Source organism: Bradyrhizobium sp. HKCCYLRH3061 (genome assembly GCF_051168015.1).
Classification (GTDB): Bacteria; Pseudomonadota; Alphaproteobacteria; order Rhizobiales; family Xanthobacteraceae; genus Bradyrhizobium.
The window spans coordinates 111,154-165,831 of sequence record NZ_JBNPUE010000013.1; the positions used below are offsets into that span (position 1 = coordinate 111,154).

Here is a 54,678-nt window from a genome sequence, read left to right on the forward strand (position 1 = left end):
AGGTGATCGCGAGCACCAGCGGAATCGAGATCGCGACCACGAGGCCGGCGCGGACGCCGAGGCTGACGAAGCTGATCGCGAGCACGATGATGACGGCTTCGTACAGCGCCTTGGTGAAGCCGCCGACCGCTTCCTCGACGATCTTGGGCTGGTCCGAGACCAGATGCACGCCGACGCCGACCGGCAGATCGGCCACGACCTTGGTCATCTCCTCTTTCAGCGCCTCGCCGAAATCGAGCAGGTTGGCGCCGGCCTTCATGCCGATGGCAAGCCCGATCGCGGGCTGGCCGTTGAAGCGGAACAGCGAGGTCGGCGGATCCTCGTAGCCGCGGGTGATGGTGGCGACGTCGGTAAGCGGAAAGAAGCGGTCGTTGATGCGCAGGTTGATCGCCTTGAGGCTCTCCTCGGAGGTGAACTGGCCGGAGACGCGTACCGCGACCCGCTCGGGGCCGGCCTGCAGCACGCCGGACGGCGACACCGCATTCTGCGCCTGCAGCGCGTTGAGGATGGTGCGCTGGTCGATGCCCAGCGCGGCGACCTTGCGCGGCGAGAATTCGAGATAGATCACCTCGTTCTGCGCGCCGACGATGTCGACGCGGCCGACATTGGGCACGGTCAGCACCTTGGCGCGGACCTCCTCGACGCGGTCGCGCAACTGGCGCTGGCTGAGGCCATCGCTGGTGAAGGCGTAGATGTTGCCGAACACATCACCGAAGCGGTCATTGAATCCTGGCCCGACGACGCCGGACGGAAAGTCGCCCTTGATGTCGTTGATCAGGTTACGCACCTGCAGCCAGGTCGGGACGACGTCGCGCGCCTTGGTCGTGTCGCGCAGGTTGACGAACACCGTGGTCTGGCCGGGCACGGTCAGGCTCTTGGTGTAGTCGAGCGCCGGCAGCTCCTCGAGCTTCTTCTCGATGCGGTCGGTGACCTGCCGCGTCATCTCCTCGGCGGACGCGCCGGGCCATTTGGCCTGGATCAGCATCGTCTTGATGGTGAAGGACGGATCCTCCTCGCGGCCGAGATGCACGTAGGAGAAGAGGCCCGCAGCCATGAAGGCGATCATGAAATACCAGACGAGCGAGCGGTGCTCGAGCGCCCAGTCGGAGAGGTTGAAGGACTTCACGGCTGAGATTCCTGATCGATGCGGACGGACTGGCCATCCTTGAGACTGTGCACGCCGGCGGTGACGACACGCTGCCCGGGTTCGAGGCCGCCGGTGACGCGGATGCTGCCGTCCTCGTTGCGGGCGACCATGATCTCCTGGCGCTTGACCGAGTTGCTGGCGTCATCCACCAGCCAGACGAAGCTCTTGCCGTCCTGCTCCAGGATCGCCGTCGACGGCAATCGGATGACGGTCCGCTGCTCGGTGTTCACGGTCGCGGTGACGGTGGTGCCGAGCCGCATGGTTTCGGGCGGGTTGTCGAGCGTGATGCGGACGCGACGCGTGCGCGTCGTGGCGTCGGCGCGCGGCGCGATCTCGCGGACCTTCGCGGTCGTGCTGATGGTCGGATCGACCTGCAGCCGCACCGTGAACGGCGTACCGACCTGCAGCGCGCCCGCAATGTCGTCGCCGACGTCGATGACCGCCTCGCGAATGTCGGGCCGCGCCACCGTGACCACGCTTTGGCCGGGCGAGACGACCTGTCCGACTTCCGCGCCGACGGCCGTGACGATGCCGGCGAAATCGGCCTTGAGCTGGGCGTAGCCGAGCTGCTCGCGCGCCTTGGCGAGGTTGGATTGCGCCTTGATCACGGAGGCCTGGGCGGCCGCACGCGACTGCTCGGCGCTCTCCAGCGTCGCCTTGGTGGTGGCGTCGGTTTCCAGCAGGGTGCGCTGCCGGCCCTCGGTGCCGGTCGCGTTGGTGAGCTGCGCCTGGCTGCGCGAGACCTCGGCGGCCGAGGCGCGCACGGCGAGTTCGAGCGCGGCGGGATCAATCGCCGCCACAACCTGGTCCTGTTTGACCATGTCGCCGACATAGACGGGCCGCGCGATCAGGCGTCCGAGCACGCGGAAGCTGAGATCGGCCTTGTAGCGCGGCTCGATCGTGCCGGTGACCGTCGAGACGTTGGCCGTCTGCCGTTCGACCTTCATCGACAGCACCGGCCGGACCGGATCGGGAGCGGCGGCCTTCTCGTTGCAGCCGGCGAGCAGAGCGAGCGCGCCGAGCGGAAGAACACAGCGCATCGGCGACATCACGACCGCTTCTCCTCGTTGAACGTGATCTGTTGGCCGACGCTGAGCAGCTTGCCGCCGTCGGTCACGACGCGGTCTCCCGGTCGCAGCCCGGCCGACACCACGATCGCGCCGGTCTCATAGTCCTCGATCGTGATCGGCTTCAGCGACACCGTCCTGTCGCCGCCATCGACCAGCCACACCGCCGGCGTCTTGCCGGCGGCGGTCAGCGCGCTCCACGGCAGCACGATGCGCTGCTCCGGCTTGATGAAGCCGGTGGCGCTGACGGCGCTGCCGAGGGTCATCTCGGGCGGCGGATTCTCGATCGCGATCTTGACGCGGACGGTGCCCGACTTCGGATCGATGGTCGGCGAGACCTCGCGCACCGTGCCCTTGGCGGTGACCGAGGGATCCGACAGCAGCGCCAGCGCCACCTTGCTGTCGTCGAACTTGAGCGACAGCGCGGCCTCGTAGACGTCGATGACCGCGTCGCGGTCGCCGTCATGCGCGAGCGTGAACACGGACTGGGCCGCCTGGGCGACCTGCCCGACCTCGATGTTGCGCGCGGTGATGGTTCCGTCGGCGTCGGCGCGGAGCTCGGTGTAGGTCAGGGCGTCCTTGGCGGTGTCGCGCTGGGCCTTGGCGGCCTCCAGCGAGCCCTCCGCCGTGCGCAGCGTTTCCTGGGCCTGGTCGAAAGTCGCGCGCGTCGTGAAGCCGCTCGTGATCAGCGTCTGCTGGCGGTTGAAATTGGAGGTTGCGACCTTCACCTGCGACTCCGCGGCCGCCACGGCGGCCTCCGCGGAATCGAGATCGGCCTGCTGCTCGGCCGGATCGATCTTGGCGAGCAACTGGCCGGCCTTGACGTGCGCGCCGACCTCCACGAGCCGCTCGGTGACGCGGCCGCTGACCCTGAACGACAGGTCTGCGAGCACCCGCGCCTGCACGTCACCGGTCAGCGTGATCGATTGCCGGCGCTCCGACAGCTTGACCACCTCGGTCCGCACCATCCGGGACGGCGGCGCGGTTGCGGGCGTCTTCTGCTCGCAGCCGGCCAGCAGCAGGCCGACGGCAGCGCAGCCGGCCGCGGCCAGCAGGCGTGAGCCCGGTGCCCGAAGGAAAGAGGATCCTGTGAATGGAGACATGGTCGTATCTTCGGTCCGGTTGGGTGGTGGCGATCATTCCCGTCCTGCCGCGCAAGCACGCAGGGACCGGAAAGCACCTGTTGGTCGTCAGCAGCCCGCAAAACCCGCCCGCCATTGCAGGCAAGCAGGTTCACGCGAAAGTTGAACACCATCCTCTTGACAGTGCGTGAATTAGACAATCAAATCTAGAATAATTCGTCTAGTAACATTCTCGTGGCGGTTTCGAATTCCCCCTGTGCGGGTTGCCCGGGCGCTCCCGTTGGGACATCGGCCAGCGCTGCCGCCGCGGCGAGCCAAGGCATGACGCGAACGTGCGACGCAAAGCTGCGACCGACCTGAATGCCCCCGTGCGCACGACATCACGTGCGCCGCGGCAGGCGCGTGGCCGTGAGCGCCGCGAGCAGTTGCTCGACGCGGCAGCCGCCATCATCGCCGAGTCCGGGATCGGTGCCGTCAGCATGCATGCAGCGGCCCAGCGCGCCGGCGCCTCGATCGGCTCGGTCTATCACTTCTTCCGTGACAAGGATCAGATGCTGGATGCGCTCGCCGAGCGTCACGATGCCGAGCTGCAGCCGGCGTTCGACCGCGTGGTGCAGCGAAGCGATGCGGAATGGGCGGCGATGTCGCCGCCGCAGGTCATCGAGCAGTTGATTGGCTGGGCGATCCGCTACTTCGTTCGCCACCCCGATGCGCTGGCGACGCTCGATCTGCACGACCAGACCATGCACGCCGAGTTCAGGGTCGTCATCGACCGCGTCATGCGCGCCAGGCTCGGCGACGAACTCGGCAGGCAGGCGGCCACGACGCTCGATGCCGTCGTGCTCGGGACACTGCTGTTCACGCGCGAGCAGGATCCGCGCAGCCGCGATGTCGTCGTCGCAGCGCTGCCCGAGATGATGGCTACCTATCTGAGCGCTCTCGAGGCGAAGCGGAAGCGGACGAAGGGATGAGGTACAGCCGGCGTATCGAGGCGATCAGCGCGGCGATTTGAACGGCCACGTGCTGCTCTTCCGATGTGTCGCCACCGAGCACGGCGTCGTCGCGTCCGCAATCGGCTGGTTCGGAAGGATGATCTGGTCGTCGCCGTTCCAGCGGTCGAACTCGTAGCACCATTGCCATTCTCCGATGTGCGGTATCCCTGTTCGTCAGCGCGCGATCGCCAGACGGAGAATCCCCTCATCGCGCGGGTTCGGCCGGCGATGGCGTGTCGACATGATCCATCGTCGTCATCGACAGCGGCTGCGTTTCGTCGACGCGAGCGGAGCGATCGCTGCGATGTGCCAGCCGTCGCTCGCTGCTCCGGTCGCGCCTGATGACGATCCCTTCGACCAGCCGGGCCACGACGCCGACCACGGCAAAGCTCAAAAGCAGCGAGATGCACAGCAGCCCCAGATAGAGCTTCAGTACCGAGCTTGCGAAGCAGGCAAGCGCGATGAGCGCGACAATGGCCAGCCGGCCTTTGACGGAGATCGACATGATGGGGCGTTTCGCTGAGAGCTGATTGTGGGCGCCACTCTAGCGCCATGTTTTCTGCAGCCAAGCCGCGTCCCAACGGGTGGTAAATTTTGCCGCAAGCTCATGACGACAATCGGATGTGCTCCAGCTCAATCGTCGTCGCATGCATCGCAGTTCAACTCCGCGTTGCGAAAATCCGGTTGTCCTTGTGCCGGCTTCACGCAATCGTCGTGGGGAACCGAGCGAGCATCCATTGCCGCGCGCGCGATGAGCGGAGCTGTCAGCCGCACAGCGAAGCGCTTGCGGGCCGCAGCGCAACTAACTGCGCTACCATCGAGACATGGTGGCGCATTGCGCGGACCGCGCTGGCGCGCCTTTGCCCGCCCCACAGACTGCCTCGGGGAGGCAAAGCAGCGGTCGTCATGCCGGCGGCAACTGCGACCGCTATTGCGCACCGGCCCACGCCGCGAGCACGGCGCGCTCCTCGCCGGTGATCTCGGTGATGTTGCCGGGCGGCATGGCGCTCGACCACGCGGCGTTGCGTGCGATCAGCCGCGCGTTGCGCTGGATGTCGTCGGCAGTGTCGAGCCGCACGCCCCTGGGCGCCGTGACGATGCCGTCCCATACGGGCTCGGCGGCGTGGCACATGCTGCAGCGGGAGGTCACGATCTCCTCGACCTGCGCGAAGCGTGGCGGCGCGCTCGTGGCCGCCTTGGCGTCGCGAGGGCCCGCTGCGGACAGCAGCAGGATGCCGATCATGCCCGCGGCTGCGACGCCCCACACCCACCATGGCGACGGATGGCCCTTGTGACGCTCGTTGAAGAAATGGCGGATCACCGGGCCGAGCGCGAGCACGATGGCGACGATCGCCCAGTTGTAGCGGGTGCCGAACAGGAGCGGATAGTGGTTGCTGATCATCAGCACCACCACCGGCAGGGTCAGATAGTTGTTGTGGACCGAACGCTCCTTGCCGGCCTTGCCGAGCCTGGGGTCCGGCGCTTGGCCTGCGAGCAGCGCGGCGACGATCTTCTTCTGGTTGGGGATGATCACGGCAAACACGTTGGCGACCATGATGGTGCCGATGATCGCGCCGATCTGGTTGAAGGCGCCGCGGCCGCTCAGCACATGGGTGAAGGCGTAGGTGAGCGCGACGAGAAAGACGTAGCCGCCGATTGCGAACGGCAGCTCGTGCCGGGCGAGGCCGCTGCGGCAGGCGGCCTCGTAGAGCAGCCACGCCAGCGCCAGCGAGCCGAAGCTGAACAGGCCGGCCTGGAAGGGCGTGAGGTCGAGGATCGACTTGTCGACCAGGAACAGGTCGGCGTTGAGATAGTACACCACGATCATCAGCACGAAGCCGGACAGCCAGGTGGTGTAGGCCTCCCATTTGAACCAGGTCAGTTCGCTCGGCATCTGCGCCGGCGCCACCAGATATTTGACGATGTGGTAGAAGCCGCCGCCATGCACCTGCCAGGCCTCGCCCATCACGCCCTTGGGCAGGTCTTCACGCGGCTTCAGGCTCAGGTCCAGCGCGATGAAGTAGAACGAGCTGCCGATCCAGGCGACCGCGGCGATCACGTGCAGCCAGCGGAAGATCAGGCTCAGCCATTCCGATATGATCGAGGCCCACATCGCGCGCTCATCTCCTTCGACAGGGCAAGTCCCGAGCCGAGTGCCTGCGTCTCATCTGTGGCATCGATCGCATCTGATTTCCAGCACGTCGCTGTGGCAGTCGGTGCACAACAGATCAGCTGCCATGCGCGCGTGACGCAGTGGACTCCGGCGGTGCGATTGCGTTCAATGTGGCGGTCTGACAAGCGGGACGGGGCGGGATGACGAGGCTGGTTGTGATCATGCTGGTGCTGGGACAGTTCGCTGGTATGCCTCTGGCGATGGCGCAGACCGCCCCCAAGCAGAGCACGGCCAAGCGCGCCGATGCCTGCGCGCCGATCGGACGCACCGAGGACGGCAAGCTGGTCTATGCGATGAAATGCGAGAGCATCCCGAAGCCGGTCGCTCCCGCCGCCCCGCCACAGGCGGCCGCCCAGCCGTCGGAGCCGGCTGCGGAACCAGAGCCCGAGACCCAGCGGAGCGGCCTGTTCGGCTGGTCGTACGACCGCCGACCCAAGCCATAGCGCAGCCGTTTCGCCCGACCACCTCATTCGCCGAACTTCTCCTGCAGCTGCGGAAACAGCCGGTCCGGCTTGAACGGCGCGGCCGTGAAGCGAATGCCGGTTGCGGCGCGGATCGCGTTGCCGAGCGCGGCGGCGACCGGATTGTACGGACTTTCGCTCATCGACTTCGCCCCGAGCGGGCCGATCGAGTCGTGGGTGTCGGCGAACAGCACCTCGGTGCGCGGCACGTCGGCATAGGACGGCAGATGATAGTCGCGGAAGCGCGGATTGATCACGCGGCCCGTGTCGTCGATCACGATCTCCTCGTACAGCGCGGCGCCAAGGGCTTGGGCCACGCCGCCCTCGATCTGGCCGCGGCACTGCATCGGGTTGGCGACCTGGCCCGCATCGGCGGCCTGTACGCTCTTGAGGATCCTGACCTCGCCGGTCCCCTTGTTCACGGCGACGCGAAAACCCTGAACATTGAACGCGATCGAGCGCGGCGTGCCCTGCGAATTGCCGCTCGCAGTGAGCGGCGATCCGCTGGCCTTGGCGAGTTCGGCGAAAGCGAGACGATGTGCGCCACAGGTGATTGCATCATCGGCGATCACGCAGGCGCCGGGAGCGACGTTCCACCTGTCGGAGGCGAACCGCTTGATCGTCTCGGCCAACGCCTCCGCCGCCGCCTGGGTTGCGCGTCCCGCGACGAAGGTGCCGGTCGAGCCATAGGCGCCGGTGTCGTGGCCGCCATGGGCGGTGTCGGACTGTCTGAGGCTGATGCGATCGACGGTGGTACCGAGCACGGTCGCGGCGATCTGGCGATGCACCGTGCTGGTGCCGTTGCCGAACTCGGCGGTGCCGACGGTGAGCATGAAGCCGCCGTCGTCGCGCAGGCTGATGACGGCGTCGGCGAAGTGGCCGTCGGGCGGCACGGTGTCGATCATCGTCAGCGCGATGCCTTCGCCCTTCAGCCACTCGGCCGACAGCTCCGGCACCGGCGTGGCCTCGGCCATGGCGCGCTCGACCAGATCGAGGCACTGGTCGAGTCCGTAGGAGCCGTACAGCACGTCGCTGTGCCCGGGTGCCGGCGGCGACAGCATGGGATCGCCGGGCCTGATGATGTTGCGGCGTCGCATCTCGAACGCGTCGATGCCGAGCTGCCGCGCGAGCTCGTCGATCGCGGCTTCGACCGCGAAGGTGGTTTGCGGCAGGCCGTAGCCACGATAGGCGCCGGCCGGCACCGTGTTGGTGTAGACCGCGATCCCGTCGACCTTCTTGTTCGGACAATTGTAGACCGAGATCGACTCGGCGCAGGCATGGAACAGCACGGGCCCGGCGTGATTGCCGTAGGCGCCGGTGTTGGAGACTACATCGAGTTGCAGCGCGGTCAGCCTGCCATCCTTGTCGGCGCCGGCCTTGACGGTGACACGCATCGGATGCCGCGTCGAGGTGGCGATGAACTGCTCCTCGCGGGTGAATTCGAGCTTGACGGGGCGTTTCATCTTCAGTGCGGCGAGCGCGAGGATATCCTCGACGAACATCTCCTGCTTGCCGCCGAAGCCGCCGCCGACGCGCTCGCTGAACACGCGGACCTGATCGGGCGCGAGGTCGAAGATCTCGCACAACGCCCGTCGCGTCAGGAACGGCACTTGCGTGCTGGAGCGGACGGTGAGCACGCCGTCGTCATCGAACCAGGCAAGCCCGCCATGGGTTTCCAGCGCGGCATGTTGGACCCGCTGCGTGGTGAAGGTGCCTTCATAGGTCGCGGTGGCAGACGCGAGCGCGGCGGCGACGTTGCCAAACTCGCCGTGGCTCTCGGCGACGATGTTGCGGCTGACGTCGGCGATGCGATGTGCCGCCGTGCGGCCGGCGTGGATGACGGGCGCACCGGGCGCGATCGCCGCGGCGGGATCGATCACTGCGGGCAGGATTTCGTAGTCGACAATGAGGCGTCGGCAACCTTCCTCAGCGGCGGCTTCGCTATCGGCGACGACGGCCGCGACCTTCTGGCCGATGAAGCGGACGACATCGTCCAGCACGCGGGTGTCGGCCGGATCCATCCAGGCCTGTTCATGGCGCGCGGTCGAGAACAGCGCCGCCGGCGCATCCTCATGAGTCAGCACCGCATGCACGCCGGGCACCGCCAGCGCGGACCTCTTGTCGAAGCCGACGATGCGCGCATGCGCGTGCGGCGATCGCGCGAGCTTGACATGCAGCAAGTCCTTGATCGCGGTGTCGAAGGTGTAGCGCGCCCGGCCGCGCACCACGTCGGGGCCGGCGGGGGCGGGCAGGCTGCGCCCGAAGGCTTCGCCCGCTGCGACCTGCTCGACATCAACGCGGCCGAGCAGCGCGTCCTCGATGGCGCGATAGCCGGTGCAGCGGCAAAGATTGCCCTTCAGCGCGGCGCCGAGATCCTTCTTCTGGGCCTGGTTCAGCGAGGCGCAGGTGACGATCATGCCGGCGGTGCAGAAGCCGCATTGGAACGCCTGCGCATCGAGGAAGGCCTGCTGCATTGGATGCAGGCCGTCTCCGGTTGCGAGCCCTTCGACAGTCGTGACCGCCTTGCCCTCGGCGCGAAAGGCGGGGATCAGGCAGCTATGCACCGGTTCGCCGTCGAGCAGCACGGTGCAGGCACCGCAGTCGCCTGCGTCGCAGCCCTTCTTGACGCCGAAATGGCCGGTGTCGCGCAGAAGGGTCCGCAGGCATTGTCCGGCGCGCGGCGCGGTGTCGACTTCCCTGCCATTGACGATCACGCTCATGGCCTGAAGTCCGCGAGCTCGGCGCGAATCTCCTCAGCGAGGCGCAGGGTCATCGCCTTGCGCCAGGCAGGCTTGCCATGAACATCGTCGTGGTACGACGCATCTGGAATTTCGACGAGCAGGCCGGCGCGCAACGTGGTCGCGTCGGGCATGCTGGCAAAGCGCAGTTGCTGCGGCTTGATGGTCGATCCGGTCACGGTGAGCAGCAGGTCGCCGTCGCGGCCCGACGTGCCGATCAGCAGTGCGCCGGAGCGCCCGACCGGCGTCAGCGCGATCTGGCGGAAAGCGCCGCGGCGCTTCAGCGCAGCCAGCGGAATGTCGATCTGCCGCAGCAGATCTCCGGGCGCGAGCACGTTGCTGTTGTTGCCGGTGACGAAATCGGCGACGGGGACGCGCTGCTCGCCTCCGTCATTCTTCCATATCAAGCAAATGCCCTCGAGCGCGGCGAGCAGCGAGATCATCGGCCCGGCCGGCAGCGACATGCAGAGATTGCCGCCGACGGTCGCCGTCTTCCAGATCTTGAACGAAGCCAGGAACGCGCGGCAGCATTGATCGATCAACGGCGCCGCGACCCACTCGGCCGGGCAGGACAGCCCGTCCAGCGCGGCGACGCTGCAGGTCGCGGCGATGCACAGGCCCTGATCGCTGATGCCGAGAGGCGTCCAGGCGAGATCGCTGAGATCGATCAGCCGCGATAGGCGCGCCTGCGGTTCCGAGAACAGCCACGTGCCGCCGGCCAGCCAGGCGTCGCCTGCCTGCCAGGCGGGCAGTTCGGCCCGCGTTCTCGGGCGCACGACCTCCGTGATGGTGTTCAGGTCCATGGTGATGCCAGCTCGTGGGCGCAGCCTGTCGCGGGTGGAATCCTTGCAAGACCAGCGCCAACTGGCAATAGGATGACGCTGGCCTTCCGCTTGCAAGCTACCGGCACATGCAAGCGCCCAATCACCGAGACGAGGCAGCCATGAGCACGACGCCGATCTGGATCAAGGACCCGCTCGCCATTCTCGCCGAGGGCGCCACGCGCGGTGTCGTCGTCAAGGACGGTCGCATCGTCGAGCTGGTGCCTGCCGGTGCCGAGCCGGCGACTGCGGGCGCGGTGGCCTATGATGCGAGCGCGCATGTCGTCATCCCTGGTCTGATCAACACGCACCATCACTTCTACCAGACGCTGACGCGCGCGCTGCCGGCTGCGATGGACCGCGAGCTGTTCCCCTGGCTCAAGGCGCTCTATCCGATCTGGGCGAAGCTGACGCCGGAGGCGTTGGATGCGGCGGTCACGGTCGCGATGGCCGAACTGATGCTGTCGGGCTGCACGACCACGACCGATCATCACTACGTTTTCCCCGCCGGGCTCGAAGATGCCGTCGGCATCGAGGTCGCGGTGGCGAAGCGGCTCGGCATCCGTGTGCTGCTGACCCGCGGCTCGATGAACCTGTCGGAGCGCGACGGCGGACTGCCACCGGACAGCGTGGTGCAGGACGAGGACACGATCCTCGCCGACAGCGCGCGCGTGGTCACGACCTATCACGAGCGCGGACCCGATGCGATGGTGCAGATCGCGCTGGCGCCGTGCTCGCCGTTCTCGGTGACGGGATCGCTGATGCAGAAGACCGCTGCGCTTGCCGATAAGCTCGACGTGCGGCTGCACACGCATCTCGCCGAGACGGAGGATGAGAACCGCTTCTGCGAGCAGATGTTCGGCTGCCGTCCGCTGGACTATCTCGAGAAGAACGGCTGGCTCGGCCCGCGCACCTGGCTGGCGCACGGCATCTTCTTCAATGCCGAGGAGATGAAGCGGCTCGGCAAGGCCAGGACCACGATCAGCCATTGCGCCTGCTCGAACCAGTTGCTTGCCTCCGGCTGCTGTCCGGTGTGCGAGATGGAGGAGGCGGGCGTCGGGATCGGCCTCGGCGTCGACGGCTCGGCGTCGAACGACGGCTCCAACCTGATGCAGGAGGTTCGTGCCGCATTCCTGCTGCAGCGGGCGCGCTATGGCGTTGGCCGGATCAGCCACAAGGATGCGCTGCGCTGGGCGACCAAGGGCTCGGCCGCCTGCGTCGGCCGGCCAGAGCTCGGCGAGATCGCGCTGGGCAAGGCCGCCGACCTCGCGCTGTTCAAGCTCGACGAGCTGCGCTTCTCGGGTGCAGGCGATCCGATCGCGGCGCTGGTGCTATGCGGCGCGCACCGCGCCGATCGCGTCATGGTCGGCGGCCGTTGGACCGTGGTCGACGGCGCAATTCCGGGACTGGACGTCGGCGGGCTGATCGATCGGCACAGCGCGGCAGCCAGGGCCATGCGGGGAGGGTGAAGCGCGCAGCGTTGGAAAATATTCGCTCGAGAACTCTCCCCGACTTGTGGGGGAGAGTTCTAGCGGTGTACTGCGTCTACTTGCCCGGCACCTTGTCGTCGACGCCCTTGACGTAGAAGTTCATGCCGAGAATCTGTCCATCGGCGAGATGGTCGCCGCCCTTGCACTCGATCTCCTTGCCATCCTGGCCGAGCACGGGGCACTTGAACGGGTGCAGCTTGCCGGCGGTGATCGCGGCCTGCGTCTCCTCGGCCAGCTTCTTCACGTCGTCAGGCATGTTGGTATAGGGCGCCATCTCGAACATCTTGGAATCGAGGCCGCCCCAGGTGTCCTCCGATTTCCAGGTGCCGTCGAGCTCGGCCTTGACGCGCGCGATGTAGTAGGGGCCCCAGGTGTCGAGGATCGAGGTGAGCTGCGCCTTGGGGCCGAACTTGATCATCTCGGAGTCCTGGCCGAAGGCGAGCTTGCCGCGCTCGGCCGCGATCTGCATGGCAGCCGGGCTGTCGGTGTGCTGCATGATGATGTCGGCGCCCTGGTCGATCAGCGCCTTGGCGGCGTCGGCTTCCTTACCCGGGTCGAACCAGGTGTTGGCCCAGATGATCTTGACCTTGATGTTCGGGTTCACGGTCTGCGCGCCGATGATGGTGGCGTTGATGCCGGAGATGACCTCGGGGATCGGGAACGAGCCGATATAGCCGAGCACGCCTGCCTTCGACATCTTGCCGGCGATGATGCCCTGGATGTAGCGGCCCTGATACCAGCGCGCCGAATAGGTCGACATGTTCTTGTCGCGCTTGTAGCCCGTGGCATGCTCGAAATGCACGTTGGGATACTTCTTGGCGACCTTCAGGGTCGGATCCATGTAGCCGAACGAGGTCGTGAAGATCAGCTTGTTGCCGGCGCGGACCAACTGCTCGATGGCGCGCTCGGCGTCCGGGCCTTCCGGTACGTTCTCCAGATAGGTCGTCTCGATCTTGTCGCCGAGCTCCTTCACCAGCGCCTGGCGCGCGAGCTCATGCTGATAGGTCCAGCCGAGGTCGCCGATCGGTCCGAGATAGATGAAGCCGACCTTCAGCTTGTCGGCGGCGTGCGCCACGCCGGCGATGCTTCCCGCCAGCACCAGCGCGGCGGCAGCCCCCAGAAGCCTTTTCATCATCGTCCATGCCTCCAAATAATCGGGGGAAACCTCGTGAGCCAGAGCGCCGCGCCCCATCGCTGGCGCTCCGGATGATTGCTTCAGCGATCCGGCACGAACACCGTCCCCAGCGCCGCCGGCGCAGTGGAGCCGCCGGTGCGGGCGCGCGACAGCAGCACCAGCACGATCACCGTGGCGAGATAGGGCAGCGCCGACATGAACTGCGAGGGGATGCCCACGCCCGCACCCTGCGCATGGAGCTGCAGGATCGTCACCGCGCCGAACAGATAGGCGCCGACGACAAGGCGGCCCGGTCGCCAGGATGCAAACACGACCAGCGCCAGCGCGATCCAGCCGCGTCCCGCGGTCATGCCGGGAATGAAGAAAGGCGTATAGGCCAGCGGCAGATAGGCGCCGGCGAGCCCGGCGCAGCCGCCGCCGAACAGCACCGCGAGCAAACGGATGCGCAGCACGGGATAGCCGAGCGCGTGGGCGGAGACATGGTTGTCGCCGCAGGCGCGCAGCACCAGGCCGGCACGGGTGCGGTACAGGAACCACCAGACGGCGATGATCAGCGCGAGCGACAGATAGACGAACGCGTCCTCGCCGAACAGGATGCGGCCGACCAGCGGAATGTCGCTGAGGCCGGGAATGGAGAGGTGCGGCGCGGTGCCGATGCGCTCGCCGACGAAGCGCGCGCCGATCAGGCCGGAGAGACCGATGCCGAGGATGGTCAGCGCGAGGCCCGTGGCCACCTGATTGACGGCGAGGCCAAGGGTCATGAACGCGAAGATCAGCGACATCAGCATGCCGGCGACGATGCCGCACAATGCGCCGACGACGATCGAGCCGGACAGCCAGGCCCCGCCGAAGCCGCAGGCCGCGCCGACGATCATCATGCCCTCGACGCCGAGGTTGAGCACGCCCGAGCGCTCGGTGACCAGCTCACCGGTGGCCGCCAGCAGCAGCGGCGTCGATGCGGCGAGCACCGACAGGATGATTGCTTCAACCAGCACCACGTTGCACCTGCCGCGCGGCGAAGACGAGCTTGAAACGGTAGAGGATGAGGGAATCGCAGGCGAGCACGTAGAACAGCAGGATGCCCTGGAACACCTTGGTCACATCGAGTGGAATCTTCATCGTGATCTGGGCCTGCTCGCCGCCAATGAACGTCAATGCGAGGAAGAGCCCTGCAATGAATATTCCAACTGGATTGAGCCGCCCCAGGAAGGCCACGATGATCGCGGTGAAGCCATAGCCCGGCGAGATGCCCGGTTGCAGATGTCCGATGGGGCCCGCCACCTCGATGATCCCTGCGAGACCGGCCAATGCGCCGGACACCGCGAATGTCAGGAGGATGAGCTGGTTGGCGTTGAAGCCGCCGAAGCGTGCCGCGCGGGGGGCCGCGCCGACGACGCGGATCTCGAACCCCTTGATGGTGCGCTCGAGCAGCACGAAGGCGCCTGCAACGACGAGCAGCGCGATGACGCTGCCGAGATGCAGGCGTCCGCCCTCGATCAGCACCGGCACGGTGGCGACCGGGTCGAACTCCGCCGTGGTGGGGAAGTTGAAGCCGGCGGGATCGCGCCAGGGGCCGCGGACGAGATAGTCGAGCAGGAGATCGGCGACATAGACCAGCATCAGGCTGGTGAGGATCTCGCTGGCGCCGAACTTGACGCGGCACAGCGCCGGGATCAGCGCGTAGAGGGCGCCGGCTGCGGCGCCTGCGACCAGCATCGCCGGCAGCACCCAATGTCCGGCCTCGGTGCCTTGCGTCTTGACCGCGATCCAGCTGCCGGCAACGGCGCCGATCAGGAACTGGCCTTCGGCGCCGATGTTCCAGGCGTTGGCGAGGTAGCACAGCGACAGACCGATCGCGATCATCACCAATGGCGTCGCTTTCACCGCGATCTCCTGCAGCGAATAGCCGTCGGTGAGCGGCGCGACGAAGTAGACGCCGAGCGCGGTGATCGGGTTCTTGCCGAGCACGGCGAACAGCACGCTCATCGTGACGAGTGTCAGTCCGATCGCGATCAGCGGCGAAACCAGCGCGATGGTGCGCGAACGCTCGGCGCGCTTCTCAAGCACGAGCTGCATGCGCCGCCTCCTTCTCGAGACTGGCGCCGCCCATCAACAGGCCGAGCCTCTCCCGCGTGGCCTCGGCGCGCGGCAGCGCCTCCGACAAGTGTCCATGAAACATCACCGCGATGCGGTCGGCGATCTCGATCAGTTCGTCGAGGTCCTGGCTGGTGACGAGGACGGCAGCGCCGGCGCTGGCGAGATCGATCAGCGCCTGGCGGATGATCGCGGCGGCGCCGGCGTCGACGCCCCAGGTCGGCTGGTTGACGACCAGCACCGCCGGCGTGCGCAGGATCTCGCGGCCGACGACGAACTTCTGCAGGTTGCCGCCGGACAGGCTCGCCGCTTCCGGATCCCGCTTGGCCTTGCGGACGTCGAATGTCTCGGTCGTCAGATCGACCGTCCGCAACGTCGCGGCCGCGTTGATGAAGCCGTGCCGGACCATGTCGCTCGCGGCGTGTCCGGTCAGCAGCGCGTTCTCGGACAGCCGCATCCGCGGCGCGGTGCCGTGCCCCAGCCGCTCCTCCGGCACGAACGCCGCGCCCATCTTGCGCCGTTGGGTGATCGAGAGATTCCCGCAGGCGAGGCCGTCGATGATGATCGTGCCGGGCTCCTTGACGAGGCGTTCGCCGGACAGCGCAGCGAACAGCTCGTCCTGGCCGTTGCCGGCGACACCGGCGATGCCGAGGATCTCTCCGCCCTTCAGCTCGAAGGAAATGTTCTTGAGAGCCACGCCATGAAGCTCGCCCGGGGCGAGGGTGAGATCATTGACGACCAGACGCGGCACGGTGGTGTGCCGCTCGGCCGGCGGCTTCACCTCCTTGATCTCGGTGCCCACCATCATGCGGGCCAGCGAGGCAGCCGTCTCCAGCTTCGGATTGCAGGTCGCGACCTTCCTGCCGCCGCGAAGGATGGTGGCGGTGTCGCACAGCCGCTTCACCTCTTCCAGCTTGTGGCTGATGTAGAGAACAGCGCGGCCTTCCGCTTTCAGGCGCTCCAGGACGACGAACAGTTGGTCGGCCTCCTGCGGCGTCAGCACGGCGGTGGGCTCGTCCAGGATCAGGAATTTCGGATTCTGCATCAGCGCGCGCACGATCTCGATGCGCTGCCGCTCGCCGACCGACAATTGCCATACCTCGCGCTTCGGATCCAGCGGCAGGCCATAATCGCGCGCGACATCCGCGAGCCGCGCCGACATGGCCTTGAACGGCTCCTTGCCGTCGAGCCCGAGCGCCACGTTCTCGGCCACGGTGAGGTTGTCGAACAGAGAGAAATGCTGAAACACCATGCCGATGCCGAGGGATCGCGCTTCGGCCGGGCCGGACAGCTGGACCGGCTCACCCTGCCAGCGCAACTCGCCGGCGCTCGGCTGCACCAGTCCATAGATCGTCTTCACCAGGGTCGATTTCCCCGCACCGTTCTCGCCGAGCAGGGCGTGAATCTCGCGTGGCCGGATCTCGATGTCGATCTTGTCGTTGGCAACGAAGTCGCCATAGCGCTTGGTCAATCCGACCGTCTGCAGGAGCGGAGGCGTAGATTTCGGATCGACCGGCGCTGGGTCAGGCATTTGCTGCGTCATGGGGCAGGGGGAATGAAGCTGCCTCAATTGTGATCTAATTTGCCGCGGCGCGTAAGAGGCGAAAAGCGCCATCCTTTGCCCAACTCTTGTCCAACGGTTCATCCGCGGAGACCGGCGAATGCAGCGCGCCGTCGGTTGCAGGCATCGCAGGCCGCAATCGAGTCGAGCGCAGCGCCCCATGAAGTTCTGTGGCACTTCTGCGACACTGGCCGGGAAATCGATCCGGTCGCAGCAGGCTGCACGTTGGATGAGCAGCGTCATGCAATGCGCGTCCAATGGCGCGCTTGCGCTCACGGGTGATCGCGAAATCGTGCGAGAGGCCAGGCGACGCTTTTCGGAAAAACTTCAGCAATGTGAAGCAGCAAGATCGTGATCCGGGAGCGTCGCGGCCGCGGCCAATCGTCCCATGGTCGCGCCCGCGACCGCCACCGTCGACGCCGTAATACGGCATAACCTTGATCAAACTGCGGGCAAGTCCTGGAGAAAGTTGAGGCTTCTCCGGCCGGTGGAACGGCGCAACTGTGCATGCAAGTCGGGAATCTGCGCTTGTCAACTGGGGGTGTTCGGAATGTCGTTTCGTCAAATAATTGCGGCGGCCGTCGCGCTGGGCGCGGTCGCACTGACGTCAGTCGGTGTCGCTGGGGCCGCTGATCTGCCCGCCAAGGCGGTCGCGAAAAAGGCTCCGGCCGAGGTGCCGTTCTTCCTCGTCGTCGACAATCGCGTCAGCTACTCCTACATCTTCGATGCCAGCCAGCCTGGTGCATGGAGCGTGAACGGCAACGGCACATTCAACGCCAAGACCGCCAAGCAGGTCTACTCGTTCACCCATTTCGACGTCTGGGGCTACGGCACCAACTTCTTCACGATCTCGCTGTTCAAGTCGGACCACAACGATCCCGCCGGGCCGTGCACCCAGACCGGCGGCATCGTCTCGCCCAACGCCGGCTTCGCGTTCACGCCGGCGAGCTGCGCCGGCGCGACCGAGATCTACGGCCTGTTCCGCTCGACCTTCGGCTGGAATCAGATCTTCAACACCAAGGCCTTCACCATGGGCCCGCTGCAGAACATCTCGTTCGAGGTGGGCATGGATGCCAACACGGAGAACCGCTATTTCGGCGCCGCCAAGCGCGACGTGGTGGCCGGCCTGCAGTTCGCGTTCAACCTGCCCTACAAGGGCTATTTCAACGTCGCTCCCCTGATGTATTGGGAGTTCGCCAACCACAACTCGTTCTCACAGTGCGGCGCCGGCTGGTCGAACCCCTGCATTACTGACGGCAATACCTCGTTCAAGCCGACCTGGGCGGTCGAGACCAACTACTACATGGATCTCGGTTTCCTGCCCGAGAGCATGCAGTTCTTCTCGATCTCGGGCCGCGCCGGCTGGTACGGCAAGAAGGGCACCGATACCGAGCCGCTCCCGGCGAGCGTCGCGAACGGCGTCTATCCGACGAAGGTCGAGTTCAACTCCGAGCCGATCCGCCTGACCTTCGACGCGTCGAAGGCGATGTGGGGCGAGAAGCAGAGCCACATGATCGACGTCTGGGTGGCCTATCGCTACTGGCAGAACAAGTTCGGCCTCGACCACAACAACGCGGTCGGCTGTTCCGTCGCCGGCGTCGGCGGCACCCGCGTCGCCACGGGCGCCTGCACCGAGTCGTCGCTGTATTCAGGCGTGACCGTGAAGTTCTGATATCGACCGAGCCACGCAAGCAGGCGCCGCGCCTCCGGTCGCGGCGCCTGCTTCATTTGTCCCAGGCTCCCTCATGCAGCGTCGCGGCTTCGTCCTCCAGCAGGGGGCCGACGACTTCGGTCGCACGCTGGCCGCTCGCGAACACGTCGCGGCAGGGCAGGTCGAGGGTCGGGTTCTCCGGATGATTGCCGGTGAGGTCGCGCAGCCGCCGTTCGCTCAGCCCATAGACCACGCGTCCGATGCCCGCCCAGTAGATCGCGCCCGCGCACATCGCGCATGGCTCTGCCGACGAATACAGCGTGGCAGCCGCTCTGATTTCGGGCGCAATCGAAATGCAGGCCTGGGTCGCGGCCAGCCGCTCGGCATGCGCCGTGGCGTCATGTGCCGGCATATAGCCGTTCTCGGCCTCGATCAGAACGCGGCCGTCGGCCGCGATGAGCACGGCTCCGAACGGATGATTGCCGTTGGACGTCGCACGGCGCGCGATGGCGAAGCTGTGGCGCAGGAAATGTGCGTCCCGGTCTTGTGCGTCGGCCTGCCTCTGTCCGTCTCTTGCCTGATCTGCCGGTCCCATCGCCACTCTGCTCCGTTGCGGGTCGGGGGATCCTGCGCCGGCGCGGAGACGTCCGCAACCGCGGGAACTGATGGCCCGCGGCTCGCGTTTCCCGGCGCACGAGTGCGGAGAGCGGGCAGGCGACATGGCGGCAAACGCGGATTCCAGGGTGGCCGTCTATGCGGCGCTTGCCGGCAATCTGCTCGTGGCCTGCACCAAGATCGCCGCGGCGATCTGGACCGGCAGCTCGGCCATGATGAGCGAGGCGATCCACTCCGTCGTCGACACCTCGAACGAGCTCCTGCTGCTCTACGGCTTTCATCGCGCGAGCCGTCCGCCCGACCGACGGCATCCGCTCGGGCATGGTCGTGAGCTCTACTTCTGGAGCTTCATCGTTGCGCTGCTCTTGTTCGCGCTCGGCGCCGGCGTCTCGCTGTACGAAGGCGTCGCGCATCTGATGCATCCGCTGCCGATCGAAGACCCGACGGTGAACTACATCGTGCTCGCGCTCTCATTCGTCTTCGAGGCTGGGTCCTGGTGGGTGGCGGTGCGACGCTTTCGTGCGGCTGCCCCGGGTCTCTCCTACCTCGAGGCATTCAGGCGCAGCAAGGACCCGCCGGCCTTCATGGTCGTGTTCGAAGACACCGCGGCCCTGATCGGCATCGTCATCGCTGCTGCTGCCATGGCCGCGGCCGTCGCCTTCGATCAGCCGGCATGGGACGGCATCGGGTCCATCCTGATCGGCGTGCTGCTTGCGGTGACCTCGATGGTGCTCGCGCGGGAGAGCAAGAGCCTCCTGATCGGCGAGCCCGCGGATCCCGAGCTGGCGCGTTCGATCCTCGACATCGCGCGCAGGAGGCAAAGCGTCAAGTCGGCCAACGGGCTGCTCACGGTGCAGCTGTCGCCGCAGCAGGTCGTCGTCGCGCTGAGCATCGAGTTTGCGGACGATCAGCGCGCCGACGACATCGAGCGGGCCGTCGTGGCGATCGAAAGCGAGCTGAGGGCGCGGCATCCGATCGTCGCGGCGCTGTTCGTCAAGCCGCAGACCGGCGCCCGCTATCAGGAAATGCGTGAGAGCCTGCTGCAAGATGGTTCGGCTTCGGCGTGAGATTGGCGGCTCAGCGGTCAGACGTCGCCGTTTCGTGCAGGCGAATGGTCGAGCCATGAGATGCTGGAGCCTGAGCCGCGCACAGCGCTCCTAGGGCGGTGTCCGCGCGGCCAACGGCGCGCTCGCGAGCACGATCACAAGCAGCGCGGCCAACATCCAGAACGCGGCCGGGAGGCTCGTGGCCGCGGCGACGAAGCCGATGCCGGCCGGTCCGAGCAGCACGCCGGAGTAGCCTGCGGTGGTGACGGCAGCGACGGCCAGCCCGACCGGCATCGCGGTCTGCGCCCCGGCCCGGCGGAACAACACCGGGACCAGGTTCGACGCGCCGAGGCCGATCAGCGCAAAGCCGGCCATGGCGGCAGCAACCAAGGGAGCCGTGAGCAGCAGGACGAAGCCGGCGATCGCGATCACGCTGCCCCCCAGCAGCGTTGCGCGATCACCGATCCGGGCAACCACGGCATCCCCGACGAGGCGTCCGGCGGTCATTGCGATCGAGAACATGATGTAGCCCAGTCCGGCCTGTGCGGCCGGCAGGCGCCCGGAACCGGCGAGCAGCAGCGCGCTCCAGTCGAGCATCGCGCCTTCGACCAGGAACATGATCGCCGCGAGCGCCGCCAGCAGCAGCACCGCGCCATGGGGAAGCACGAGCAGAGGCCCCGTTTGCGCGGGCTTGCTCGCCATCAGTCGTGGGGCAGCGACGATCATCGCGGCCAAGGCGAGTGCGCAGCAGGCCAGCGTGCCGAGCAGCGGCGCGACGTCGAACGCAAGCAGCGCGGTCATGACGCCGGAGCCCGCGAAGCCGCCGATGCTGAACTGGGCATGGAAACCCGACATCAGCGGACGCTCGCTCAGCCGCTCGACGTCGATCGCCTGGATGTTCACGGCGACGTCGAGCGAGCCCAGCGCCGCTCCGAAGGCGAACAATGCGAGCGCAAGCGTCGCTGGCGTTGCGGCGATCGCCAGCAGCGGCAGGAACAGCGCGAGAGCGATGCCGCTGACGACGACGACCGGCTTGCTGCCATAGCGGGCGCTCAGCAGTCCGGCGGCCAGCATCGATGCGACCGAGCCCACGCCGAGCGAGAGCAGCAGCAGGCCGAGCGTCGCATCGTCGACGCCGAGCCGCTGCTTGGCAAACGGCACCAGCGGTGCCCAGCAGGCGATGCCGAAGCCGGCGACGAAAAAGGCCAGGCGGGTCGCGAGCCGCGCCGCGCTGTGATCAGAACTCATTTGGAAGATTCCTGACTTTCTGAAAGGCGCTGTCACACCGGCGGAGCGGCCGTCACGATGGTCGCTCCCGCCCGTTTGAGCAGGGCAAGTCGAGCCGCCGGCGCATCATGCTCGACGGTGAGCTGGCTGATCGTCTTGGCGCCGGCGACACGGTGAGGCGCTCGGGTCTCGAGCTTCTCGTTGGTGACCATTGCGACGCTGACGCGGCTCAGCGACAGCAGCGTCCGCTTGAACGCTGCGTCGGTCGGATCAATCGCGCTGATGCCGCCTTGCGCCGACACGGCGCAGGCGCCGATGAAGCAGCGGTCGATGTTCAAGCGCTGCATCTGCATGAGGGCGTCGGCGTCGACACAGCCGCCGACTGCGGGGTGAACGGAGCCGCCGATCATGATCAGTTGCAGGTCCTGCCGATGCAGCACGGTTGCGGCAATGTCGATGGCGTTGGTTGCGACGGTGAGATCGAAATCATCGGGCAGGACCTCAGCGAGCGCGAGGTTGGTGCTGCCACTATCGAGGAAAAGAAATTCGCCACGCGCGATGCCGCGGGCGGCCGTCCGGGCGAGCGCCAGCTTGCGGTCGCGGTCCTGGCCGATCCGGGCAGCCATCGGGGTCATGCCGCCGGCGATCGGCAAGGCGCCGCCATACACCCGGCGGCAGCGTCCTTCGGCGGCAAGCGCGCGAAGATCGCGCCGGATGGCATCCTCGGAGACGCCGAATTCATGGGCCAGGGCGGCCGCGATGACCGCGTGCCCTGTAGCGAGGCGGCCGGCGATCTGGTCGCGACGCGCCAGTGGAAGGTCTGACATGCCTCCTCATATCAGGCATGAACAAGAATAACAACGTGCATAATCGTGCACAATGCAATTTGTTGTTTGCGCGGCCAGCCGGGCATGTCATTGCCAGATGTCGAACTGTTCGGGAGCAGGACGTGACCGCCGTCGATTCGTTAGCAACGCCGGCCTTTGTCGCCGTCGACTGGGGCACCTCCAGTTTCCGTGCCTGGCTGATGGCAGGAGACGGCACGGAGCAGGCGGAGAGCCGTGGTGGCGAGGGCATGCTGCATTGCGCGACATCGGGCTTTGCGCCGGTGCTGCGCGATCATCTGGCGCAACTCGGCGCGCCGGCCGATGTTCCGGTGCTGATCTGCGGCATGGCCGGCGCCCGGCAAGGCTGGGTCGAGGCGCCGTATCTGCACACGCCGACCCGGCTGGAGGCGTTGCACGCCGGCGCGATCGGCGTCGACACCGAGGGCGACGTCAGGATTCTGCCGGGGCTGGCGCAGGCCCGTGCAGATCAGCCGGACGTGATGCGCGGCGAGGAAACCCAGCTGCTCGGCGTCACCGAGCCTGACTTCACCGGGATCGTCTGTATTCCGGGCACGCACAGCAAATGGATCCGGATCGATGCCGGCGCTGTGATCGATTTTGCCACCTACATGACTGGCGAGCTGTTCGCTGTCGTCTCTCAGCATAGCATTTTGATGCACGCCGTCGAACCGGAAGCCTCGGCCGTCGCGCGCGACGCGGCATTCCGCGAGAGCCTTGCGGCGGCGCTTGCCGCGCCGACGTCACTGACCAATGCGCTGTTCCGGCTCCGCGCAGCCCAGCTCCTCAATTTCGAGCAGCGGTCCGACGGGGCTGCGAGGCTCTCCGGGCTTCTGATCGGCAGCGAGATCGCCGACGCGCGGGTGCGGTTCGGCGCCGAGCTTCCGCTGCGGTTGATCGGAGCGGGCCGGCTCGGCCGTCTCTACTGCGCGGCGCTGGCGGCTGCTGATTTCGACGTGAACGAATGTGATGCCGAGCAGGCGTCCCGGCGCGGCCTGGTCAAGGCCGCGCGGCAGATCTGGGGAGCGCGTTTCCGACCATGACAAAGTCCGTTGCCTGGCCGCACGTCAAGCGGTCGCTCGTCGCGATCCTGCGCGGCATCAAACCCGACGAGTCCGAGGCCGTCGTCGATGTCCTGATCGAAGCCGGTTTCGAGCTGATCGAGGTTCCCCTCAACTCGCCGGAACCGTTCGCCTCGATCGAGCGTCTCGCCGCCCGGTTCGGCAAGCAATGCCTGATCGGTGCAGGGACGGTCGTCAATGCCGCAGATTGCGTGCGGGTCGCGGAGGCCGGCGGGCGTCTGATGGTCAGCCCCAACGTCGACGTCGAAGTGCTGGCGACCGCGCAGGCCTATGACATGGTGACCATGCCCGGCGTGTTCACGCCGAGCGAAGCGTTTCTCGCGCTGCGCTGCGGCGCCTCGGCCCTGAAATTTTTTCCTGCCTCAGTGCTCGGTCCGTCGGGAATTGCCGCGCAGCTTGCCGTCCTGCCGAAGGGCGTCGTGGTCGGCGCCGTCGGCGGCGTGTCGGACAGCAATCTCGCCTCCTATGCTGCAGTCGGCGTGCGGGCCTTCGGACTGGGCTCGAGCCTGTACAAGCCGGGCATGAGCGCGAGTGATGTACGGCAGACCGCGGCCGCTTCGGTTCGTGCCTATGACGAGGCCATCGCAGCGGCGAGCTGAGTGCGTCCACGCTCGATGACGGTCTCGTGATGTTGTCGGACGAGCGTCGCGACCGCCTTCGTCACCGCAACGACCGGCTGGCTCGTTGTCTCGGTGACGGCGTGGACGATCCGGCGCAAGCTGCGCGTCACGGCAACGGCCCGCAAAGCTGCGGGTCGTTGCGACAAGGCTCGGCGGCGGCCTCCGCTGGTCAGCTCGCGGCGGCGTTGATCTCGGGCGATTCGCCTTCCTCCGCAGACTGCGTGAACGCCTGCAGCGCCTCTGCCATCTGCATGCGGCCGCCGACGCCGGTGATGACGACGTCGACCATCGTGAACGACGAGTGGAAGTGGCCGTGGGCCTTGAGCTGCCCGACCGGCACGCCGGCGGCGGCGAGCGCTTCCGCATAGGCGACACCCTCGTCGCGCAGCGGATCGAACTCGCAGGTGACGATGTAGGCCGGCGGCAGGCCCTGCAGCTTGCCCCGCAACGGCGACGCGCGCGGATCGGTGCGATCCGCCGGCGAGCAATAGATGTCCCAGAACCAGTACATCAGGCCCCGCGTCAGGAAGTAGCCGGCCGCATTGTCGGTGTAGGACGGCCGATCGAAGCTGCAGTCGGTGACCGGGCACACCAGCAGCTGACCGCCGATCGCAGGCCCGCCGCGATCCCGAGCGAGCTGGCAGGTGACGGCTGCGATGTTGCCGCCGGCGCTCCAGCCGGCCACCAGCACCGGTCCGTCGCGTCCGCCGAGCTCGGCGGCGTGCTCGGCGACCCAGCGCGCCGCTGCATAGCCGTCCTCGGCCGCCGCCGGGAAGCGGTGCTCGGGCGCGTGGCGGTAGTTCACGCTGACGAAGATCATGTTGGAGCGGCGGCACATGTCGCGGCAGAACGGATCGTCCGACTGCTCGTCGCCGATCACCCAGCCGCCGCCATGGAAATACACGACGATCGGATGCGGCCCGGGCGTGGCCGGACGGTAGAGGCGGTAGGCAAGAGGGCCCTCGGCGCCTTGCAGAGTGCCGTCCTTGACCTCGCCCACGGGGCGGCCCGGCGGTCGGGCCTTGTTGAATTCGGCGACGAAGTCGCGTGCGCCTTGCGCGCCCATCGATTCGATCGGCGGCAGGTTCATCTCGGTGAGCATGTTCAGCACCAGCCGCACATCCGGCTGCAGCTTCACGATCTCGCCGTCGTTGCACTGGCTCGCACCGTTCGGGCCCGTGAGCTTGAAGCCGAGCATGCCGCGGCTGACGACCTCGTTGCAGATGCCGCGATAGGGCCCGACGCCGCCGGTGTATGGCATCAGCGTCTGCGGCTTGCCCGGCACGTTGGCGCCTGTGTACCAGGTGTTGGCGAGCCGGTGCAGCGTGACCGTCGAGCAGTCCGCCATGTGGCGCATCCAGCCGGCCTGCGCGGTCTCGGTCGGCTCGATGGTGGTGAAGCCGGCGTCGCGCATCGCGGCGAGACGATCGACCACGAAGTCGACGTGCTGCTCGATCGACACCGCCATGTTCGACAGCACCGATGGACTACCGGGACCGGTGATCAGGAACAGGTTGGGGAAGCCGGCGACCGTCAATCCAAGATAGCTCTCCGGGCCATCAGCCCAGCTGTCGTCGAGCGACTTGCCGCCACGGCCCTTGATCGGATGCACCGCGCGGATCGCGCCGGTCATGGCATCGAAGCCGGTCGCGAACACGATGACGTCGATGTCGAAGCTGCGCTTGTCGGTCTTGATGCCATTGGATGTGATGGATGCGATCGGCTCCTTGCGCAGGTTCACCAGCGTCACGTTCGGACGGTTGAACGTCGCGTAGTAGTTCGTGTCCAGGCACGGCCGCTTGGCGCCGAACGGGTGATCGTGCGGCGTGAGCGCCTCGGCCGTCTCGGGATCCTTGACGATCTCGCGGATCTTCTCGCGGATGAGATCGGCGAGCAGCGCGTTGCCGTCGGCATCGACGCCCTGGTCGGCCCAGAGCTGCGTCAGCATGCCGACGAGATCGCCGGAGGCCCACATCTTCTCGAAGCGCTCGCGGCGCTCGGCCTCGCTCAGCGCCCAGCTGAACTCGGTGGCCGGCGGGATCGGCACGCCGGTCATCGACCAGCGTGCCTGCTCGCGCAGCCCCTTGCGATCCTCCGCGAGCTGCGCGGCGCGATCGGCCGGGAGCGGACCGTTATGCGCCGGCAGCGCGAAATTCGGCGTGCGCTGGAACACCGTGAGCTGCGCGGCCTGCTCGGCGATGATCGGGATCGACTGGATGCCCGACGAGCCGGTGCCGATCACGGCCACGCGCTTGCCGCGGAGGTCCACGCCATCATGCGGCCAGCGGCTGGTGAAGTAGATCTCGCCCTTGAAGTCGTGCACGCCGTCGATCTCCGGCGGCTTCGGCTGCGACAGGCAGCCGGTCGCCATGATGTAGTGGCGACAGGACACGGCAGGGCCGTGGTCGGTCGTCAGCAGCCAGCGCTCCCTGGCCTCATCCCAGGCGGCGCCGAGCACGCGGGTGCCGAAGCGGATGTCGCGGCGCAGATCGTAGCGATCGGCGACGAAGCCGAGATAGCGCAGGATCTCCGGCTGGGTGGCGTATTTCTCCGACCACTGCCAGGCCTTTTCGAGCTCGGGATCGAAGGTGTAGCTGTAGTCGACGGTCTGGATGTCGCAGCGCGCGCCGGGATAGCGGTTCCAGTACCAGGTGCCGCCGACGTCGTTGGCCGTATCCAGAGCCACGGTCGAGAAGCCCGCCTTGCGCAGGCGGTGCAGCAGATAAAGCCCCGCAAATCCGGCCCCCACGACGGCGACATCGACCGTCTGCGTTTCACCGCCCGACACCTCCGACGCGCGTGTCTCGACAATCCCGTCTGACATGCTGACCTCCCGATGATTTTGTGATTGGCGGAAAGGCTAGCTCTGCTCGCATGGTTTGTCAGCAGCCAAAACAACGATCTGCGGTTGTTGCAGTGCAGACCGTGCAGCGCGGCAGGTATGCCAGGCGCTGATTTTGCATCGCCGGTCAAAAGGCCGCGACGGAGTGGACAAGACCCTGAGAAAGCGACAGAAAGCCACGCTGCCGCGTCGCATTCACCAAGTTTCAACGCATCGCGACTGTAACAACCGCTACACTACGCCACCTCCACGACTGAATCAGGCCAGGCCCATGCCGCTATCGCTGCCCAAGCAAAAGATCCGCGTTCTGCTCCTCGAGGGCGTGAACGACTCGGCCGTCCGCATGTTCGAGGCCAACGGCTATACGGAAATCGAACGGCTGCCGAAGGCGCTCGGTTCGGCGGAGTTGAAACGTATGCTGTCGGGCGTGCACATGCTTGGCATTCGCTCGCGCACGCATCTGACCGAGGAAGTGCTGCAGGCCGCCGATCGGCTGATGGTGGTCGGCTGTTTCTCCGTCGGCACCAACCAGGTTGATCTCGATGCCGCGAAGCGGCTCGGCATCCCCGTGTTCAATGCGCCCTATTCGAACACCCGCAGCGTCGCCGAGCTGACGATCGCCGAGGTCGTGATGCTGATGCGCCGCATCTTCCCGCGCTCGGTGTCGGCGCATGCGGGCGGCTGGGACAAGTCCGCCAATGGCAGCCGAGAGGTGCGCGGAAAGACGCTCGGCATTGTCGGCTACGGCAACATCGGCTCGCAGCTGTCGAACCTCGCCGAGGCCATGGGCATGCGGGTGATCTTCTTCGATCTCACCGACAAGCTCCGCCACGGCAACACCGAGCCGGTCGAGAGCCTCGACGAGCTCCTGGCGATCAGCGACGTCGTGTCGCTGCATGTCCCGGAGACGCCGGCGACCGCCAACATGATCGGCGAGCGCCAGATCCGTCACATGAAGGACGGCGCCTATCTGATCAACAATTCGCGCGGCACGGTGGTCGACATCGAGGCGCTGGCCAGCGCGTTGCGCGAGGGCAAGCTCTCAGGCGCCGCCGTCGACGTGTTTCCGGTCGAGCCGGCCTCGAACGCCGATCCGTTCGTCTCGCCGCTGCAGGGCCTGCCCAACGTGATCCTGACCCCGCATGTCGGCGGCTCCACCGAGGAGGCGCAGGACCGCATCGGCGGCGAGGTTGCGCGCAAGCTGATCGACTATTCCGATGTCGGCTCGACCTTCGGCGCCGTGAACTTCCCGCAGGTGCAGTTGCCGGCGCGCCCGACCGGCACGCGCTTCATCCATGTCCACCGGAACGTGCCGGGCGTGCTGCGCCAGGTCAACGATGCGGTGTCGCGGCACAACATCAACATCCTTGCGCAATATCTGCAGACCGATCCCGAGGTCGGCTATGTCGTGCTCGAGACCGACGTGGTCGGCGGTGAGGGCGAGGCGCTGCTGTCGGAGCTGCGCGCGGTGGAGGGCACGATCCGCGTGCGCGTCCTGTACGATCACGACCGGCCCTGAGGCTGTGGAGGCTGCCGCGCGATGACCGGCTCGTCTGCATCGTCTTCAGCCTCGTCCGTCGTTCTCAGCACGACGGTGCCGGCGCGCGTGCTGCGCCATGATCCGCAATACGGCATGTCGACATTGTTCTTCGCCGACGGCGAGCTGCGCGTGCCGATGGTCGATGCGGCTGTTGACGCCGGCGTCTCCGTGACCATCGAGGCCCGCGACGTCTCGATCGCGCTGTCGCGGCCGATGGATGTGTCGATCACCAACCGGCTGCCGGGCCGGATCGAGGAGATCCTGCCGCTCGATCCGCCCTATGTGCGCGTGACGTTCGATCTCGGTGCGACCAGGCTCCACGCGCTCGTGACCTTGGAATCGGTCGAGCGGCTGGCGTTGGAGCCGGATCTGTCGGCCTGGGCGATGATCAAGAGCGTCGCGATCGGACCCGGCGCGGTTCGGCCTTCGGAGCTGCCTCGGCCGCGCCGCTGGCCCGCTTCTGATAGCGCGGATCGGTAGCCTTCTGCAGCTCGACGAGCGCCGCAGCGGTGGCCGTGCGGGTGCGCCGCTCCATCGAGCGATACAGCGCGATCAGCCGCTCGCCGAACGGCGTGATCTCGGCGCCGCCGCCGCGGCGGCCGGGATGGGTCTCGAACACCGGCGTCTCGAAGGTGCGGTTGAGCGCATCGACCATCAGCCAGCATTTGCGGTAGGAGATGCCGCTCGCGCGCGCGGCGCCCAGGATCGAGCGCTCCCGGCGGATGAAGTCGATCAGCAGCAGATCCTCGGGCGACAGACTTCCGCCGTTGCCGAAAGTGATGGTCAATGCGATCTGAGCTTCGCGCTTCATCCTATTCCGATCCGCTCGCGTTGTGAGCCGATCATGTCACGCGGGCTCTGCGCTGTCACCATGCGGCCGGACCACGCTTCGATCCAGCCGGCACGGCGCGCGACTTCGACCGGGACGCATTCGGCGAACACGCCGGCGAAGCGCGTCCACGCCTCCATCATCGCAGGCGATACCGCCGTGATGATCGGAAGCCCGGCTGACATCGCCGAGCCGAAGGCGTCGGCGAGGCCACCTCCCGCCGCCTCCTGCTTGCCGAACTTGCTGAGGATCACGACATCCGTGCCACGCGCGATCGACTGCTGCACGGCGGCGCAGGCCAGCACCAATCCTTCGGGATCGAGGTTGCAGGCCTGCGATCCCGGGCCGAGATCCTGCGAGATCGAGAACATGCGGTTGTCGTCGAGGCTGCGCAGCATCATGGCCTTGCACGGCCTGGTCTTGTCGACGCTGCTCTCGATCACGCCGGAGACGCGCAGCCCCATGCCTGCGAGCCGCGTGGCGAACTCATCGAGTAACTCCTGGATGACGGTGGACGCAGCGCCCTGCAGCGCCACGATCTGACACGTCCCGACCTCGGCGACACCCATGGCAGTCCTCCTCACGCATTGGCGGAGACGCGGCCCGCCTTCCGACCGGTTCGCATGATCTCTTGGACAGCCGAGACGACGCTCGCGGCGATCGATCGCCCGCGGTCGTCCATGCCGGTCCATGCGGCGTGGCGGCCGCGCGGATCAATCTCCAGCAGCTTGACGTTGGCCGGCACGCGCAGACCGTCGCGCGCGATGCCGCGCAGTGCGCCATCGAGCGGCGCCAGCACCGGCGTGCCGCCGAGCGATCCGAGCTGCAGTCCTTTGTAGACGCGGGTGCCGATGTCGAGCGGCGTATGCCAGACGGCATCCTGATCGGAATAGACGAAGCGCTCGCGGCCTGCGCCGCCGAGATCGCGTGCCTTGCCGTCCGCATCGCGCGTCGTGCCGTGCGCCACGATCGCGCCGGTCTCGCAAGGATGTGTCTCGACCGCGATGTCGCAATTGTGCCCGACCGCAAAGCGCGGCCCAATGCCGACGGCGATGCCGGCGACGCCGCGCAGATCCGGCGTGGCAAGATGCTTCTGCATCCGTGCGTCGACGATGACCGCGGGATAGCGGAACGCGATGATGTCGGTGAGATGCATCCCGGTGACGGCGACCCGGCCTGGCTCGTGATGAATGCGCACGACGTCCGCGATGCCCTCGGCCCGGCAGCCGATCACGCCGTCGATGTCGCACGTCTCACCATACAGGACGTCGTGAAAGGCCATGCCACGTCGGATCACCGGCGGAAAGGCGTCGTGACAAAGGACGAGCGCGAAGCACGCCTGGTTGAGCTTGGCCGCGATCGCGGAGGCGATCTCGTTGGTGCCCAGCACCAGCGCGAGCGGCTTGGGCGCGTTCGGATGCCAGGTGACGGCGGCGGCTTTCATGCTGATGACCTCGTGTTGCGAGATCGAATGAGCAAGCAGCGGGCCAGATCGTTAGGCGCCGACCAACTTGTTCATTGCATTGAGGAAAAGCAGGCAGGCTTCGGTTTTGCGATCCAAAGCTATATTGTCTAGGATATAACATCGGACGCTATATTGTCGCTTATACAACATGTGTTGCGATGGTGGGAGGAGGGCCGGCGCGTGCCGATCAGACGATGGGCTCTTCGCGCCGAACCAGCGCGACGCCCTTGACCTGGGCGTAGACGGCAAGTCCCGCCCGCAGGCCGAGCTCGTTCCACGAGCGTTGGGTGACCCGCGACAGCAATCGCGCGCCCTCACCGTCCTCGCCGAGGCCGAGCAGGGCAGTGACGCGGTGGTCCGATTGGCTGCGGATTTCCAGGATCTTCGCGCGCAGCACGTTGACGATGGTGCTGCGGCTCGGCGTTTCCACGGCGAGGCTGACGTCATCGGCCAGCACGCGCAGGCGGCGGCGTGTTCCGGACGCAAGGGGCTCGGCCGGCAGCACGAAATGCCCGCCGGGCACCGCAAGCGTCACCATGCCGTCGATGGCGTCGTGCTTCAGAACGGTGGCGTCGAGACTCACCGCAGCATCGCGGGAGAGCGCGAGCGGCAGTGTCAGGTCGGCTTGGAGCACGGACAGCGGGCCTGAAGCCAGGACGCTGCCATTGCGCATCAGCACCAGCTGATCGGCAAGCCGCTCGACCTCCGCGATATCGTGGCTGATGTAGAGGATCGGCAGGTCGAGCGCGGCATGCAGGCGCTCCAGATAGGGCAGGATCTCGTCCTTGGTCATCTGGTCGAGCGCCGACAGCGGCTCGTCCATCAGCAGCAACTTCGGCTGGCTGAGCAGAGCGCGGCCGATCGCCACGCGCTGCCGCTCGCCGCCGGACAGATGGCGCGGCGAGCGCTCCAGCAGCTTGGCGATGCCGAGCAGCGACACGACCTCATCGAAGCCGATGGCGGTGGGGCCGGACGGGCCGGGATGGCCGTACATCAGGTTGCGGCGGACGGAGAGATGCGGAAACAGATTGGCTTCCTGGAACACGTAGCCGATCGGGCGCCGGTGCACCGGGCGGAAGGTCTTCTCGTCCTGCCAGACGTCGCCGGCGACGGAGCATCGTCCGTCCAGGCGGTTGAGGCCGGCGATGCTGCGCATGACGGCGGTCTTGCCACAGCCGGACGGGCCGAAGATCGCGGTGACGCCGCGCGCCGGCACCTCGAACCGTGCGTTCAGCTCGAAGCGCCCGAGCGTACCGCGGAAATCGACCTTGACGGTGCTCATGACGCGCGTCGCGTCATCTTCTTCTCGATCAGCATCATCGTCAGAATGACGCCGAACGAGAACACGACCATGCCGAGCGCCAGCACCGAGGCTTCGGTCCATTGCGAGGTCTCGACGTAGTCGTAGATCGCGACCGACAGCACCTTCGTCCTGCCGGGAATGTTGCCGCCGATCATCAGCACGACGCCGAACTCGCCGACGGTGTGGGCAAAGCCGAGGATCGCGCCGGTGAGGAAGCCGGGGCTCGCCAGCGGCACGGCGATCGTCCAGAACGCGCGCCAGGGCGAGGCGCGCAGCGTGGCGGCTGCTTCCAGGGGCTTCTCGCCCATGGCCTCGAAGGCGTTGCGGATCGGCTGCACCACGAACGGCATCGAGAACAGCACCGAGCCGATCACGAGGCCCGGGAAAGTGAAGGCGAGGGTGCGTGCGCCCCACAAGGAAGCCAGTGCCCCGCCCGGACCGCTCGGGCCGAGCGCGACCAGCAGATAGAAGCCGAGCACGGTCGGCGGCAGCACCAGTGGAATCGCCACCAGGGCTGCGACCGCCTCTTTCCACCACGCCTGCGACCGCGCCAGCCACCATGCGATCGGTGTTCCCACGATCATCAGAATGACGGTCGTGATCGCTGCCAATTCGAGGGTCAGGCTGACCGGTTGCCAGATATCGGCCGAGACGTGCAAGTTCATCCCTGGAAGTTCATCGACGTGGGCGCTCAGCTGCCGGACTTCGGGTCCAGAGCATAGCCGAACTTCTCGATGACCGCACGGGCTTCCGGAGTCTTGAGGAAGGTCAGGAACGCAGTCGCCGCCTCGTTGCCGGCGGATGCCTTCAGCAGCACGGCATCCTGGCGGATCTCGGTGTAGAGGGTCTGCGGCACCAGCCAGCGCGACCCGCCGGCATTCGGCATCAGCTGCGACAGCGCGACGAAGCCCACCTCGGCATTGCCGGTATCGACGAACTGGAACGCCTGCGAGATCGTGTTGCCCTGCACGATCTTGGGCTGGATCGCTTCATAGAGCTTGAGCGCCTTCAGCGTCTCCACTGCGGCCGCGCCATAGGGCGCGGCGGTGGGATTGGCGATCGACAGCTTGTTGAACGCGTTCGCCTTCAGCGTGTCCTCGCCCTTCACCGCGTTCGGGTCCTTGCTCCACAGCACGAGCTTGCCGATGGCGTAGGTGAAGCGGCTCTCGGCGACGCCGAGGCCCTCGTCGACCAGCTTCTTAGGCCGTTCGTCGTCGGCGGAGAGCAGGATCGCGAACGGCGCGTTCTCCTTGATCTGGGTGTAGAACTGTCCGGACGCGCCGAAGCTCAGCACCAATTCGTGTCCCGTCTTGGCCTTGAACAGGCCGGCGATCTCCTTCGCCGGCTCGGTGAAGTTGGCGGCCACGGCGATGTTGGCGCTGCCGGCGAACGCGTTTGCGCCAGTCAGGAGAGCGGCAGCCGCGCACAGAGCAGCGGCAACGAAGCGCATCGATCTCATCACAATTGTCCTCGTTCATATCGACAGAGACGGGTTCGCTTCGGTGAATTGCAAGTCCCGTTCCGGCGCAGCGGCCCATACCGATGTCGTGCTATATTCATTCGTATACATCAAAATAGACAGGTCGGCGACGTCCCGTCAACCCGAGGGGGCCCTCGGGCTAGCGCGATGGGCGTCAGTGTTCGACTTTCGACAATCGGGGCTGAAGCGATGTCGGAAACGTGACGGTCCGAGAACCAGGGGTCATCGGACCGTCGCGAGACTAAGCCATCCGCTCCCAGAGCTGCCGCACCAGCATGCCCGCGCGCTTCTCGATCGCCGCGGCGGCATCGAGCGCGAGGTCCTCGCGATAGCGGCCGGCGATCAGCTGCACGCCGATCGGCTGGCCATTGTGAACCGTCACCGGCACCACCGCGCCGGGCAGCCCGAGCACGTTGATGGCCGAGATGAAGCGGATCTCGTTGAAGAAGATCTCGCGCACGCGCTCCGGGCTTACCGTGTCCTCGCGCGGGCCCGGGGTCGGCTTGACCGTCGTTGGCGCCAGCACCACCGGATACTCCTCGAAGAACATCTGCCAGGCGCGGATATGGGTGGAGCGCTGCGCCGTCGCGTTCATCCAGCCTGCGAGGTCGAGGATCTCGGCCTTGGCCCGCATCCCGCCCCACGCCTTGTGGAAGTCTTCGGAGGTGACGGCGAGCATCTTGGCTTCCTGCATCACGACCACCTCGGTGGTGATGACGTCGCACCAGGTCTGCCAGACGCCGGAGATGTCGGGGACATCGACCTCGCTGACCCGGTAGCCGGAGCGCTCCAGATGATCCGCGGCCTGCCGGAGCGCGGCCTGCACCGAGGGATCGACGTCCATGTCATCAGGAATCTTGGCGAGCGCGACCTTGATCGGCCGCTTGGGCGTCTCGCCCTCGAGCGGGGCCGGCACCCACCAGGGATCGCGCGGATCGCGCCGGCTCATCACCTCCAGCGCCAGCCTGACGTCGGCGACGCTGCGCGCCAGCGGCCCCTGCGACGACATCAGATGCGCCAGCATCGGCCGCTCGGCCGCGGCGCTTTCATTGTAGGCCGGGATGCGCCCCTGCGTCGGCTTGATCGTGACAACGCCGTTGCAATGCGCCGGCCAGCGCAGCGAGCCGCCGATGTCGTTGCCATGCGCGATGGTGCCGATGCCGGCGGCGACCGCAGCCCCGGCGCCGCCCGACGAGCCGCCACAGGTGATCTCGGGATCCCACGGGTTCAAGGTCAGCCCGTGCAGCGGGTTGTCCGTGAAGCCGCGGAATGAGAATTCCGGCGTGTTGGTGAGGCCGAGCACGATCGCGCCCGCCTTCTTGAGGTTGCGCACGACCGGCGCGTCCGACGGCGCGATGATCCCCATCTGCGCCGGAACGCCGTTGGGGTTTGGCCGTCCCTCGTAGTCGACGTTCTCCTTGATCGTGACGGGCACGCCATGCAGCAGGCCGTCCTTGTTGCGCGCCTTGTCCGCGGCGCGCGCAGCTTTCAAGGCTTCTTCGGACAGATCGACGACGACCGCGTTCAGCTTCGGATTGACCTCATGCATGCGCGCGAGATGGGCCTCGGTCACCTCGACCGAGGAGACCGCGCCGGAGCGGATCGCAGCGGCGGTGTCGAGCGCCGACCACTGCCAGACTGGTCCTTTCGGCAGCCGCGGCTTTGGCGCGGCTGCCTTCGCCTGTGGTCTGGCCTGCGGCTTCGCCTTTGCGGGCTTCCTGTTGGCCGTGGCGCGCACGGCCGCGCGTTTCGGAGCCGGCTTGGCGGTCTTCGCCGCCGGCTTCTTCTTTGTCGCTGTCTTTGCCATCGTGTTCCCCCCAGTTTATCTCTCAAACGACCGACATGGTCAGTGGCGGCTCGACCTCGGCGGGCAGCGGGCTGACATAGGGCGTGCGCAGCGTCCGCTTCTTCAGGTCGGCCTTGGCGGCTGCGATCAGCGCCGGCTCATTGAGCGCCTTGATGCCGAGACCGGCCATGGCCTTCGCGGCCTGCACCATCGCCTTGTGCGCGGCCGGCGTCTTGCCTTGCGCAACGACCTGCCAGGTGTGGAACGGCGTGCCGATCGCCACCGTCGGCGCGTGCACCTGCACCGTTGGCACCACCCAGCTGACGTCGCCGACATCGGTCGAGCCGATCTGCGGATTGCGCTTGGCGTTCAGCGGCACCAGGAAGTCGGCCAGCGGCTTGTCGGTCGGGTCCATGCCGATGCTGTAGTAGACGGATTCGATGTCCTTGTCGGTCAGGGTCGCCTGGATCTGCCCGGCGAAATCCTTGTCGGTCGTGTCGAAATGCGGCGGCCCGAGCTCTTCCATGATCCCGTGCAGCGCCTCTTCGAGCGGCGTGTTGGGCAGGATGTTGGAGACCGCCGAGATGATCTTCATCTCGACCTTGGTCTCGGTCATCATCGCGGCACCTAGCGCGATCTTGTGCACGCGCCCGACCAGCTCGTTCATGCCGGGCAGGTCGCGCGCGCGGATGGAGTAGCGCACGCGCGCATGCGCCTGCACGACGTTGGGTGCGATGCCGCCGGTGTCGAGCAGTGCGTAATGCACGCGGGCGTCGCTCGGCATGTGCTCGCGCATGTAGTTGACGCCGACATTCATCAATTCCACCGCGTCGAGCGCGCTGCGGCCGAGATGCGGCGAGGCGGCCGCATGCGAGGTGCGTCCGGTGAAGATGAAGTCCGCGCGCGTGTTGGCGAGCGAGGGCGTCATCACCACTTCCCAGAAGCTCGACGGATGCCAGGTGATCGCGATGTCGGCATCCTCGAACGCGCCTGAGCGCACCATGAAGGCCTTTGCGGCGCCGCCTTCCTCGGCAGGGCAGCCGTAGTAGCGCACGCGTCCCGGGACCTTGTTGGCGGCGAGCCAGTCCTTCACGGCGGTGGCCGCGAGCAGCGCCGCCGAGCCCAGGAGATTGTGGCCGCAGCCATGGCCGTGGCCGCCGGTCTCGATCGGACGATGCTCGGCAACTCCTGCTTCCTGGCTGAGGCCGGGCAGGGCGTCGTATTCGCCCATGAAGGCGATGACCGGACCGCCTTCTCCCCATTCGCCCATCAGCGCCGTCGGGATGCCCGCGACCTTTTCGGTGATGCGAAAACCCTGGTGCTTGAGCTCGTCGAGGTGTTCGGCAGATGAGCGGGCCTCGGTGTAGCAGACCTCGGGCATGCTCCACACCCGGTCGCTGAGCTCGATGAAACGGGTCTTGATCGCGTCGACGCCGCGCCAGATCTCGCTGCGGTTGTCCATCTCCGGTCTTGTCCTCTTTAGCCGATAGGAAGCCGGTATGGTTATCAGCTAAGTTCCCCGACGCCTAGCGATCCGCCGCGAGAGCAGCCATGCGGCCCGCGGCAAGGCGCGGAGGAGCGCGCGTCATCCTTTGAGCAGATGATGCTGCGATGGGATGCAGCGCGATGCTTTCGGCGGCGCAGCGAGAAGGGTGGGGAGGCCGTCCTCGAATTTCGGAACTGCCGCCGTGCGCCTCTACCGCACCCGTGCAGGAACGATCATGGTCCCGTCCTGTTCTCGTGTCAGGAGTGCGACCGCCATGCGGGCAGGACCGATCACCATCATCGTTGCATTGCTGCTGATTCTCGCAGCCGCCGTCATCTTCGCCTATCAGGGCATGACCCTGCCTGGCGATCCGATGCCGGCCGAGGGCTGGATTGCGCTCACGCTCGGCGTGGTGTTTTCGCTCATCGTGGGGATCGGGCTGATGGTGCTGTTGTTCTACAGCAGCCGCAAGGGCTACGACGAACCATCACAGTTCGGGGCTGATGATCATCGCGACTGAGGCCGCTCACGCCGGGCGCGGCGGATGCTGTGTCCGCGGATGCCGGTCGTGAAGCAGCTTGGCGAGTTCGTGCCTCAGATCGTCGTGACCGCGCATCGCCGTCTCGAACAGCGCCTCCTGGATGTCGCGCGGCATGTCGCCCCAGACGCCGATGGCGGCGCTTCCGAGCAGCTCTGCGAACCGGTTGTCGTCCATGCGGCACCTCCGGACGATCTGACGCCCGAGAGCGGCAAAGGTTCCAGGCCCGGTTACTGCGTGGTGAACAGGACAACCGCAATCGCAACGGAGAGCGCGATCGCGGACACCGTCCCCGTGGTCGACAGCACGCCCATGCGCCGCAGCGCCGCTGCAAACACGATGATGATCGGGGTGGCGGTGACGAGGCCGAGCTGCGCTTCGGTCATGGACATGCTCCTGATGCCGATCCCGTAGCGCATCCAGGCGCCGTGCTGTTTGTGCGCCGACAAAGAGCATGTCTGCCGCCCCGACTAGCTTTGCCGACATCTGATCGGAGGTGGCGGTGTCGGCACTCACATACGAACCGGAACCAACGGAGCGCTGGGGCGTGCTCGACGGGTTGCCGGGCGACCCCATGATGTGGGTCCTGATCCTCAGCGAGCTCGTCGCTTTCGGCCTGCTGCTCGGCGCCTTCGTCGTGGCGCGCGCAGTCAATCCAGTCGTGTTCGCGGCCGGGCAGGCCATGCTGGACGGACCTCTCGCCGCATTGAACACAATCGTGCTTGTGACGAGCGGGTGGGCCGCGGCGCGCGCGGCGGCCGCGGCGAGAGGCGCATCGCCGCCCACCGCACGGCGTTGGATCATGCTGGCGATCCTGCTCGGCGCGGCCTTCATTGCCGTCAAGCTGACCGAGTATGGCAGGGAGATTGCCGCCGGCGCAGGCTTCGAGACGTCGCCGTTCTTCACGCTCTATTTTCTGCTCACGGGCTTCCATCTGCTCCACGTCGTGCTCGGGATGGTCATCCTCGGAGTCGTCGGTCGTCATGCCGCGCCCGACAGCGTCGAGACCGGGACGGCGTTCTGGCACATGGTCGACCTGGTCTGGATCGTGATGTTCCCGATCCTCTATCTGGTGGGATGAGTCATGGTCCGCGATCGCCTCACGCTCGCCTGGCTTCAATTGCTGAGCCTCGCCACCGCCACGCTCGCGGCCTCGCTGCTGCTGCCGAATCGCTGGCTCGCCGATGCTCTCGTGCTCGTGCTCGCATTGGCCAAGGGCAGGGTGATCGTGCTGGATTTTCTCGGCCTGCGCCATGCGCCCGCGCTGTGGCGGGGCCTGCTCACATCGTGGCTCCTAGGCCTGGTCGCGCTCGCCGGGCTCGCGGTGGCGATCCTCGCACTGGTCTGACGCGCCATCGCCATGCTGCTTGCGCCGCGACAAAGAGACTCCCGGCAGTGCCGGTAGATTGCCTTCACCATCGACCTTCACCAAACGGAAAGGACGTGTCATGGCGGAACGCCTGACCAAGTCTGCCGCACGGAACGTCTTCTACGGCGGTTCGGCCTTCTTCTTTGCGATCTTCCTCGGGCTCACAGCGCACAGCCACTACTACATGGTCACGACCTCGACCAGTGCGTCGACGCTGTCCGACGGCGTCGCTCGCGGCAAGCACGTCTGGGAGAAAAACTCCTGCATCAACTGCCACACGCTGCTGGGCGAGGGCGCCTATTTCGCGCCAGAGGTCGGCAATGTCTGGGACCGCTGGGGCGGCAGGCAGGACCCGGCCGCCGCGCGCGAGATGCTGAAGTCCTGGATGCAGTCGCAACCCTCCGGCGCGCCCGGCCGCCGGCAGATGCCGCAGTTCAACCTGTCCGACCAGGAGCTCAACGATCTCGCGGACTTCCTGCAATGGACCGACACGATCAAGCGCCAGGACTGGCCGCCGAACAAGGCCGGCTGAGCCGGCATCCCGCCCCCCGTCATGAGAGAGATCCGCGATGAGATATGAGACCCAGAAGGTCGCGATGCTGTATTTCTACGGCGCGCTGACGCTCTTCCTCGCTCAGGTCATCTTCGGCCTGCTCGCCGGCACGATCTACGTGCTGCCGAACACGCTGTCGGTCCTGCTGCCCTTCAACATCGTCCGCATGATCCACACCAACGCGCTGATCGTGTGGTCGCTGATCGGCTTCATGGGCGCCACCTACTTCCTGCTGCCCGAGGAGACCGAGACCGAGCTCTACAGCCCGCTGCTCGCCAAGATCCAGTTCTGGATGTTCTTCGGCGCCGCGGGGGCTGCCGTCGTCGGTTATCTCTTCCACTACCATGAGGGCCGAGAGTTTCTCGAGCAGCCCTTCATCATCAAGGTCGGCATCGTCGTCGTCTGCCTGATGTTCCTGTTCAACGTCACGATGACGGCGCTCAAGGGTCGCAAGACCACGGTGACCAACATCCTGCTGTTCGGGCTGTGGGGCGTGGCGATCTTCTTCCTGTTCGCCTTCTACAATCCGGCCAATCTCGCCGTCGACAAGATGTACTGGTGGTACATCGTCCATCTCTGGGTCGAAGGCGTCTGGGAGCTGATCATGGCCTCGATCCTGGCCTTCCTGATGATAAAGCTCAACGGCATCGATCGCGAGGTGGTCGAGAAGTGGCTCTACGTCATCATTGGCCTTGCGCTGTTCTCCGGCATCCTCGGCACCGGCCATCATTTCTACTGGATCGGCGCCCCCGGCTACTGGCAGTGGATCGGCTCGCTGTTCTCGACCCTCGAGGTCGCGCCGTTCTTCACCATGGTGATCTTCACGGTGCAGATGACGCTCAAGGCCGGCCGCAAGCATCCGAACCGCGCCGCGCTGCTGTGGTCGGTCGGCTGCTCCGTGATGGCGTTCCTCGGCGCCGGCGTGTGGGGCTTCCTGCACACGCTGTCCAGCGTGAACTACTACACCCACGGCACCCAGGTCACGGCGGCACACGGCCATCTCGCCTTCTTCGGCGCCTATGTGATGCTCAACCTCGCCGTCATGGCCTATGCGGTGCCGCAGCTGCGCCAGCGTGCGCCGTATAACCAGTGGCTCTCGATGGCGAGCTTCTGGATCATGTGCACGGCGATGATGACGATGACCTTTGCACTGACCTTCGCCGGTATCATCCAGGTGCATCTGCAGCGCGTGCTCGGCCAGAGCTACATGGACGTGCAGGACCAGCTCGCGATGTTCTACTGGGTGCGGCTCGGCTCCGGCGTGTTCGTGGCGATCGCGGCGCTGATGTTCGTCTGGGCCGTGCTGATGCCCGGCCGCACCAAGGAGGCTGCGCTGCCCGGCGCGCTGCAGCCGGCGGAGTGAAATCCCGCAGGCGGCGGCCTCGATGCCGCCGCCTGCATCCCCCTGATACGGAGAGTTGTCATGAAGCCCGCGCTGCACGCGATCCATACCGCCCCGTCGTTCCCCTCGTACACGCCGACCGGCCATGAATGCGCGCTGTTCGAGCATGCGTTCCGACATCGCCTGCCGGTGCTGCTGAAGGGGCCGACCGGCTGCGGCAAGACCCGCTTCGTCGCGCACATGGCGGCGCGACTGGGCCTGCCGCTGCACACGGTCGCCTGTCACGACGACCTCACCGCCGCCGACCTCACCGGGCGCTATCTGCTCAAGGGCGGCGACACCGTGTGGACCGACGGCCCGCTGACCCGCGCGGTGCGCGAGGGCGGAATCTGCTATCTGGACGAGGTCGTCGAGGCCCGCAAGGACGTCACCGTCGTGCTGCATCCCCTCACCGACGACCGCCGGATCCTGCCCTTGGAGCGCACCGGCGAGGAGCTGATCGCGCCCGACGGCTTCATGCTCGTGGTCTCCTACAATCCCGGCTACCAGTCGCTGCACAAGGCGCTCAAGCCGTCGACACGGCAGCGCTTCATCGCCATCGAATTCGGCTTCCTGCCGGCCGAGCAGGAGATCGTGGTGGTTGCCGCCGAGAGCGGGCTGGCGCCGGAGCGCGTTCGGCCGCTGGTGGCGCTCGCGCATCGGCTGCGCGCGCTGCAGGGCCATGACCTGGAGGAGGGCGTCTCGACGCGCTTGCTGGTCTATTGTGCGACGCTCGTCGCCGCCGGAGCATCCATCGCGGACGCCGTGCTCGCTGCGATGATCGAGCCGCTCACCGACGACGCCGACGTCAAGGCCGCGCTGCGCGAGGTCGCGCATGCCGTGATCGGGTGAGCCATGCTCGACTTCCTCGAACTGGAGGAGACCGTCGGCCGTGCCTGGCATCGCATGGTCGGCACGACCTCGAGCTATCCGGTCCATCCGGACCAGGCCGTCGCCCTGAACGAGATCAGCGGCCGCATCGCCGTCATGTTCCGCGCGCTGGGCGGCGAGAGCGGCGTGCAGGTCGCCGGAGCCAAGGCGCGCAAATCGGGCCATCGGCTCGGCTGGCGCCAGCGCATTGGCCTCGGCGACGAATGCCTCGACCAGGCCGGGCGCGACGGCGCCACTGTGTTCCTGCCGGAGACCATCGCGCTGCTGCCGGATCGCGCGCTCAATGCGCAGCTCTATCACTGGCTCGCGGCGTGGTTCGCGACCATGGCAGTCGAGCCGATCGCGGAGCGCGATCCGCTGCGGCGTGATCTGCTGGCGCTGCGCCGGGCCTGTGAGACGACCTCGCTGGTGCTGGCGCGCTTCCCGGGGCTGGCGCGTCCGCATGCGCAACTCGCTGAAGCGCTGGCTGCGGCGCGGCCGCGGCGGCCGCTGCCTCGGCTCGAGCAGCAGGTCGAGCACATCGTCATTGCGCTGCTCGGCGCGGGCGCGCCGCCCAAAGGCGCGCTGTGGAATGCGGTCATCGCCGGCGGCCCGTTGCCGCAGGCCGCCCCGCCCGGCTATCGGCCGATGCTGCCGTGTCCGCTGTGGGGCGATTGCTGGGGTCGCGATGCCGTTGCCGCGGCGCGCGACGACGACGAGACGCAGACGCCCGCAGAGCAGGAGGGGGCACCCGACACCCGCAAGCGATTCGCGCGGCGCGAGCGCGACGACACGGCCAAGCGCGATCCATTCATTCTCAACCGCTTCGAGAAGATCCTCGCGATGGCGGAGATGGTCAATGTCGATCGTCCGTCCGACGATACCGACGATGACGACGCCCGCAAGGCCGCCGACGATCTCGACGAGCTTGCGATCGCCAGGCGCAAGGGGCGGCCGGCGAGCAAGCTGAAGTTCGACCTCGATCTGCCGCCCGAGGCGGTCGACACCGCGAGGCTCGACAGCGGCCGGCTGTATCCCGAATGGAATTATCGCAGCGGCGCCTATCTGCCGGATCATTGCCGCGTCGTGACCGGCGACGCCGCCGAAGCGGGCGAGGCGTGGGCTCCGGACGATGCGATGCGCCGGCGGATCCGCAGCGTCCGGCGCAGGTTCGAGACCTTGCGGCCGCGCCACGAGATCATGCGCGCGCAGGCCGACGGCCACGACCTCGACATCGACGCGCTGGTGCGCGCGCGCAGCGATCTCAATGCCGGCCATGGCGGCATCGACCGCGTGCACCTCGCGATGCGCCCGCTGGCGCATGATCTCGCGGTGACTCTCCTGGTCGACGTGTCCCTGTCGACCGATGCATGGATCGATGGCGTGCGCGTCCTCGACGTCGAGAAGGAGGCGCTGCTGGTGCTGGCGCATGGGCTGTCGGCCTGCGGCGACAGCCACAGCATTCTCACCTTCACCTCGCGGCGCAACTCGTGGGTCCGCCTGGAGACCGTGAAGGCATTCGGCGAGCCGATGAGCGGGCGGGTCGAGCGCCGCATCGGCGCGCTCAGGCCCGGCTACTATACGCGCATCGGCACGGCGGTGCGTCACGCCGCCGGCGAGCTCGCCGAGCGATCCGAGCGCAAGCGCCTGCTGCTGGTGCTGACCGACGGCAAGCCGAACGACGTCGATCACTATGAGGGACGGTTCGCGATCGAGGACACGCGCAAGGCGGTGCAGGAAGCGCGACGCGGCGGCGTCGCGGTGTTCGGCGTGACCATCGATGCGTCGGCGCAGTCGTATTTTCCAACCCTGTTCGGTCGCGGCGGCTACGCCATCGTCGGCAACATCCGGCGACTACCGGCCGCACTGCCGGCGCTGTACCGGCAGTTGGCGCACTGACGCTTACGTCGCCGGCTCGCGCAGATTGCGCAGCGACACGGGCAGGTGGGCCATCAGCTTGTCGAACTCGCCGGGATCGAGCTTCTCCCAGAGAATCTCGAAGATGCCGCGCGCCGCCGTGAGCGGATCGACCGGGAATTGCGGCGGCAGTTGGCGGAAGATGTCATCGACGAAATATTCGAGATGGCGGTCCTTGGTCGGGGTTGCCGCGTGGTGCCAGCCCTCGTAGTAGATCCCGCGAATGAGCATCGGCAACTGGACGCCGAAATTCACGGCGACGGCCAGGGGCATGCGGTCGCGCAGCACATGGAGCACGGCACGCAGTGCATTGTAGGCCTGCTGCCGGCTCGCCAGCGCGAGGCGCTGCTCGATGGCCTTCAGCCAGATGTTGGTTTCCTGGACGGTGTGATCCAGGGCGGTCACGCCGGTCTCGCTCATGTGGTTCTCCATGATGACAAGTGCACAGGACCGTTCGAGGGACGCCGAACGAGGTAACGGCAAGGCCTGATTCGCTTGAACGCCTTGTCAGTAGGTGGTGCGTCCGGGCCGGGCATGTTGACCTGCATCAAATCACGATGTCGTGGTCGGACCGTGAGGTAAATGGCGGGTCAACGGTCTGCCCAGCCGTTTACGATCCCTGGCTGCCGGAGCGGCACCGGCGGTCGGCAAGCCCATCCGTCATCTTACGGAGATCGTCGTGCCCCCGTGCACGGCACGCAACATTGGTCAGCAGTTCACTCTGACAAACAGCCATCGACAAACAGCCATCGACAAACAGAACGTCTACAAATCAGCACGTCGCGATCTCGCGGCGCGGATCGCGCCCGAGTCTTGCTTGACGGAACCCTCTTCAAGGGAGAGGGCGCAGGGAAGGCCGGGAGCTCGCCGCCCCCATGGCCCCCGTGCGGAAAGAATGCACGGGGCAGGAACCACAGGTTCGGCCGAGACATCCCGGCCTTCCCTGCGCGACGGTGTTACGGCTTATACGCACTCTCCCCGGTGAACGGGCTGTCTTGCCACCGTCACCCGCGCGAGGCTGAAACCTCGTCGCGAGCTTGACGCCAGCGTCGCGGCGCCAGGACCATGCGATTTCGCCGTCCGCACCGTGCCGTTCGTCCGCAGGCATGACACCCGCTGCGACACGTCGCGTCCATCGCATCCCGCACTCCACGTCTCGTGACGTTCGCGACACGCCCCTCTTCATGAGGCGGGATGCGCGGAAATGTGCAGGTGATTTGCCCGACGGCGCAAGCGCCAAACGTGCGACGAACTAACACGACGGGCAATTCGCGCATGGCGGCCATGCTGATTCGTTCGTTCGATGGTGGCGGGATTTTGCGTCTACCCGTGCTCAGTCGGAGAGCGCATCTCAAGTTGGCATCGGGCTGCTGCCTTGGGGGTGGTGCGAGGTGGGCGCTGCGGGCGCTGAGAGACGCGCGACCACAGCGCTCCTCGTTCGCGGTGGCGAGCATGATGCCGAGCCACCGGAACGTTCGCGTCGCAAGTCTGGAACTTGCGCGACTCGTTCGCGCTGAACATCCCGAGATCATCGCGGGCCGGCGCTGCGCCGTCAGGTTGAACCGTAGTTGTCCTGCTTGTGAAGAACACGTCTTCGCTTGCTCGTCGCGACAGACTCACCTTACATCGGAGTCGTCTGAGGCGGAGAGATCGCGCGCTCGGCACCCCTTCAACTCACGAATCGACGTCGGCTCGCAATGCTCAAGTCTGCCCAAGAGAAGTCTGTTCACAACAAGCCTGCTCAAGACAAATCCGGCAAAGACCTTCCGCTGACCGGCTATGCCGTCGTGGTCGATGGTCAGATCAAGACCGAATTCAAGACCAAGGATGGCGCACACAACGGCGCGCATGACCTCAAGCGCCGGTTTCCGATGTTGCAGATCAGGGTGTACGACGCGGAGACGAAGCAGACCCACGACATCGAATTGACGCGGGCGTGAGACTGGCCCGCCGCGCGAGCCGTGGTGTTGTGAGGACGCAGGGCCGTTGCACCTTGTCGAGGTCGAAATCGCTGTCGATGTTTGAGCGTATGGAGAGCATGCTCCTGATGTAGCCGAGGGTGCGGTCCGGGTTGCCGCGCCGTCACCCTTGTGGGAGAGGCCGCTGTATCGCGCAGCGGCGTGCAGGCCTGGCTGCACGCAGGCCACTGTCGGCCTGCGCGCAAGAGACGCCGAGATGGGCTGTTGCGGTCGCTGCGTGATCTGAGCCAATCTACCTCATCTCCGACCACGCGAGCAGCCATCATGACCGAAACCGCCTGGAATAGACTTTCCGCCGCAGCGCTTCGCGCGCTCGCGGCCCGTGACGCGCTCGTGCTGTTGCCGGTGGCCTCGACCGAGCAGCACGGCCCGCATCTGCCGACGGGAGTCGACGACTTCCTGTGCAGCGAGGTCTGCCGCCGCACCGCGCTGGAGCTGGCTCCAGACCATCCCATCGTGGTCGCGCCGACTGTCTGGTGCGGGCTCGCCGACCATCACGTTCCATTCGGCGGCACCTTTACCCTCAGTCTCTCCACCTACCACGCTGTGCTCAGGGACCTTTGCCGCTCGATCCTGAATGCCGGCTTCCGCCGCATCGTGATCGTCAACGGCCATGGCGGCAACATCCAGGCGCTGGCCGCCCTCACCGGCGAACTGACGCGCGAGTTCAATGCCCCGATCGCGACCACGACCTATTTCATGGAAGGGCGGGAGACGATGGCCGAGGTCCTCGAGGATCAGGACGGTGTGATGCACGCCTGCGAAGCCGAGACGTCGATGATGATGGCGGCTCATCCGAGCCTCGTCGATGCGGCGAGGCTCGACGCGGCCTTCGGGCCGAGCTTCGACATCGTGGGCTCGATGGTGCCGTCGCTGAAAATGTTCAGATCGTTCGCCGACATCACCACCTCCGGCGTCGCAGGCGATGCGCGCAAGGCATCTGCTGCAAAGGGCGAGAAGCTGCTCGTCGGCTGCGCGGCTGCGCTGGCGGCGCGATTGCGGGCGGGCGAGCCATGGTCCACAATGTCTCCTGCAACCATTCCGCCGCCAGCCGCAAGATGACGGAGGCGCAGAGCATCATCGCGAGAAGCCCGCCGCAGGCAGGCATTTCGGATGATGGACCGCAAACGATACGTCCACGGGTCTATTGGACGCGTCGTGCCGATCGGCAATCAGCCGCGTTCCGCGGAAGCGGCGAGACTCGGAGCCGCCGCGTCGAGGCCATCCGCGAGACTGCGGCTCGCGTTTCGCACCTCGCCGCGAAACGTCTTCGCCAGGTTCGACAGCGGCCGCGCCTCCGACCACAACACATAGGCCGAGACTTTGGTGCTCGGCGTGAACGGCCGTACCACGAGATCATGCCCGCCCTGGCGCGGCGAGAATGGATCGACCACGGCGACGCCGACGCCGGTCGAAGCCAGCACGCAGGCCGTGTTGCAGTAACGCACTTCGACCGTCGGCTGGAAGTCGGCGTCGGCTTGCCGGAAGCTCTCGCGCACGGCTTCGCCGAGGCGTGTGCCGCGTTCGAGGCCGATCAGCGGGAACCCGGCAAGGTCCCGCGCTGAAATCATGTCGCGTTCCGCAAGCGGATGCCGGGCCGGCATCACGCACACCATCTCGCCGGTGTGCACGACCTCGTGCGCGATACCGGGATGGTCAGACAGTCCGAGCGCGAAACCGAGCTCGGCGACGTTTCCGAGCACGCCCTCGATGATGCCCTCGTAGCGGCGCACGTCGAAGAACATCCGCGTCTGCGGCCGGCGCCGCAGGAAGCCTGACAAGGTCGGCGGGATGATGCTGTAGGCGAGCGGCGGCGTGGCGACGATCGACAGATGACCCGTCTTCTGCTCGCGCAGGTCACGCACGCGGCTTTCCAGCCGGGCATGCAAGGTGAAGATCGCCTCGCTCTCCTCATAGAGCGTCATCGCCTCGGGCGTCGGGAACAGCCGGTTGTTGACGCGCTCGAACAGCGTGAAGCCGGCCTGCGCCTCCATCGCCTTCAGCGCATTGCTGATCGCGGGCTGCGACAGCGCCAGCTCCTCGGCGGCGGCGACCGTGGTGTGGTGGCGGATGACCGCCCGCAGGATCTCCAGCTGGCGCAGGTTCATGTGAACGCCCTATAAGCCCAGGTTATGGTCTCGGCCAAAATATCATAGCGCGCGGCCGTGTGGGCAGATTGCAAATCCCGCGCCGCTTTCGCCAAATGATCCCTTCTTTCAGTGCGCGCATTCAGGCGGCGTTCCGCCTGATCGTTCGGCATGACGCACAGATTGGAGGCACTATTGAGCCGTATCTTCCGCGCCGCCGCGGCCCAGATGGGACCGACCCAGCGCGCCGACAGCCGGACGCACACGCTGTCCCGCATGATCGCGCTGCTGGATCAGGCCGCCAGCGAGGGCGCGAAGCTGGTGGTCTTCCCCGAACTCGCATTCACGACCTTCTTCCCGCGCTGGATCCTCGAAGGCGAGGCGCTCGACGGCCACTTCGAGCGTTCGATGCCGAATCCGTCCGTTGCCGCGCTGTTCGACCGGGCGCGGGCGCTTCGCGTCGGCTTCTATGTCGGCTATGCCGAGCTGACACCGGACGGACGCCGCTTCAACAGCTCCATCCTGGTCGATCCCGACGGTGAGATCATCAGCAAATATCGCAAGGTGCATCTGCCCGGCTCCGTCGAGCCGCGCCCGGGTGCCAAGTATCAGCAGCTGGAGAAGCGCTATTTCGGCTATGGCGATCTCGGCTTTCCGGCCGTGCGCGCCGGCCGCGAGTGGGGCGGCGCCATCATGGGCATGATGATCTGCAACGACCGGCGCTGGCCGGAATCGTGGCGCGTGCTCGGACTGCAGGGCGTCGAGCTGGTCTGCGTCGGTTACAATTCCGCGGCCTACGATCCGAACGGCGGCAACACCGAGGATGCCGCGCTGCGCACCTTCCATTCCACGCTGGTGGCGCAGGCCAACGCCTACATGAATGCGACGTGGGCGATCGCGGTCGCAAAGGCGGGCGACGAGGATGGCAGCGGGCTGATCGGCGGCTCCTGCATCGTCGATCCCAATGGCTGCATCGTGGCGCAGGCGAGGACGCTCGCTGACGAGGTCGTCGTCGCCGACATCGACCTCGATCTGTGCCGCCAGGGCAAGGAGAAGATGTTCAACTTCGCGGCCCATCGCCGGCCGGATCAGTACAGGCTCATCACCGAGCGCGCCGGCGTCGTCGAGCCGGTCGTGGTCGATTAGCCGTTCACATTGGGGAGTGTTGCAGGATGCGCCGTTCGTTGTTTGCAGGTCTCGTCATCCTCGCCTCGTTTGCTGCGGCGGGGGCGGCGGAGCTGCCCGCTGAGATCAAGCAGGCTGGCGTGCTCAAGCTCACGGTCAACTCGACCTACGCGCCGATGGAATATCACGACCCCGCCACCAACGAGCTGAAGGGTCTCGACATCGACCTCGCCAACGCGCTGGCGAGGCGCCTCGGCGTCAAGATCGTCTGGAGCGAGACGCCGTTCGCCGAGCTCATTCCGTCGCTGCAGACGAAGCGCGCCGACTTCATCATCTCCGGCATCTCGGATCGTGCGTCGCGGCGCGAGACCGCCGATTTCGTCGACTATCTCGTCACCGGTCCGCAGTTCTTCGTGCTGGCGGACAGCGATGCCAAGGCCGCGACCGATCTGTGCGGCCGGAAGATCGGCACCACGCGCTCGACCAGCTTCCCGCAGGAGATCGAGAAATGGAGCAAGGCCAGTTGCGAGGCCGCAGGGAAGCCCGCCGCGCAATATGTGCCGGGGGAGAACTCGATCGATGTCCGCAATCAGCTCAAGCAGGGCCGCATCGATGCTGCCGTGCAGGGCAGCGAGACTTTGCCCTATGCGCAGTCGCAGGAGGCCGGCAAGTATCGCATCGTCGGCGAGCCCATCGCCTTCGGCTACCAGGGCATCATGTTCCGCAAGGATGATGCCGCGCTGCGTGAAGTGGTGACCGAGCAGCTCAAGGCGATGATCGCCGACGGCAGCTACAAGGCCATCCTGGACACATGGGGGCTCGGGGCCAATGCGGTCCGCGAGCCCATGCTCAACGCGGCGCCGCAATGAGCCGCAGCGAGGCCCTGGCCGACGGATTCCCGGATCTGTCCGGACACGGGATTGCGCGGCAGGCGCATTGGGGCCGCTGGCTCGCGGCCGCGGTCATCGTCGTCGTCCTCGTCGCGATCGGGCGGGCCTTCGCCAAGGGGCAGATCGAGTGGGTGTTCGTCGAACGCTTCCTGACGGCGCCGGTGATCCTGCGCGGCATCGTCAACACGATGGTCATGGCGGTCCTGGCGATGATGCTCGGAATCGCGCTCGGCGTCGTCGTTGCGATCATGCGGCTGTCGCCCAATCCGGTGCTGCGGTCGGTCGCCGCCGGCTACACCTGGCTGTTCCGCGGCACGCCGCTGATCCTCCAGTTGTTGTTGTGGTTCAATCTGGCGCTGGTGTTTCCAACCATCGGCATTCCCGGCCTGTGGAGCGCGCGCGCGGTCGATGTGATGACGCCGCTCCTGGCCGCGCTGCTCGGGCTCGGCATCAACCAGGGCGCCTACACGTCCGAGGTGATGCGCGCGGGCCTGCTGTCGGTCGATATCGGGCAATACGAGGCGGCGCAGGCGATCGGCATGGGACGATTGCAGGCGCTGCGCCGGATCATTCTGCCGCAGGCGATGCGCGTGGTGATCCCGCCGCTCGGCAACGAGTTCATCGGCCTGGTCAAGGCGACCTCGCTCGCCAGCGTGATCCAGTATCCGGAGGTGCTGCACTCGGCCGAGAACATCTACTACGCCAATTCGCGCGTCATCGAGCTCCTGATCGTCGCCGGCCTGTGGTATCTGCTCGTGGTCTCGATCCTCACGCCGCTGCAGATGCTGCTCGAACGCCGCTTTGCCCGCGGCATCGCGCGAGGCGGCCGCTGATGAGGCCGCTGGTCGCCATCCGCCAACTGAGCAAGCGCTTCGGTGAATTTCAGGCGCTGAAGCAGGTCTCGCTCGACGTCTTCGAGGGCGAGGTGGTTTGCCTGATCGGGCAATCCGGTTCCGGCAAGACCACCTTGCTCCGCTGCGTCAACCAGTTGACCACGGCCGACAGCGGCGGCATCTGGCTCGATGGCGAATTGCTCGGCTTTCACGAGAGGGACGACCGGCTGCACCGGCTGTCGGAGCGCGAGATCGCGCGGCAACGCCTCGCCTGTGGCATGGTGTTCCAGCGCTTCAACCTGTTCCCGCACCTGACGGCGCTGGAGAACGTGATCGAGGGGCCGGTGCAGGTGCAGAGGCGCAGGCTTGCCGAGGCGAGGGACGAGGCATTGGCGCTGCTGCGCCGGGTCGGCCTCGCCGACAAGGCGGGCTCCTATCCATCGCAATTGTCCGGCGGCCAGCAGCAGCGCGTCGCGATCGCACGCGCGCTCGCCATGAAGCCGCGGCTGGTGCTGTTCGACGAGCCGACCTCGGCGCTCGACCCGGAGCTGGTCGGCGAGGTGCTCGCCGTGATGAAAGAGCTCGCGAGGTCGGGCATGACCATGCTGGTCGTGACGCATGAGCTCGGCTTCGCGCGCGAGGTCGCCGACCGGGTCGTCTACATGGACCAGGGCGTGATCGTGGAGAGTGGTCCGGCCGGCGAGGTGCTGCGCGCGCCGCGCGAGGCGAGAACAAGAGCGTTTCTGGCAGCGGAAGTGGGGTGAGGTGATGGATTTGAAGTGGATCGTGTTGGCTGGACTCATGAGCGCCGCCGTGGCGGGCACGGCTCTCGCCGCCGAACTGCCGGCCGAGATCAAGCAGAACGGCCTGCGCATCGCGGTGGTGCCGAACTATCCGCCGATGGAGTTCAAGGATCCGGCCACATCGACCCTGACCGGCTTCGATGTCGAGCTCGGCGAGGCGCTGGCCAAGAAGCTCGGCGTCAAGGCTGTCTGGCAGGAGACGAGCTTCGACCAGTTGATGCCGGGCCTCGCCACGCAGCGTTTCGACATCATCCTGACCGGCATGACCGACTACAAGAGCCGGCAGGACACCGCGACCTTCATCGATTATCTGCGCAGCGGCCCGCGCTTCTTCGTGCAGGCGTCGCGCGCGGCCGAGCTCAAGGAGCCGACCGCGCTGTGCGGCAGGAAGGTCGGCGCCTCCAGGCGCACCAAGTTTCCGGACCAGATCGCGGCCTGGAGCGAGAAGAACTGCGGATCAAGCCCGATCCAGTTCGTCGGCACTGAAGGCTCGGCCGACGCGCGGACGCAATTGAAGCAGGGCCGCATCGATGCCGCCGTGCAGGGCAACGAGACCTTGCCCTACATCATGGACCTCGAGCCGAACGCCTACGCGCCGGTCGGCGAGATGATCGCGCTGCAATATACCGGACTCGCGACGCCGGTGAAGGCGGACGAGCTCCGTGGCGCGCTGCACGCTGCGCTGGAGGGCCTGATCGCCGACGGCAGCTACAAGGCGCTTCTGGCGAAGTGGAAGCTCAGCGACAACGGAATCGAGAAGGTGCTGATCAATGCTGGACAGTAAGGCGCTCGCGGGGATCCCGGTCGTTCCCGCCAACACTGCGCCGCCGGCGCCGGACTATCCATGGCCTGCGCCGTACAGAGCGGCGATGTTCCTGTCGTTCGACATCGACGCCGAGAGCGCCTGGACGTCGAAGGATCCGGCGCACGCCGCGCGCCTGGTCACGATGAGCTTCGGCGGCTACGAGGCGCGCGTCGGCACGCCGAAGCTGCTCGAGCTGCTCGCCGAGCTCGATCTCAAGGCGACGTTCTTCATCACGGGATGGGCGGTCGATGCGCATCCGGCGATGGCGGAGGCCGTGCTGAAGGCGGGCCACGAGATCGGCCATCACGGCTATCACCATCTGCTGCCCGATCCGGGCGATCCCTTCATCGTCGAGGAGATCGAGCGCGGCTTCGAGGCGATCCAGCGCCGGCTCGGCATCCGGCCGATCGGCTACCGCGCGCCGTTCGGCGAGTTCTGCGAGGAGCTGCGGATAGCGCTGGTGCGCCAGGGAATCGTCTACACCTCGTCGTTCCGCGACGACGTCAGGCCCTATCGCCATTGCCTCGCCGACGGCAGGCCGGGCACGATCGAGATCCCGGTGACCGCGAGCTATGACGACTGGATGCACGGCCTGTCGGCGCGGTTCTCGCCGCGCTCGATCTTTCCGAAGGAGCACGTGCTGTCGATGTGGAAGGATGAGCTGGACGAAGTCCGCGACTGGGGCGCGATGGTGACGACCGTGCTGCATCCGCAGGTCTCGGGCCGGCCGATGCGCTTCCGCCTGCTGCGCGAGTTCCTGACCTACGCCAAATCGTGCCAGGACGTCTGGATCACGACCGGCGCCGAGATCGCCGCGAACTACCAGCGTCACGAGGCGGCGGAAGCGAAGAGCGCATGAGCACGACCGCGATCTTCGGCAGCTATGTGCTGACGCGCAGGGACGGCGCGCAGGACGTGCTGCGCGATCACTGGGTGCTGGTCGAGGGCAGGCGCATCGCGGCCGTGACGCGCGACAGGCCGGCGGCGGACGAGGTGTTCGATCGTCCGGGCCGATTCGTGCTGCCGGGCCTGTTGAACCTGCACAACCACGTCTTCAGCGAGGCGATCGCACGCACGCTGACCGAGGACGGCAACGGCCGCCGCAACAACAAGAGCATCGTCTACACGGTGCTGCTGCCGCTGTCCAAGCGCGGCGCCGACATCCTCTCGGCGGAGGAGCGGCTTGCGATCGGCCGCATGGGCGTGCTGCAGCTCCTGAAGGGCGGCGCCACCACGGTGATGGAGCCGTTCCGCAACACGATCCCGGAGATGTTCGATGCGGCGCTCGAGATGGGGCTGCGCTTCTACGGCGCGCCCTATCTGTTCTCGACCTCGGACGCCAAGGCGGATGCCTCGGGCACCGTGCACTATGCCGGTGACGACGGCGAAGCCGACATGGCGACCTGGAACGCGCTGCATCAGCGCTGGCACGGGCAGGGCGACGGCCGCATCCGGCTCGCGATGAGCCCGCACGCGACGGATACCTGCGGGCCGGATCTCTTGCGCGCGGCCGCGAGCCGGGCGCGCGAGCTCGACGTTCCCATCACGACGCACATGGCGCAGAGCCCAGGCGAAGTCGCGACGATTGCGCAGCGCCATGGCGGCCGCACGCCGGCCGAATATCTCGACTGGCTCGGCCTGCTCGGTCCCGATCTGCTGGCCGCGCACTGCCATGCCTCGACCGATGCCGACCTCGCGCTGATGGCGGCGCGCGGCGCCGGCGTGCTGAACTGCCCGCGCGTGTTCGCGCGCGCCGGCGTCACCGCCGCCTTCGGCCGCTTCGCCGCGCACGGCATACGCACCGCGGTCGGCACCGACGGCTACAACATGGATCTGCTCGGCGAGCTCAACGCGGCGTCGATGATCTCGAAGATCGCGCTGGGAAGCGCCGAGACGGCGAGCGCGCCGGAATTGATCGACGCCGTCACCACGACGGCCGCCGCCATGATCAAGCGCGACGATCTCGGCGTCCTCGCGGCGGGGGCGACCGCCGACCTCACCGTCGTCGACATGACGCATCCACATCTTCGGCCGCTACATGACCCGCGCCGCGGCCTGATCGCGCTCGCCAACCGCGCCAACATCGACCAGGTGATGATCGATGGCCGGCTGCTGATCCACGACGGCCGCTATCTCCACGGCGACGAGGCGGCCATCACCGCCGCGGGTACTGCTGCGATCGAGAGGATCTGGGCGCTGCCGGAGGCAGAGGCGGCATTCGCCGGCTGAATGCTGCTACCGCGTGCCGTAGGCGCGGTCGCCGGCGTCGCCGAGGCCGGGGACGATGAAGGCGTCGTCGTCGAGGCCTTCATCGATCGCGGCGGTCCACAGGGCGACATCCGGATGCAGGCCGCGGACGCGCTCGACGCCCTCCGGAGCTGCGATCATGCAAACCATGCGGATATCCTTGGCGCCGCGCTCCTTGAGCCGGTCGACCGCGGCGACGGCGCTGTTGCCGGTCGCGAGCACCGGGGTGACGACGACGGCCAGGCGCTCCTGCAGGTCGGACGGCGCCTTGAAGAAGTACTCGACTGCGGTGAACGTCTGCGGCTCGCGGTACAGGCCGATATGGGCGACGCGAGCGGTCGGCACCAGATCGAGCATGCCGTCGACGAAGGTGACGCCGGCGCGCAGCACGGGCACGAACACCAGCTTCTTGCCGGCGATCTTGGCCGACTGCATCCGCGCCAGCGGCGTCTCGACCTCGACCTCGGTCAGCGGCAGGTCGCGCGTGACCTCGTAGCAGAGCAGCATGCCGATCTCCTTCAAGAGCTCGCGGAACGACTTGGTCGAGATCGACTTGTCGCGGATCAGGGTCAGCTTGTGCTGCACCAGCGGATGATCGACGACCGTGACGCCTTCCATGGCTTTCATCTCCGAAGCGTAGGGTGGGCAAAGGCGCGACGCGCCGTGCCCACCGCGATCTTAGCTCAGCTTGAAATGGTGGGCA

53 protein-coding genes (1 of these 53 only partly in view) are annotated in these 54,678 nt (G+C 66.8%); 25 read left to right on the forward strand and 28 right to left on the reverse strand.

Features of this window, described 5'->3' with window-relative positions:
• The 3 genes in view from ACQR2C_RS21260 to ACQR2C_RS21270 are tightly spaced (each overlapping or abutting the next) and all read right to left on the reverse strand, a layout consistent with a single transcriptional unit that may run on beyond the window.
• Positions 1-1,126, reverse strand: partial view of an efflux RND transporter permease subunit gene (locus ACQR2C_RS21260; RefSeq protein ID WP_316177881.1) — the 5' portion only. It extends 1,952 nt beyond the left edge of the window; only the first 1,126 of its 3,078 coding nucleotides appear in the window; its start codon is at positions 1,124-1,126; its stop codon lies beyond the left edge, outside the window.
• A complete protein-coding gene (locus ACQR2C_RS21265) occupies positions 1,123-2,199 on the reverse strand; it encodes an efflux RND transporter periplasmic adaptor subunit (protein WP_315804394.1) in 1,077 nt (358 codons plus the stop codon). The genes ACQR2C_RS21260 and ACQR2C_RS21265 overlap by 4 nt, the downstream gene beginning before the upstream one ends.
• On the reverse strand, positions 2,196-3,317 hold the full coding sequence (locus ACQR2C_RS21270) for an efflux RND transporter periplasmic adaptor subunit (protein ID WP_434882035.1): 1,122 nt from the start codon (positions 3,315-3,317) through the stop codon (positions 2,196-2,198). The genes ACQR2C_RS21265 and ACQR2C_RS21270 overlap by 4 nt, the downstream gene beginning before the upstream one ends.
• 311 nt (positions 3,318-3,628) lie before the next feature.
• Between ACQR2C_RS21270 and ACQR2C_RS21275 the strand changes: the two genes are divergently transcribed.
• Entirely contained in the window at positions 3,629-4,267 is a 639-nt protein-coding gene (locus ACQR2C_RS21275) for a TetR/AcrR family transcriptional regulator (RefSeq protein WP_316217587.1), read from the forward strand.
• Positions 4,268-4,493: 226 nt separating this feature from the next.
• Here ACQR2C_RS21275 and ACQR2C_RS21280 read toward each other — a convergent pair whose 3' ends face one another.
• Together ACQR2C_RS21280 and ACQR2C_RS21285 are read right to left on the reverse strand one after the other, a co-directional pair.
• Entirely contained in the window at positions 4,494-4,793 is a 300-nt protein-coding gene (locus ACQR2C_RS21280) for a hypothetical protein (protein WP_315804397.1), read from the reverse strand.
• Between the two features lie 423 nt (positions 4,794-5,216).
• Positions 5,217-6,401 carry a urate hydroxylase PuuD gene (locus ACQR2C_RS21285; protein ID WP_434882036.1) on the reverse strand — a complete coding sequence of 395 codons (1,185 nt, stop codon included), beginning with the start codon at positions 6,399-6,401 and terminating at the stop codon, positions 5,217-5,219.
• A gap of 200 nt (positions 6,402-6,601) precedes the next feature.
• Here ACQR2C_RS21285 and ACQR2C_RS21290 point away from each other — a divergent pair, with 200 nt between their 5' ends.
• On the forward strand, positions 6,602-6,904 hold the full coding sequence (locus ACQR2C_RS21290; protein WP_434882037.1) for a hypothetical protein: 303 nt from the start codon (positions 6,602-6,604) through the stop codon (positions 6,902-6,904).
• 23 nt (positions 6,905-6,927) lie between these two features.
• On the opposite strand, the gene ACQR2C_RS21295 is transcribed toward ACQR2C_RS21290, so the two are convergent.
• On the reverse strand, positions 6,928-9,642 hold the full coding sequence (locus ACQR2C_RS21295) for a molybdopterin-dependent oxidoreductase (RefSeq protein WP_434882038.1): 2,715 nt from the start codon (positions 9,640-9,642) through the stop codon (positions 6,928-6,930).
• Positions 9,639-10,463 carry an FAD binding domain-containing protein gene (locus ACQR2C_RS21300; RefSeq protein ID WP_316177889.1) on the reverse strand — a complete coding sequence of 275 codons (825 nt, stop codon included), beginning with the start codon at positions 10,461-10,463 and terminating at the stop codon, positions 9,639-9,641. The genes ACQR2C_RS21295 and ACQR2C_RS21300 overlap by 4 nt, the downstream gene beginning before the upstream one ends.
• 140 nt (positions 10,464-10,603) lie before the next feature.
• Here ACQR2C_RS21300 and ACQR2C_RS21305 point away from each other — a divergent pair, with 140 nt between their 5' ends.
• A complete protein-coding gene (locus ACQR2C_RS21305; RefSeq protein WP_315804402.1) occupies positions 10,604-11,950 on the forward strand; it encodes an 8-oxoguanine deaminase in 1,347 nt (448 codons plus the stop codon).
• Positions 11,951-12,026: 76 nt separating this feature from the next.
• On the opposite strand, the gene ACQR2C_RS21310 is transcribed toward ACQR2C_RS21305, so the two are convergent.
• From ACQR2C_RS21310 to ACQR2C_RS21325, 4 genes are all read right to left on the reverse strand, one after another.
• Positions 12,027-13,106, reverse strand: coding sequence for a BMP family ABC transporter substrate-binding protein (locus ACQR2C_RS21310; protein ID WP_315717790.1), 1,080 nt, complete (start codon positions 13,104-13,106; stop codon positions 12,027-12,029).
• 80 nt (positions 13,107-13,186) lie between these two features.
• The gene (locus tag ACQR2C_RS21315) at positions 13,187-14,104 is read right to left on the reverse strand and encodes an ABC transporter permease (protein ID WP_316177890.1); all 918 of its coding nucleotides are present in this window, start codon (positions 14,102-14,104) and stop codon (positions 13,187-13,189) included.
• On the reverse strand, positions 14,091-15,182 hold the full coding sequence (locus ACQR2C_RS21320; protein WP_434882039.1) for an ABC transporter permease: 1,092 nt from the start codon (positions 15,180-15,182) through the stop codon (positions 14,091-14,093). Before ACQR2C_RS21320 ends, ACQR2C_RS21315 begins: the two co-directional genes overlap by 14 nt.
• Positions 15,166-16,731 (reverse strand): ABC transporter ATP-binding protein, encoded by a 1,566-nt coding sequence (locus ACQR2C_RS21325; RefSeq protein ID WP_316177892.1) that lies wholly within the window; start codon positions 16,729-16,731, stop codon positions 15,166-15,168. Before ACQR2C_RS21325 ends, ACQR2C_RS21320 begins: the two co-directional genes overlap by 17 nt.
• Before the next feature lie 580 nt (positions 16,732-17,311).
• Between ACQR2C_RS21325 and ACQR2C_RS21330 the strand changes: the two genes are divergently transcribed.
• Entirely contained in the window at positions 17,312-18,433 is a 1,122-nt protein-coding gene (locus ACQR2C_RS21330) for a hypothetical protein (protein WP_316177893.1), read from the forward strand.
• Between the two features lie 52 nt (positions 18,434-18,485).
• On the opposite strand, the gene ACQR2C_RS21335 is transcribed toward ACQR2C_RS21330, so the two are convergent.
• A complete protein-coding gene (locus ACQR2C_RS21335; RefSeq protein ID WP_316238396.1) occupies positions 18,486-19,007 on the reverse strand; it encodes a nucleoside deaminase in 522 nt (173 codons plus the stop codon).
• A gap of 124 nt (positions 19,008-19,131) precedes the next feature.
• On the opposite strand from ACQR2C_RS21335, the gene ACQR2C_RS21340 reads away from it, so the two are divergent.
• Complete coding sequence (locus ACQR2C_RS21340; RefSeq protein WP_315804408.1) at positions 19,132-20,094, forward strand: cation diffusion facilitator family transporter; 963 nt, start codon at positions 19,132-19,134, stop codon at positions 20,092-20,094.
• 90 nt (positions 20,095-20,184) lie between these two features.
• On the opposite strand, the gene ACQR2C_RS21345 is transcribed toward ACQR2C_RS21340, so the two are convergent.
• Both ACQR2C_RS21345 and ACQR2C_RS21350 read right to left on the reverse strand, forming a co-directional pair.
• A complete protein-coding gene (locus tag ACQR2C_RS21345; protein WP_434882040.1) occupies positions 20,185-21,321 on the reverse strand; it encodes an MFS transporter in 1,137 nt (378 codons plus the stop codon).
• Positions 21,322-21,353: 32 nt separating this feature from the next.
• The gene (locus ACQR2C_RS21350; RefSeq protein WP_434882041.1) at positions 21,354-22,127 is read right to left on the reverse strand and encodes a DeoR/GlpR family DNA-binding transcription regulator; all 774 of its coding nucleotides are present in this window, start codon (positions 22,125-22,127) and stop codon (positions 21,354-21,356) included.
• A gap of 122 nt (positions 22,128-22,249) precedes the next feature.
• Between ACQR2C_RS21350 and ACQR2C_RS21355 the strand changes: the two genes are divergently transcribed.
• Positions 22,250-23,188, forward strand: a complete 939-nt coding sequence (locus ACQR2C_RS21355) for a 2-dehydro-3-deoxygalactonokinase (protein ID WP_434882042.1) — start codon at positions 22,250-22,252, stop codon at positions 23,186-23,188.
• Entirely contained in the window at positions 23,185-23,826 is a 642-nt protein-coding gene (locus ACQR2C_RS21360; RefSeq protein WP_434882043.1) for a 2-dehydro-3-deoxy-6-phosphogalactonate aldolase, read from the forward strand. The genes ACQR2C_RS21355 and ACQR2C_RS21360 overlap by 4 nt, the downstream gene beginning before the upstream one ends.
• Before the next feature lie 190 nt (positions 23,827-24,016).
• Here the strand turns inward: ACQR2C_RS21360 and ACQR2C_RS21365 are convergent, their stop codons facing one another.
• Positions 24,017-26,671, reverse strand: a complete 2,655-nt coding sequence (locus ACQR2C_RS21365; protein WP_434882044.1) for an alpha/beta hydrolase fold domain-containing protein — start codon at positions 26,669-26,671, stop codon at positions 24,017-24,019.
• 289 nt (positions 26,672-26,960) lie between these two features.
• On the opposite strand from ACQR2C_RS21365, the gene serA reads away from it, so the two are divergent.
• Together serA and ACQR2C_RS21375 are read left to right on the forward strand one after the other, a co-directional pair.
• Positions 26,961-28,208: a phosphoglycerate dehydrogenase gene (gene serA, locus ACQR2C_RS21370; RefSeq protein ID WP_315804414.1), complete on the forward strand. Its 1,248-nt coding sequence runs from the start codon at positions 26,961-26,963 to the stop codon at positions 28,206-28,208.
• Between the two features lie 21 nt (positions 28,209-28,229).
• Positions 28,230-28,709 carry a TOBE domain-containing protein gene (locus ACQR2C_RS21375; protein WP_315804415.1) on the forward strand — a complete coding sequence of 160 codons (480 nt, stop codon included), beginning with the start codon at positions 28,230-28,232 and terminating at the stop codon, positions 28,707-28,709.
• On the opposite strand, the gene ACQR2C_RS21380 is transcribed toward ACQR2C_RS21375, so the two are convergent.
• The 8 genes from ACQR2C_RS21380 to ACQR2C_RS21415 all read right to left on the reverse strand — a co-directional run bounded on the left by ACQR2C_RS21380 (position 28,618) and on the right by ACQR2C_RS21415 (position 36,554).
• Complete coding sequence (locus ACQR2C_RS21380) at positions 28,618-29,040, reverse strand: winged helix-turn-helix domain-containing protein (RefSeq protein ID WP_315804416.1); 423 nt, start codon at positions 29,038-29,040, stop codon at positions 28,618-28,620. The two genes, ACQR2C_RS21375 and ACQR2C_RS21380, sit on opposite strands and share 92 nt — an antisense overlap.
• Positions 29,037-29,627, reverse strand: coding sequence for a DUF2478 domain-containing protein (locus ACQR2C_RS21385; protein ID WP_316217574.1), 591 nt, complete (start codon positions 29,625-29,627; stop codon positions 29,037-29,039). The genes ACQR2C_RS21380 and ACQR2C_RS21385 overlap by 4 nt, the downstream gene beginning before the upstream one ends.
• A gap of 11 nt (positions 29,628-29,638) precedes the next feature.
• The gene (locus tag ACQR2C_RS21390; RefSeq protein WP_434882045.1) at positions 29,639-30,502 is read right to left on the reverse strand and encodes a xanthine dehydrogenase; all 864 of its coding nucleotides are present in this window, start codon (positions 30,500-30,502) and stop codon (positions 29,639-29,641) included.
• A gap of 208 nt (positions 30,503-30,710) precedes the next feature.
• Positions 30,711-31,805 carry a molybdenum ABC transporter ATP-binding protein gene (gene modC, locus ACQR2C_RS21395; RefSeq protein WP_434882046.1) on the reverse strand — a complete coding sequence of 365 codons (1,095 nt, stop codon included), beginning with the start codon at positions 31,803-31,805 and terminating at the stop codon, positions 30,711-30,713.
• Positions 31,802-32,491 (reverse strand): molybdate ABC transporter permease subunit, encoded by a 690-nt coding sequence (gene modB / locus ACQR2C_RS21400; RefSeq protein WP_316177910.1) that lies wholly within the window; start codon positions 32,489-32,491, stop codon positions 31,802-31,804. The genes modC and modB overlap by 4 nt, the downstream gene beginning before the upstream one ends.
• 26 nt (positions 32,492-32,517) lie before the next feature.
• Positions 32,518-33,285, reverse strand: coding sequence for a molybdate ABC transporter substrate-binding protein (gene modA / locus ACQR2C_RS21405; protein ID WP_434882047.1), 768 nt, complete (start codon positions 33,283-33,285; stop codon positions 32,518-32,520).
• 262 nt (positions 33,286-33,547) lie between these two features.
• Positions 33,548-35,113: an amidase family protein gene (locus tag ACQR2C_RS21410; RefSeq protein WP_434882048.1), complete on the reverse strand. Its 1,566-nt coding sequence runs from the start codon at positions 35,111-35,113 to the stop codon at positions 33,548-33,550.
• Between the two features lie 22 nt (positions 35,114-35,135).
• Positions 35,136-36,554, reverse strand: a complete 1,419-nt coding sequence (locus ACQR2C_RS21415; protein WP_434882049.1) for a M20 family metallopeptidase — start codon at positions 36,552-36,554, stop codon at positions 35,136-35,138.
• 298 nt (positions 36,555-36,852) lie between these two features.
• On the opposite strand from ACQR2C_RS21415, the gene ACQR2C_RS21420 reads away from it, so the two are divergent.
• Positions 36,853-37,098 (forward strand): hypothetical protein, encoded by a 246-nt coding sequence (locus tag ACQR2C_RS21420; RefSeq protein ID WP_315804424.1) that lies wholly within the window; start codon positions 36,853-36,855, stop codon positions 37,096-37,098.
• A 6-nt stretch (positions 37,099-37,104) separates the two neighbouring features.
• Here ACQR2C_RS21420 and ACQR2C_RS21425 read toward each other — a convergent pair whose 3' ends face one another.
• Positions 37,105-37,293 carry a hypothetical protein gene (locus tag ACQR2C_RS21425; RefSeq protein WP_315804425.1) on the reverse strand — a complete coding sequence of 63 codons (189 nt, stop codon included), beginning with the start codon at positions 37,291-37,293 and terminating at the stop codon, positions 37,105-37,107.
• A 53-nt stretch (positions 37,294-37,346) separates the two neighbouring features.
• Entirely contained in the window at positions 37,347-37,502 is a 156-nt protein-coding gene (locus ACQR2C_RS21430; RefSeq protein WP_315717764.1) for a hypothetical protein, read from the reverse strand.
• Between the two features lie 116 nt (positions 37,503-37,618).
• On the opposite strand from ACQR2C_RS21430, the gene ACQR2C_RS21435 reads away from it, so the two are divergent.
• From ACQR2C_RS21435 to ACQR2C_RS21460, 6 genes are all read left to right on the forward strand, one after another.
• Positions 37,619-38,197 (forward strand): cytochrome c oxidase subunit 3 family protein, encoded by a 579-nt coding sequence (locus ACQR2C_RS21435; protein WP_316217567.1) that lies wholly within the window; start codon positions 37,619-37,621, stop codon positions 38,195-38,197.
• A 3-nt stretch (positions 38,198-38,200) separates the two neighbouring features.
• Positions 38,201-38,464: a cytochrome C oxidase subunit IV family protein gene (locus tag ACQR2C_RS21440; RefSeq protein ID WP_315804427.1), complete on the forward strand. Its 264-nt coding sequence runs from the start codon at positions 38,201-38,203 to the stop codon at positions 38,462-38,464.
• A 100-nt stretch (positions 38,465-38,564) separates the two neighbouring features.
• Entirely contained in the window at positions 38,565-39,017 is a 453-nt protein-coding gene (locus ACQR2C_RS21445) for a c-type cytochrome (RefSeq protein WP_315804428.1), read from the forward strand.
• Between the two features lie 37 nt (positions 39,018-39,054).
• Positions 39,055-40,401, forward strand: coding sequence for a cbb3-type cytochrome c oxidase subunit I (locus tag ACQR2C_RS21450; protein WP_316238405.1), 1,347 nt, complete (start codon positions 39,055-39,057; stop codon positions 40,399-40,401).
• 60 nt (positions 40,402-40,461) lie between these two features.
• Complete coding sequence (locus ACQR2C_RS21455; RefSeq protein WP_315804430.1) at positions 40,462-41,271, forward strand: CbbQ/NirQ/NorQ/GpvN family protein; 810 nt, start codon at positions 40,462-40,464, stop codon at positions 41,269-41,271.
• Positions 41,272-41,274: 3 nt separating this feature from the next.
• Entirely contained in the window at positions 41,275-43,188 is a 1,914-nt protein-coding gene (locus ACQR2C_RS21460; protein ID WP_434882050.1) for a nitric oxide reductase activation protein NorD, read from the forward strand.
• Positions 43,189-43,191: 3 nt separating this feature from the next.
• Here the strand turns inward: ACQR2C_RS21460 and ACQR2C_RS21465 are convergent, their stop codons facing one another.
• A complete protein-coding gene (locus tag ACQR2C_RS21465) occupies positions 43,192-43,626 on the reverse strand; it encodes a DUF2267 domain-containing protein (RefSeq protein WP_315804432.1) in 435 nt (144 codons plus the stop codon).
• A gap of 1,277 nt (positions 43,627-44,903) precedes the next feature.
• Between ACQR2C_RS21465 and ACQR2C_RS21470 the strand changes: the two genes are divergently transcribed.
• Together ACQR2C_RS21470 and ACQR2C_RS21475 are read left to right on the forward strand one after the other, a co-directional pair.
• Entirely contained in the window at positions 44,904-45,146 is a 243-nt protein-coding gene (locus tag ACQR2C_RS21470; RefSeq protein WP_315804433.1) for a hypothetical protein, read from the forward strand.
• Positions 45,147-45,449: 303 nt separating this feature from the next.
• Positions 45,450-46,247 carry a creatininase family protein gene (locus ACQR2C_RS21475; protein ID WP_434882051.1) on the forward strand — a complete coding sequence of 266 codons (798 nt, stop codon included), beginning with the start codon at positions 45,450-45,452 and terminating at the stop codon, positions 46,245-46,247.
• A 110-nt stretch (positions 46,248-46,357) separates the two neighbouring features.
• Here the strand turns inward: ACQR2C_RS21475 and ACQR2C_RS21480 are convergent, their stop codons facing one another.
• Positions 46,358-47,293 (reverse strand): LysR family transcriptional regulator, encoded by a 936-nt coding sequence (locus ACQR2C_RS21480; RefSeq protein WP_434882052.1) that lies wholly within the window; start codon positions 47,291-47,293, stop codon positions 46,358-46,360.
• Positions 47,294-47,443: 150 nt separating this feature from the next.
• On the opposite strand from ACQR2C_RS21480, the gene ACQR2C_RS21485 reads away from it, so the two are divergent.
• From ACQR2C_RS21485 to ACQR2C_RS21515, 7 genes are read left to right on the forward strand one after another with little or no spacing between them, the layout of a single operon-like run.
• On the forward strand, positions 47,444-48,418 hold the full coding sequence (locus ACQR2C_RS21485) for an N-carbamoyl-D-amino-acid hydrolase (RefSeq protein ID WP_434874138.1): 975 nt from the start codon (positions 47,444-47,446) through the stop codon (positions 48,416-48,418).
• A 26-nt stretch (positions 48,419-48,444) separates the two neighbouring features.
• Positions 48,445-49,266, forward strand: coding sequence for an ABC transporter substrate-binding protein (locus ACQR2C_RS21490; protein WP_434882053.1), 822 nt, complete (start codon positions 48,445-48,447; stop codon positions 49,264-49,266).
• Positions 49,263-50,120 carry an amino acid ABC transporter permease gene (locus ACQR2C_RS21495; protein WP_434882054.1) on the forward strand — a complete coding sequence of 286 codons (858 nt, stop codon included), beginning with the start codon at positions 49,263-49,265 and terminating at the stop codon, positions 50,118-50,120. The genes ACQR2C_RS21490 and ACQR2C_RS21495 overlap by 4 nt, the downstream gene beginning before the upstream one ends.
• The gene (locus tag ACQR2C_RS21500; RefSeq protein ID WP_434882081.1) at positions 50,117-50,884 is read left to right on the forward strand and encodes an amino acid ABC transporter ATP-binding protein; all 768 of its coding nucleotides are present in this window, start codon (positions 50,117-50,119) and stop codon (positions 50,882-50,884) included. The genes ACQR2C_RS21495 and ACQR2C_RS21500 overlap by 4 nt, the downstream gene beginning before the upstream one ends.
• Before the next feature lie 4 nt (positions 50,885-50,888).
• Positions 50,889-51,707: an ABC transporter substrate-binding protein gene (locus ACQR2C_RS21505; protein WP_316177929.1), complete on the forward strand. Its 819-nt coding sequence runs from the start codon at positions 50,889-50,891 to the stop codon at positions 51,705-51,707.
• Positions 51,694-52,587, forward strand: coding sequence for a polysaccharide deacetylase family protein (locus ACQR2C_RS21510; protein WP_434839161.1), 894 nt, complete (start codon positions 51,694-51,696; stop codon positions 52,585-52,587). The genes ACQR2C_RS21505 and ACQR2C_RS21510 overlap by 14 nt, the downstream gene beginning before the upstream one ends.
• Positions 52,584-53,957 carry an amidohydrolase family protein gene (locus ACQR2C_RS21515; protein WP_434882055.1) on the forward strand — a complete coding sequence of 458 codons (1,374 nt, stop codon included), beginning with the start codon at positions 52,584-52,586 and terminating at the stop codon, positions 53,955-53,957. The genes ACQR2C_RS21510 and ACQR2C_RS21515 overlap by 4 nt, the downstream gene beginning before the upstream one ends.
• A gap of 6 nt (positions 53,958-53,963) precedes the next feature.
• On the opposite strand, the gene upp is transcribed toward ACQR2C_RS21515, so the two are convergent.
• Complete coding sequence (gene upp / locus ACQR2C_RS21520) at positions 53,964-54,593, reverse strand: uracil phosphoribosyltransferase (RefSeq protein WP_316238412.1); 630 nt, start codon at positions 54,591-54,593, stop codon at positions 53,964-53,966.
• Between the last annotated feature and the right edge of the window lie 85 nt (positions 54,594-54,678).

What these genes read in the sequence shown, in the direction of transcription:
- ACQR2C_RS21365 (WP_434882044.1), bottom strand. Translation starts at nt 26,671, where the DNA reads ATGTCAGACGGGATTGTCGAGACACGCGCGTCGGAGGTGTCGGGCGGT.
- modC (WP_434882046.1), bottom strand. Translation starts at nt 31,805, where the DNA reads ATGAGCACCGTCAAGGTCGATTTCCGCGGTACGCTCGGGCGCTTCGAG.
- ACQR2C_RS21280 (WP_315804397.1), bottom strand. Translation starts at nt 4,793, where the DNA reads ATGTCGATCTCCGTCAAAGGCCGGCTGGCCATTGTCGCGCTCATCGCG.
- modB (WP_316177910.1), bottom strand. Translation starts at nt 32,491, where the DNA reads ATGAACTTGCACGTCTCGGCCGATATCTGGCAACCGGTCAGCCTGACC.
- ACQR2C_RS21505 (WP_316177929.1), top strand. Translation starts at nt 50,889, where the DNA reads ATGGATTTGAAGTGGATCGTGTTGGCTGGACTCATGAGCGCCGCCGTG.
- ACQR2C_RS21380 (WP_315804416.1), bottom strand. Translation starts at nt 29,040, where the DNA reads ATGAAGCGCGAAGCTCAGATCGCATTGACCATCACTTTCGGCAACGGC.
- serA (WP_315804414.1), top strand. Translation starts at nt 26,961, where the DNA reads ATGCCGCTATCGCTGCCCAAGCAAAAGATCCGCGTTCTGCTCCTCGAG.
- ACQR2C_RS21450 (WP_316238405.1), top strand. Translation starts at nt 39,055, where the DNA reads ATGAGATATGAGACCCAGAAGGTCGCGATGCTGTATTTCTACGGCGCG.
- ACQR2C_RS21475 (WP_434882051.1), top strand. Translation starts at nt 45,450, where the DNA reads ATGACCGAAACCGCCTGGAATAGACTTTCCGCCGCAGCGCTTCGCGCG.
- ACQR2C_RS21490 (WP_434882053.1), top strand. Translation starts at nt 48,445, where the DNA reads ATGCGCCGTTCGTTGTTTGCAGGTCTCGTCATCCTCGCCTCGTTTGCT.
- ACQR2C_RS21485 (WP_434874138.1), top strand. Translation starts at nt 47,444, where the DNA reads ATGACGCACAGATTGGAGGCACTATTGAGCCGTATCTTCCGCGCCGCC.
- modA (WP_434882047.1), bottom strand. Translation starts at nt 33,285, where the DNA reads ATGAGATCGATGCGCTTCGTTGCCGCTGCTCTGTGCGCGGCTGCCGCT.
- ACQR2C_RS21295 (WP_434882038.1), bottom strand. Translation starts at nt 9,642, where the DNA reads ATGAGCGTGATCGTCAATGGCAGGGAAGTCGACACCGCGCCGCGCGCC.
- ACQR2C_RS21325 (WP_316177892.1), bottom strand. Translation starts at nt 16,731, where the DNA reads ATGCCTGACCCAGCGCCGGTCGATCCGAAATCTACGCCTCCGCTCCTG.
- ACQR2C_RS21460 (WP_434882050.1), top strand. Translation starts at nt 41,275, where the DNA reads ATGCTCGACTTCCTCGAACTGGAGGAGACCGTCGGCCGTGCCTGGCAT.
- ACQR2C_RS21390 (WP_434882045.1), bottom strand. Translation starts at nt 30,502, where the DNA reads ATGAAAGCCGCCGCCGTCACCTGGCATCCGAACGCGCCCAAGCCGCTC.
- ACQR2C_RS21425 (WP_315804425.1), bottom strand. Translation starts at nt 37,293, where the DNA reads ATGGACGACAACCGGTTCGCAGAGCTGCTCGGAAGCGCCGCCATCGGC.
- ACQR2C_RS21350 (WP_434882041.1), bottom strand. Translation starts at nt 22,127, where the DNA reads ATGTCAGACCTTCCACTGGCGCGTCGCGACCAGATCGCCGGCCGCCTC.
- ACQR2C_RS21470 (WP_315804433.1), top strand. Translation starts at nt 44,904, where the DNA reads ATGCTCAAGTCTGCCCAAGAGAAGTCTGTTCACAACAAGCCTGCTCAA.
- ACQR2C_RS21385 (WP_316217574.1), bottom strand. Translation starts at nt 29,627, where the DNA reads ATGGGTGTCGCCGAGGTCGGGACGTGTCAGATCGTGGCGCTGCAGGGC.
- ACQR2C_RS21345 (WP_434882040.1), bottom strand. Translation starts at nt 21,321, where the DNA reads ATGAGTTCTGATCACAGCGCGGCGCGGCTCGCGACCCGCCTGGCCTTT.
- ACQR2C_RS21440 (WP_315804427.1), top strand. Translation starts at nt 38,201, where the DNA reads ATGGTCCGCGATCGCCTCACGCTCGCCTGGCTTCAATTGCTGAGCCTC.
- ACQR2C_RS21480 (WP_434882052.1), bottom strand. Translation starts at nt 47,293, where the DNA reads ATGAACCTGCGCCAGCTGGAGATCCTGCGGGCGGTCATCCGCCACCAC.
- ACQR2C_RS21360 (WP_434882043.1), top strand. Translation starts at nt 23,185, where the DNA reads ATGACAAAGTCCGTTGCCTGGCCGCACGTCAAGCGGTCGCTCGTCGCG.
- ACQR2C_RS21410 (WP_434882048.1), bottom strand. Translation starts at nt 35,113, where the DNA reads ATGGCAAAGACAGCGACAAAGAAGAAGCCGGCGGCGAAGACCGCCAAG.
- ACQR2C_RS21495 (WP_434882054.1), top strand. Translation starts at nt 49,263, where the DNA reads ATGAGCCGCAGCGAGGCCCTGGCCGACGGATTCCCGGATCTGTCCGGA.
- ACQR2C_RS21290 (WP_434882037.1), top strand. Translation starts at nt 6,602, where the DNA reads ATGACGAGGCTGGTTGTGATCATGCTGGTGCTGGGACAGTTCGCTGGT.
- ACQR2C_RS21300 (WP_316177889.1), bottom strand. Translation starts at nt 10,463, where the DNA reads ATGGACCTGAACACCATCACGGAGGTCGTGCGCCCGAGAACGCGGGCC.
- ACQR2C_RS21415 (WP_434882049.1), bottom strand. Translation starts at nt 36,554, where the DNA reads ATGGACAACCGCAGCGAGATCTGGCGCGGCGTCGACGCGATCAAGACC.
- ACQR2C_RS21515 (WP_434882055.1), top strand. Translation starts at nt 52,584, where the DNA reads ATGAGCACGACCGCGATCTTCGGCAGCTATGTGCTGACGCGCAGGGAC.
- ACQR2C_RS21330 (WP_316177893.1), top strand. Translation starts at nt 17,312, where the DNA reads ATGTCGTTTCGTCAAATAATTGCGGCGGCCGTCGCGCTGGGCGCGGTC.
- ACQR2C_RS21430 (WP_315717764.1), bottom strand. Translation starts at nt 37,502, where the DNA reads ATGACCGAAGCGCAGCTCGGCCTCGTCACCGCCACCCCGATCATCATC.
- ACQR2C_RS21320 (WP_434882039.1), bottom strand. Translation starts at nt 15,182, where the DNA reads ATGCAGCTCGTGCTTGAGAAGCGCGCCGAGCGTTCGCGCACCATCGCG.
- upp (WP_316238412.1), bottom strand. Translation starts at nt 54,593, where the DNA reads ATGGAAGGCGTCACGGTCGTCGATCATCCGCTGGTGCAGCACAAGCTG.
- ACQR2C_RS21445 (WP_315804428.1), top strand. Translation starts at nt 38,565, where the DNA reads ATGGCGGAACGCCTGACCAAGTCTGCCGCACGGAACGTCTTCTACGGC.
- ACQR2C_RS21270 (WP_434882035.1), bottom strand. Translation starts at nt 3,317, where the DNA reads ATGTCTCCATTCACAGGATCCTCTTTCCTTCGGGCACCGGGCTCACGC.
- ACQR2C_RS21285 (WP_434882036.1), bottom strand. Translation starts at nt 6,401, where the DNA reads ATGTGGGCCTCGATCATATCGGAATGGCTGAGCCTGATCTTCCGCTGG.
- ACQR2C_RS21305 (WP_315804402.1), top strand. Translation starts at nt 10,604, where the DNA reads ATGAGCACGACGCCGATCTGGATCAAGGACCCGCTCGCCATTCTCGCC.
- ACQR2C_RS21465 (WP_315804432.1), bottom strand. Translation starts at nt 43,626, where the DNA reads ATGAGCGAGACCGGCGTGACCGCCCTGGATCACACCGTCCAGGAAACC.
- ACQR2C_RS21310 (WP_315717790.1), bottom strand. Translation starts at nt 13,106, where the DNA reads ATGATGAAAAGGCTTCTGGGGGCTGCCGCCGCGCTGGTGCTGGCGGGA.
- ACQR2C_RS21420 (WP_315804424.1), top strand. Translation starts at nt 36,853, where the DNA reads ATGCGGGCAGGACCGATCACCATCATCGTTGCATTGCTGCTGATTCTC.
- ACQR2C_RS21510 (WP_434839161.1), top strand. Translation starts at nt 51,694, where the DNA reads ATGCTGGACAGTAAGGCGCTCGCGGGGATCCCGGTCGTTCCCGCCAAC.
- ACQR2C_RS21375 (WP_315804415.1), top strand. Translation starts at nt 28,230, where the DNA reads ATGACCGGCTCGTCTGCATCGTCTTCAGCCTCGTCCGTCGTTCTCAGC.
- ACQR2C_RS21340 (WP_315804408.1), top strand. Translation starts at nt 19,132, where the DNA reads ATGGCGGCAAACGCGGATTCCAGGGTGGCCGTCTATGCGGCGCTTGCC.
- ACQR2C_RS21455 (WP_315804430.1), top strand. Translation starts at nt 40,462, where the DNA reads ATGAAGCCCGCGCTGCACGCGATCCATACCGCCCCGTCGTTCCCCTCG.
- ACQR2C_RS21335 (WP_316238396.1), bottom strand. Translation starts at nt 19,007, where the DNA reads ATGGGACCGGCAGATCAGGCAAGAGACGGACAGAGGCAGGCCGACGCA.